This is a genomic window from Pseudomonas sp. 10-1B, assembly GCF_000935045.1.
In the GTDB taxonomy this organism is placed as follows: Bacteria; Pseudomonadota; Gammaproteobacteria; order Pseudomonadales; family Pseudomonadaceae; genus Aquipseudomonas.
In genome coordinates this window covers 225,345-280,402 of record NZ_JYKS01000023.1, presented here as the reverse complement: position 1 = coordinate 280,402, position 55,058 = coordinate 225,345, and the positions used below count along the sequence as shown (strand labels likewise).

The 55,058-nt window shown below is 64.1% G+C and carries 54 protein-coding genes (1 of these 54 only partly in view); 24 read left to right on the top strand and 30 right to left on the bottom strand.

Features of this window, described 5'->3' with window-relative positions:
• Positions 1-562, top strand: partial view of a maleylacetoacetate isomerase gene (gene maiA / locus TZ03_RS14675; RefSeq protein ID WP_051098728.1) — the 3' portion only. 71 nt of this gene lie to the left of the window's left edge; 562 of the gene's 633 nt are visible here — the last part of the coding sequence; the start codon falls outside the window, past its left edge; the stop codon is at positions 560-562.
• Here maiA and TZ03_RS14670 read toward each other — a convergent pair.
• Positions 556-1,362, bottom strand: coding sequence for a SirB1 family protein (locus TZ03_RS14670; RefSeq protein ID WP_051098726.1), 807 nt, complete (start codon positions 1,360-1,362; stop codon positions 556-558). The genes maiA and TZ03_RS14670 overlap by 7 nt on opposite strands.
• Before the next feature lie 123 nt (positions 1,363-1,485).
• Here TZ03_RS14670 and TZ03_RS14665 point away from each other — a divergent pair, with 123 nt between their 5' ends.
• The gene (locus tag TZ03_RS14665; protein ID WP_051098724.1) at positions 1,486-2,505 is read left to right on the top strand and encodes a Leu/Phe/Val dehydrogenase; all 1,020 of its coding nucleotides are present in this window, start codon (positions 1,486-1,488) and stop codon (positions 2,503-2,505) included.
• A gap of 126 nt (positions 2,506-2,631) precedes the next feature.
• On the opposite strand, the gene TZ03_RS14660 is transcribed toward TZ03_RS14665, so the two are convergent.
• Together TZ03_RS14660 and TZ03_RS14655 are read right to left on the bottom strand one after the other, a co-directional pair.
• Positions 2,632-2,895, bottom strand: a complete 264-nt coding sequence (locus TZ03_RS14660; RefSeq protein WP_051098722.1) for a YebG family protein — start codon at positions 2,893-2,895, stop codon at positions 2,632-2,634.
• 389 nt (positions 2,896-3,284) lie between these two features.
• Positions 3,285-3,506, bottom strand: coding sequence for a DUF3077 domain-containing protein (locus TZ03_RS14655; RefSeq protein ID WP_051098720.1), 222 nt, complete (start codon positions 3,504-3,506; stop codon positions 3,285-3,287).
• Between the two features lie 473 nt (positions 3,507-3,979).
• On the opposite strand from TZ03_RS14655, the gene TZ03_RS14650 reads away from it, so the two are divergent.
• Positions 3,980-4,450 carry a phosphate-starvation-inducible protein PsiE gene (locus tag TZ03_RS14650; RefSeq protein ID WP_051098718.1) on the top strand — a complete coding sequence of 157 codons (471 nt, stop codon included), beginning with the start codon at positions 3,980-3,982 and terminating at the stop codon, positions 4,448-4,450.
• A gap of 3 nt (positions 4,451-4,453) precedes the next feature.
• Here TZ03_RS14650 and TZ03_RS14645 read toward each other — a convergent pair whose 3' ends face one another.
• Complete coding sequence (locus tag TZ03_RS14645; RefSeq protein WP_051098716.1) at positions 4,454-4,744, bottom strand: DUF3509 domain-containing protein; 291 nt, start codon at positions 4,742-4,744, stop codon at positions 4,454-4,456.
• A gap of 178 nt (positions 4,745-4,922) precedes the next feature.
• On the opposite strand from TZ03_RS14645, the gene TZ03_RS14640 reads away from it, so the two are divergent.
• Positions 4,923-6,872, top strand: a complete 1,950-nt coding sequence (locus tag TZ03_RS14640) for a pilus assembly protein TadG-related protein (protein WP_236692834.1) — start codon at positions 4,923-4,925, stop codon at positions 6,870-6,872.
• On the opposite strand, the gene TZ03_RS14635 is transcribed toward TZ03_RS14640, so the two are convergent.
• Together TZ03_RS14635 and TZ03_RS14630 are read right to left on the bottom strand one after the other, a co-directional pair.
• Positions 6,857-9,502 (bottom strand): ATP-binding protein, encoded by a 2,646-nt coding sequence (locus TZ03_RS14635; RefSeq protein WP_051098713.1) that lies wholly within the window; start codon positions 9,500-9,502, stop codon positions 6,857-6,859. The genes TZ03_RS14640 and TZ03_RS14635 overlap by 16 nt on opposite strands.
• The gene (locus TZ03_RS14630) at positions 9,499-9,939 is read right to left on the bottom strand and encodes a TadE/TadG family type IV pilus assembly protein (RefSeq protein ID WP_051098712.1); all 441 of its coding nucleotides are present in this window, start codon (positions 9,937-9,939) and stop codon (positions 9,499-9,501) included. The genes TZ03_RS14635 and TZ03_RS14630 overlap by 4 nt, the downstream gene beginning before the upstream one ends.
• Positions 9,940-10,014: 75 nt before the next feature.
• Here TZ03_RS14630 and TZ03_RS14625 point away from each other — a divergent pair, with 75 nt between their 5' ends.
• A complete protein-coding gene (locus TZ03_RS14625) occupies positions 10,015-10,449 on the top strand; it encodes a prepilin peptidase (protein WP_051098770.1) in 435 nt (144 codons plus the stop codon).
• A gap of 9 nt (positions 10,450-10,458) precedes the next feature.
• Here TZ03_RS14625 and TZ03_RS14620 read toward each other — a convergent pair whose 3' ends face one another.
• Genes TZ03_RS14620 through cpaB form a run of 8 tightly spaced genes read right to left on the bottom strand, consistent with a single transcriptional unit; the run spans position 10,459 to position 17,874 of the window.
• Positions 10,459-10,722, bottom strand: a complete 264-nt coding sequence (locus TZ03_RS14620; protein WP_051098710.1) for a DUF3613 domain-containing protein — start codon at positions 10,720-10,722, stop codon at positions 10,459-10,461.
• Positions 10,723-10,738: 16 nt separating this feature from the next.
• Complete coding sequence (locus TZ03_RS14615) at positions 10,739-11,440, bottom strand: tetratricopeptide repeat protein (RefSeq protein WP_051098708.1); 702 nt, start codon at positions 11,438-11,440, stop codon at positions 10,739-10,741.
• Positions 11,441-11,450: 10 nt separating this feature from the next.
• A complete protein-coding gene (locus TZ03_RS14610) occupies positions 11,451-12,338 on the bottom strand; it encodes a type II secretion system F family protein (protein WP_051098706.1) in 888 nt (295 codons plus the stop codon).
• A 2-nt stretch (positions 12,339-12,340) separates the two neighbouring features.
• Positions 12,341-13,222 carry a type II secretion system F family protein gene (locus TZ03_RS14605; protein WP_051098704.1) on the bottom strand — a complete coding sequence of 294 codons (882 nt, stop codon included), beginning with the start codon at positions 13,220-13,222 and terminating at the stop codon, positions 12,341-12,343.
• Positions 13,219-14,475: a CpaF family protein gene (locus tag TZ03_RS14600; protein WP_051098702.1), complete on the bottom strand. Its 1,257-nt coding sequence runs from the start codon at positions 14,473-14,475 to the stop codon at positions 13,219-13,221. Before TZ03_RS14600 ends, TZ03_RS14605 begins: the two co-directional genes overlap by 4 nt.
• Entirely contained in the window at positions 14,472-15,662 is a 1,191-nt protein-coding gene (locus tag TZ03_RS14595) for a pilus assembly protein (RefSeq protein WP_051098699.1), read from the bottom strand. The genes TZ03_RS14600 and TZ03_RS14595 overlap by 4 nt, the downstream gene beginning before the upstream one ends.
• A complete protein-coding gene (locus TZ03_RS14590; RefSeq protein WP_051098697.1) occupies positions 15,659-16,918 on the bottom strand; it encodes a type II and III secretion system protein family protein in 1,260 nt (419 codons plus the stop codon). Before TZ03_RS14590 ends, TZ03_RS14595 begins: the two co-directional genes overlap by 4 nt.
• A 17-nt stretch (positions 16,919-16,935) precedes the next feature.
• The gene (gene cpaB / locus TZ03_RS14585) at positions 16,936-17,874 is read right to left on the bottom strand and encodes a Flp pilus assembly protein CpaB (protein WP_051098695.1); all 939 of its coding nucleotides are present in this window, start codon (positions 17,872-17,874) and stop codon (positions 16,936-16,938) included.
• A 297-nt stretch (positions 17,875-18,171) separates the two neighbouring features.
• Between cpaB and TZ03_RS14580 the strand changes: the two genes are divergently transcribed.
• Both TZ03_RS14580 and TZ03_RS14575 read left to right on the top strand, forming a co-directional pair.
• Positions 18,172-18,351, top strand: a complete 180-nt coding sequence (locus TZ03_RS14580) for a Flp family type IVb pilin (protein WP_051098693.1) — start codon at positions 18,172-18,174, stop codon at positions 18,349-18,351.
• A gap of 49 nt (positions 18,352-18,400) precedes the next feature.
• Complete coding sequence (locus tag TZ03_RS14575) at positions 18,401-18,811, top strand: response regulator (protein ID WP_051098690.1); 411 nt, start codon at positions 18,401-18,403, stop codon at positions 18,809-18,811.
• A 67-nt stretch (positions 18,812-18,878) separates the two neighbouring features.
• Here TZ03_RS14575 and TZ03_RS14570 read toward each other — a convergent pair whose 3' ends face one another.
• From TZ03_RS14570 to TZ03_RS14555, 4 genes are all read right to left on the bottom strand, one after another.
• Complete coding sequence (locus TZ03_RS14570; protein ID WP_051098688.1) at positions 18,879-19,226, bottom strand: HPF/RaiA family ribosome-associated protein; 348 nt, start codon at positions 19,224-19,226, stop codon at positions 18,879-18,881.
• A gap of 271 nt (positions 19,227-19,497) precedes the next feature.
• Positions 19,498-21,822: a TonB-dependent Fe(3+) dicitrate receptor FecA gene (fecA, locus tag TZ03_RS14565; RefSeq protein ID WP_051098686.1), complete on the bottom strand. Its 2,325-nt coding sequence runs from the start codon at positions 21,820-21,822 to the stop codon at positions 19,498-19,500.
• Positions 21,823-22,010: 188 nt separating this feature from the next.
• A complete protein-coding gene (locus TZ03_RS14560; RefSeq protein ID WP_051098684.1) occupies positions 22,011-22,937 on the bottom strand; it encodes a FecR domain-containing protein in 927 nt (308 codons plus the stop codon).
• Complete coding sequence (locus tag TZ03_RS14555) at positions 22,934-23,428, bottom strand: sigma-70 family RNA polymerase sigma factor (RefSeq protein ID WP_051098680.1); 495 nt, start codon at positions 23,426-23,428, stop codon at positions 22,934-22,936. Before TZ03_RS14555 ends, TZ03_RS14560 begins: the two co-directional genes overlap by 4 nt.
• Before the next feature lie 265 nt (positions 23,429-23,693).
• On the opposite strand from TZ03_RS14555, the gene TZ03_RS14550 reads away from it, so the two are divergent.
• From TZ03_RS14550 to TZ03_RS14525, 6 genes are all read left to right on the top strand, one after another.
• A complete protein-coding gene (locus TZ03_RS14550) occupies positions 23,694-23,999 on the top strand; it encodes a DUF3649 domain-containing protein (RefSeq protein WP_051098678.1) in 306 nt (101 codons plus the stop codon).
• A complete protein-coding gene (locus tag TZ03_RS14545; protein ID WP_051098676.1) occupies positions 23,996-25,570 on the top strand; it encodes a PepSY-associated TM helix domain-containing protein in 1,575 nt (524 codons plus the stop codon). Before TZ03_RS14550 ends, TZ03_RS14545 begins: the two co-directional genes overlap by 4 nt.
• The gene (locus TZ03_RS14540) at positions 25,570-25,896 is read left to right on the top strand and encodes a DUF3325 domain-containing protein (protein WP_051098675.1); all 327 of its coding nucleotides are present in this window, start codon (positions 25,570-25,572) and stop codon (positions 25,894-25,896) included. Before TZ03_RS14545 ends, TZ03_RS14540 begins: the two co-directional genes overlap by 1 nt.
• A gap of 22 nt (positions 25,897-25,918) precedes the next feature.
• Positions 25,919-26,476, top strand: coding sequence for an RNA polymerase sigma factor (locus TZ03_RS14535; RefSeq protein ID WP_177328464.1), 558 nt, complete (start codon positions 25,919-25,921; stop codon positions 26,474-26,476).
• The gene (locus TZ03_RS14530) at positions 26,473-27,456 is read left to right on the top strand and encodes a FecR family protein (RefSeq protein WP_051098670.1); all 984 of its coding nucleotides are present in this window, start codon (positions 26,473-26,475) and stop codon (positions 27,454-27,456) included. The genes TZ03_RS14535 and TZ03_RS14530 overlap by 4 nt, the downstream gene beginning before the upstream one ends.
• A 290-nt stretch (positions 27,457-27,746) precedes the next feature.
• On the top strand, positions 27,747-30,137 hold the full coding sequence (locus TZ03_RS14525; protein ID WP_051098668.1) for a TonB-dependent siderophore receptor: 2,391 nt from the start codon (positions 27,747-27,749) through the stop codon (positions 30,135-30,137).
• Positions 30,138-30,248: 111 nt separating this feature from the next.
• On the opposite strand, the gene TZ03_RS14520 is transcribed toward TZ03_RS14525, so the two are convergent.
• Positions 30,249-31,124: a helix-turn-helix domain-containing protein gene (locus TZ03_RS14520; protein WP_051098666.1), complete on the bottom strand. Its 876-nt coding sequence runs from the start codon at positions 31,122-31,124 to the stop codon at positions 30,249-30,251.
• Between the two features lie 273 nt (positions 31,125-31,397).
• On the opposite strand from TZ03_RS14520, the gene TZ03_RS14515 reads away from it, so the two are divergent.
• On the top strand, positions 31,398-32,300 hold the full coding sequence (locus TZ03_RS14515; protein WP_051098664.1) for a DMT family transporter: 903 nt from the start codon (positions 31,398-31,400) through the stop codon (positions 32,298-32,300).
• Between the two features lie 134 nt (positions 32,301-32,434).
• Here TZ03_RS14515 and TZ03_RS14510 read toward each other — a convergent pair whose 3' ends face one another.
• Entirely contained in the window at positions 32,435-33,409 is a 975-nt protein-coding gene (locus tag TZ03_RS14510; RefSeq protein ID WP_051098661.1) for a 2-hydroxyacid dehydrogenase, read from the bottom strand.
• Positions 33,410-33,583: 174 nt separating this feature from the next.
• Positions 33,584-34,531 (bottom strand): LysR family transcriptional regulator, encoded by a 948-nt coding sequence (locus TZ03_RS14505; RefSeq protein WP_051098660.1) that lies wholly within the window; start codon positions 34,529-34,531, stop codon positions 33,584-33,586.
• Positions 34,532-34,722: 191 nt separating this feature from the next.
• Between TZ03_RS14505 and TZ03_RS14500 the strand changes: the two genes are divergently transcribed.
• The 4 genes from TZ03_RS14500 to TZ03_RS14485 are packed head-to-tail and all read left to right on the top strand — an operon-like array spanning position 34,723 to position 39,502.
• Entirely contained in the window at positions 34,723-36,252 is a 1,530-nt protein-coding gene (locus tag TZ03_RS14500; protein ID WP_051098659.1) for an efflux transporter outer membrane subunit, read from the top strand.
• Positions 36,249-38,426 carry an FUSC family protein gene (locus tag TZ03_RS14495; RefSeq protein WP_051098658.1) on the top strand — a complete coding sequence of 726 codons (2,178 nt, stop codon included), beginning with the start codon at positions 36,249-36,251 and terminating at the stop codon, positions 38,424-38,426. The genes TZ03_RS14500 and TZ03_RS14495 overlap by 4 nt, the downstream gene beginning before the upstream one ends.
• Before the next feature lie 4 nt (positions 38,427-38,430).
• Positions 38,431-38,631: a DUF1656 domain-containing protein gene (locus TZ03_RS14490; protein ID WP_051098769.1), complete on the top strand. Its 201-nt coding sequence runs from the start codon at positions 38,431-38,433 to the stop codon at positions 38,629-38,631.
• 10 nt (positions 38,632-38,641) lie between these two features.
• Positions 38,642-39,502 (top strand): HlyD family secretion protein, encoded by an 861-nt coding sequence (locus TZ03_RS14485; RefSeq protein WP_051098657.1) that lies wholly within the window; start codon positions 38,642-38,644, stop codon positions 39,500-39,502.
• 194 nt (positions 39,503-39,696) lie between these two features.
• Here TZ03_RS14485 and TZ03_RS14480 read toward each other — a convergent pair whose 3' ends face one another.
• Together TZ03_RS14480 and TZ03_RS14475 are read right to left on the bottom strand one after the other, a co-directional pair.
• Positions 39,697-40,164 carry a type II toxin-antitoxin system YhaV family toxin gene (locus tag TZ03_RS14480; protein WP_051098656.1) on the bottom strand — a complete coding sequence of 156 codons (468 nt, stop codon included), beginning with the start codon at positions 40,162-40,164 and terminating at the stop codon, positions 39,697-39,699.
• Positions 40,161-40,487, bottom strand: coding sequence for a type II toxin-antitoxin system PrlF family antitoxin (locus TZ03_RS14475; RefSeq protein WP_051098654.1), 327 nt, complete (start codon positions 40,485-40,487; stop codon positions 40,161-40,163). The genes TZ03_RS14480 and TZ03_RS14475 overlap by 4 nt, the downstream gene beginning before the upstream one ends.
• A gap of 431 nt (positions 40,488-40,918) precedes the next feature.
• Between TZ03_RS14475 and TZ03_RS14470 the strand changes: the two genes are divergently transcribed.
• Positions 40,919-41,578 carry an Abi family protein gene (locus tag TZ03_RS14470; RefSeq protein WP_051098652.1) on the top strand — a complete coding sequence of 220 codons (660 nt, stop codon included), beginning with the start codon at positions 40,919-40,921 and terminating at the stop codon, positions 41,576-41,578.
• Here TZ03_RS14470 and TZ03_RS14465 read toward each other — a convergent pair.
• Complete coding sequence (locus TZ03_RS14465) at positions 41,575-42,024, bottom strand: universal stress protein (RefSeq protein ID WP_051098650.1); 450 nt, start codon at positions 42,022-42,024, stop codon at positions 41,575-41,577. The two genes, TZ03_RS14470 and TZ03_RS14465, sit on opposite strands and share 4 nt — an antisense overlap.
• Positions 42,025-42,295: 271 nt before the next feature.
• On the opposite strand from TZ03_RS14465, the gene TZ03_RS14460 reads away from it, so the two are divergent.
• The 5 genes from TZ03_RS14460 (at position 42,296) to TZ03_RS14440 (ending at position 48,524) form a co-directional block, all read left to right on the top strand.
• A complete protein-coding gene (locus tag TZ03_RS14460) occupies positions 42,296-43,204 on the top strand; it encodes a LysR family transcriptional regulator (RefSeq protein ID WP_009685043.1) in 909 nt (302 codons plus the stop codon).
• Positions 43,205-43,515: 311 nt separating this feature from the next.
• The gene (locus TZ03_RS14455; RefSeq protein WP_051098648.1) at positions 43,516-45,057 is read left to right on the top strand and encodes an MFS transporter; all 1,542 of its coding nucleotides are present in this window, start codon (positions 43,516-43,518) and stop codon (positions 45,055-45,057) included.
• A 28-nt stretch (positions 45,058-45,085) separates the two neighbouring features.
• A complete protein-coding gene (locus TZ03_RS14450; protein WP_051098646.1) occupies positions 45,086-46,147 on the top strand; it encodes an HlyD family secretion protein in 1,062 nt (353 codons plus the stop codon).
• Positions 46,144-47,595, top strand: a complete 1,452-nt coding sequence (locus tag TZ03_RS14445) for an efflux transporter outer membrane subunit (RefSeq protein ID WP_051098644.1) — start codon at positions 46,144-46,146, stop codon at positions 47,593-47,595. Before TZ03_RS14450 ends, TZ03_RS14445 begins: the two co-directional genes overlap by 4 nt.
• A 134-nt stretch (positions 47,596-47,729) precedes the next feature.
• Complete coding sequence (locus TZ03_RS14440; RefSeq protein WP_051098642.1) at positions 47,730-48,524, top strand: SDR family NAD(P)-dependent oxidoreductase; 795 nt, start codon at positions 47,730-47,732, stop codon at positions 48,522-48,524.
• 130 nt (positions 48,525-48,654) lie between these two features.
• Here TZ03_RS14440 and TZ03_RS14435 read toward each other — a convergent pair whose 3' ends face one another.
• The 6 genes from TZ03_RS14435 to TZ03_RS14410 all read right to left on the bottom strand — a co-directional run bounded on the left by TZ03_RS14435 (position 48,655) and on the right by TZ03_RS14410 (position 55,024).
• Entirely contained in the window at positions 48,655-49,467 is an 813-nt protein-coding gene (locus tag TZ03_RS14435; protein WP_051098640.1) for an SDR family oxidoreductase, read from the bottom strand.
• 152 nt (positions 49,468-49,619) lie between these two features.
• Positions 49,620-50,084, bottom strand: a complete 465-nt coding sequence (locus TZ03_RS14430) for a hypothetical protein (RefSeq protein ID WP_051098637.1) — start codon at positions 50,082-50,084, stop codon at positions 49,620-49,622.
• A 160-nt stretch (positions 50,085-50,244) separates the two neighbouring features.
• On the bottom strand, positions 50,245-51,699 hold the full coding sequence (locus tag TZ03_RS14425) for a mannose-1-phosphate guanylyltransferase/mannose-6-phosphate isomerase (RefSeq protein WP_051098635.1): 1,455 nt from the start codon (positions 51,697-51,699) through the stop codon (positions 50,245-50,247).
• A 35-nt stretch (positions 51,700-51,734) separates the two neighbouring features.
• Positions 51,735-52,382, bottom strand: a complete 648-nt coding sequence (locus TZ03_RS14420; RefSeq protein WP_051098633.1) for an alginate O-acetyltransferase AlgF — start codon at positions 52,380-52,382, stop codon at positions 51,735-51,737.
• A gap of 16 nt (positions 52,383-52,398) precedes the next feature.
• Positions 52,399-53,556 carry an alginate O-acetyltransferase gene (locus TZ03_RS14415; protein WP_051098631.1) on the bottom strand — a complete coding sequence of 386 codons (1,158 nt, stop codon included), beginning with the start codon at positions 53,554-53,556 and terminating at the stop codon, positions 52,399-52,401.
• 10 nt (positions 53,557-53,566) lie between these two features.
• A complete protein-coding gene (locus TZ03_RS14410) occupies positions 53,567-55,024 on the bottom strand; it encodes an MBOAT family O-acyltransferase (RefSeq protein WP_051098629.1) in 1,458 nt (485 codons plus the stop codon).
• Positions 55,025-55,058: the final 34 nt, after the last annotated feature.

Below are 55,058 nucleotides of genomic sequence, written 5' to 3'. Positions count from 1 at the left end.
GGGTTACCAGTCCCTGCCGGTCAACCTGCTGCAGGGCGAGCAACGCGGTGCGGGCTATGTCGCGGTCAACCCGCAGGGTCGCGTGCCGGCCTTGCGTACCGACGGCGGTGAGTTGCTGGTGCAGTCGCCGGCAATCATCGAGTACCTGGAAGAGGTTTATCCACAGCCCGCGTTGTTGCCGGCCACGGCCGAGGCGCGGGCCAAGGTGCGTGGCGTGGCGGCGATCATTGGCTGCGACATCCACCCGCTGCACAACGTCAGCGTGCTCAACCAACTGCGTCAGGCAGGCCAGGACGAGGCCCAGGTCAACCAGTGGATTGGTCACTGGATCAGCCAGGGGCTGGCGGCAGTGGAGCAACTGATTGGCGATCACGGCTTTTGCTTTGGCGATGAGCCGGGGCTGGCAGATGTGTACCTTATCCCGCAGCTGTACGCGGCTGAGCGCTTCAACATCGACCTCGACGGTTTCCCGCGCATCCTTCGGGTTGCCGCGCTGGCGGCCGAGCACCCAGCGTTCGTCAAGGCCCATCCCGCCCGCCAGCCGGACAGCCCGGCTCAGTGAATCGAGCGGTTCGTCGCCGGAAGCTTGCCGATCCGCTCGGACAGCTTCAGGCGCTGGACCGGGTCGTCCGTCAGCAGCAAGGCATGCTCCAGGTCGAAGCGCTCGGCCTGCGGGCAATCCAGGTGCTGGTAGAGTGAGGCGCGGGTCACGTAGTCGCTGACCTGCACCGGGCCCAGTTGCATGACCCGCTCGGCATCGATCAGCGCCGCCAGGTGCTCGTCGTTGCTGATATGCAACTGGCGCAGGTTGCGTGACAGGCGCTGCAGCATCTGCATTGGGCTGGCTCTGCGCATGTGCTCGGCGGTCAGCGCCAGGTGCGGGCCGAACTGGCGCGCCAGCAGCTCGCGGCAATCGTTGGGGTACAGGCGCCGGCCACCGCAGGGGTCGAGCAGGTGGTCGGCACCCGGTACGCGCAGCAGAAAATGGCCGGGGAAGCCTACGCCTTCCAGCGGGATGGACAGGCGCCGGGCCAGTTCCAGGGCAAGGATGGCCAGGGTCAGTGGTTGGCCACGGCGGCGCTGCAGCACCTTGTCCATCATGGCGGCATGCGGGCGCAGGGGGTGGTATTCATCCTGTTGGAAGCCCAGGGCATTGAGTTGGCGCAGCAGTGGCTGGGCCAGTTCGTAAAGGGGCAGCATCGGCAGGTTGGCGCTGATCTCGCGCTGCAGGTCATGTAGCGTGGCAAGGCTCGCTGCGGGCTCGACGCTACGGTCGTGCTCGGCGGCAATCCACAATGCGGCTTCCAGCAGGGCGACAGGCTCGCGTTCCAGGCAGGCCAGGCAGGCTTGACGTGGCTTCATGGGGCTTCTCCACACACGTTTGAGTATTAGTCGTGGCGCGCGGTTTCGTCCAGTGGTCCGGCGGCGGCGTCAGCCCCGGGGCCAAGCCTATACTGGAAGGAGCACCTTGTGGGGAGCCTGTCGATGTTCGCACTGATGCAAAGCACCCGTACCCAATCGCTGCACTTGTTTACCGACCCGCCCACGGGCCTGAAGGCCGTGGTGGCGATCCACAGCGAGCAGTTGGGCCCGGCCATGGGGGGCTGCCGTTACCTGCCCTATGCCGATGACGAGAGTGCCATGACCGACGCCATTCGTCTGGCCCAGGGCATGAGCTACAAGGCGGCATTGGCCGGTTTGCCGCTGGGTGGCGGCAAGGCGGTGATCATGCGCAACCCCCATGTAGAAAACCGTGCCGCATTGTTCGAAGCCTTCGGCCGCTTCGTCGATACCTTGCAGGGGCGTTTCATCATTGCCGTGGACAGTGGCACCTCGACCCTGGACATGGACTGCATAGCCCAGAGCACACCGCATGTGACCAGCACCACGGCCTCGGGCGATCCCTCACCGCATGCGGCGATGGGGGTATTCGCCGGCATCCGCGCCACGTCCTATGCCCGCTTGGGCAGCTACAACCTCGAAGGCCTGCGGGTGGCGGTGCAAGGGCTGGGCAATGTTGGCTATGCCCTGGCCGAGCAACTGCATGCGGCGGGGGCGGAACTGTTGGTGAGCGACCTGGACCCGGGGCGGGTACGGCTGGCGGTGGAGCAGTTCAATGCCCACCCGGTGACCAACGATGCGTTGATCAGCACCCCCTGCGACATCTTTGCCCCGTGCGGTGTAGGGCCGGTGCTGAATGGGCAGAGCGTGATGCAATTGCGTTGCGCGGCAGTGGCGGGGGCGGCGAACAACCAGCTGACCACCTTGCAGGTGGCCGACCAGCTGGAGTCGCGCGGGATACTGTATGCGCCCGATTACGTGATCAATGCCGGTGGCTTGATCTACGTGGCGCTCACCCATCGTGGCGAGGACCTGGGCACCATCACCTCGCACCTGGCGCGAATACCTTCGCGGCTGACCGAAGTGTTCGGCCATGCCCAGGCGGAGAAGCGCTCGCCGGCGCGGGTGGCGCAGATGTTGGCGGAGCGGTTGCTGTACGGCTGATGGATTTGTGTTGTTTGCACCGGCCTCATCGCCGGCAAGCCAGCTCCCACAGGTACTGCACAACCTTCAAGATTTGTGCGGTACCTGTGGGAGCTGGCTTGCCGGCGATGAGGCCGGTGCAGGTAATCACTCTGCTGACGGCCCGTCGAGCAACTCGGCCAGCGCATCCGGCTGGCTCTTGAACGCCCGGGCGAACACATCGCGGTTCTTGGCCATGTAGATACCCGCCTCCTCGACCTGCTGCTCGGTCAGCGATGGCACTGCCTTGTGCAGCACTTCAGCCAGGCGCTCGGCCAGTTCGAGCATCTTGTCGTGACGGTCTGCTTCGGCCTTATCCATGAACAAGCGCTCCGGGTCGCGGCTGCTGCGGTACACCACTTCGACGGCCATTCATCACCTCTATGCCTTTTGCTGGTTATGTTGCAGTTTTACTGTATTTATATACAGTAATGGCAATGTTGGTTGGTTCGCAAGCAGAAATTGTAGCGGGGTGTTTTGCGGGGCAAGCCCCACATCTGTTTCGGGCCAATCTCTCCTGTGGATTTACCGCTGCTTGCCTTGTTTGTTCCCTTCGATACCGAAGGTGTCACCTGTGCTTTTTTGCTATCTCCAGCCATGCACCAGGGAGCGAGTGCGAAGAAGGCAGGAGTAACTGGCCCGAAACAGATGTGGGAGCCGGCTTGCCGGCGATGCGCCGCGCGGGCGGCGCTCGATCTCACAGGCGCCAAAAATGCCACGGCGAACCCCTGCCAGCCCTCCTGCAACCTAAAGCCAAACCCTCACTGCTTCATCCCCAACTCAGCATCATCCATCAGCGCCTTGGCCATCGCACTCAGGTAATGCGCAGCCCATATCATCATCGGCTTCTCATCCATCAACCCGGTGATGGTCAATTCGCGCACATACCCCATCAACTCCGAAGACTGCTCGCGGGCATCCCTGCACGGGATACCCGGCGCACACGAGGTGCCCCATGACAGCTGCCATAAAGGCAAAGCCATGCGGTTAGTTCAGGGCGGCCTGTCAAAGCCGATCGTTGATTGGCAACGACCACCCAAGACTGGTGCGCATTGCCTAACACCAAAATGGCAGGGTGTGTCTTTGGGAAATGCCCTACAGAAAAGGGGTTTAATCTGATTTTTTCCCTTCGATATCGAAGGTGTCGCCCGTGCTTTTCTGCAATCTCCAGCCATGCACCCAGGGGGCGAGCGCGCAGCAAGCAGGAGTAACTGGCCCGAAACAAATGTAGGAGCGGGCTTGCCCGCGATGCGCCGCGCGGGCGGCGCTCGATCTCACAGGCGCCAAAACCGTCACGCCGAACACCCGGCAGCCTCCACGCAATCCACCATGTCTCAAAGTGCCTTGCGGCAATCGGTCGCCTTCCCAAGGCAAGGGCCTGGCCCTTTAACTGCATGGCACAAGCGTCACACCGGTGACGCATCATCCTTCAAGACGTATCGGGGAATGGAACATCGTGAACATCAAATGGGCAGAAAAGCTGCGCAACGGCTTGCACGGCTCGGCGGACTCGCTGGGCAACCTGTGCGTCGAGGCTTTCCATTACCTGGCGCTGTTCGGCATCGGCGCGATCACCGCCTATGCCGCGGTGACCACCTTCCTGGACATGCTCGGCAAGGGCGGGGTCAGTGTCGATGACATCCTGCTGCTGTTCATCTACCTGGAGCTGGGGGCGATGGTCGGTATCTATTTCAAGACCAACCATATGCCGATCCGCTTCCTGTTGTACGTGGCGATCACCGCGCTGACCCGCCTGCTGATCGGCGATGTCTCGCACCACAAAGCGCCGGATGAAGGGCTGTTGTACGTGTGCGGGGGCATCCTGTTGCTGGCGTTCTCGATCCTGGTGGTGCGCTACGCCTCGTACCGCTACCCCTCGACCAAGGTGCTGGACGCCAACGGCAAGGAAGTGGAGGAGGGCAAGTAGCCCTCAGTTGGCCAGGAAAGCGCGCTGCCCATGACGTGCGTCCCGGGTCAGCGCTGCCAGCACCTGCATGGGGTTCTGGCTGAGTTCGATGGCCAGGCCCAGGCGGATGCTGTCGATCACCCGCTGCAGGCGCATCGGGTCGTTACGCTGGGCTTGGCTGATGAGGCGCTTGGCGACCACGCCGGCGTCGTCGGACAGGGTCAGCATGATGCTGCCATCCAGGCGCTCGATGCTCAGGTTGACGCGGTACTCGGGGGCGAAGGCGGCGCTGATCTGGTCGAATGGGTTGTTCATGATTGGAGACCTGCAAATATTGACTGCAGAAGTTGACCGGGCAACTGCTGGATTGGTTCAGGGCCATTGATCGACAGTGCTTTTGCCGGGGTAGGGGCAGGGCAATTGGCCACTATCGTGGCTACACTCCTTTCACCAAAGCCGCACAGGTTGGCCTCAGGCCTGCAAAGGAGTGCCCGTGGTTCCTTCGTCTGCTGCCCGCCAACGGGGTGCGATCGGCCTGATGGCCGTTGTCACCCTCGGCCTTGCCTTGTTGTTCATGCTGGTGGTGATCGACAGCGGCCGGCTTTACCTCGAACAACGCAAGCTGCAGCGCATTGCCGACATGGCTGCGCTGGAGGCTGCCGGCCAGTTTGCCGTGTGCACCGGCAGCGGGCCTCAGGCCACGGCGATTGCCCGCGCCGCTGCCACGCGCAATGGTCATGCGCCCGGCAACCCGCTGACGGCCAGTTGCGGGTACTTGCAGACTGGCGCCAACAGCTTGCGTACCTTCACCCGTGACAACGACCGCAATGAAGCCATCCGGGTGGATGTGAGCAACACGGTGGCCACCAGTGTTGCTGGCGGGGTCTATAGCCTGGCGCAGGGCAGTGGCGTGCCATTGACCACGACCTTGCAGGCCCATGCGGTGGCATCGCTGCCCATGCCGCCGCAGGCGATGTTGAGTGTCAGGACCACGCTGGCGACTGTCGACTCGCGGCAGTCGGTATTGCTCAATGCATTGCTCAGTGCCTTGGGTGGTACCGTGCAGCTTGATTTGGCCGGTTGGCAAGGCATCGCCAGCACCCAGCTCAATTTGCTCGGCTACCTCGACCAACTGGCCATCGACCTCAAGGCAGGCGACTACCAGCAATTGCTCACCGCCGACGCCACTGCTACGCAATTGCTGCAAGCGGCGGTGAAGGTATTGCAGCAGAGCGGTGCGGCGGCAAATGTGGTGACCAACCTGGGCAAGGTGGCACTTGGCGCCAGCAACAGTACGTTGCTGCAGCTGGGGGACTTGCTCGATATCCAGAACGGCACGGCACAGGCTGGGCTGGATGCGAGTATCCAGTTATTGCAACTGGTGCAGGGGGTGATCCAGTTGGCGGTCAGTGAAAGTGCAGCAACGGTGGATTTGCCGATAAGCGTGCTGGGGCTGGTCAATGGCAGGGTGCGTCTGAAGGTGATCGAGCCGCAGCAGATTTCAGCGGTGGGCGACCCGCGCACTGATGAGTTGCGGGTGCACACGGCACAGGTGCGGGCGATGATTTCGCTCGACTTGCCATTGCTCAACTCGGTGTTTGGGTTGCTCAATGCGGTGCTGGACCTCGTCGGGCCGATAACCAATGTGCTTAACAACCTGCTCAGCCTGAATCTCGCCAGTACATTGCAATCGGTGCTATGCCTGGTCGGCGTGCCGTGTACTGTTACCGATATAGTCCTGGTCCCGGACAAGTTGTCGCTGGATATTGGTCTTGAGGTGGCAGAAGCGACGACGAGGCTCAACCCGTTATCGCCTGACACGTTCAGTTGCTCACCCAAGCGTCTGACGACACAGACCCAGAGCTCAGCTGCCAAGCTTGCAGTTGGGCGTTTCGAGTCGGTGGATGCGTTTTTCACCAGTGGCACTACTGTGGTCAAAGCGTTGCCACTGGTAGATATCGGAACCAAGCGGTGTAGCCAGGTCCTTGGTATCGGTACTTGCCAGGCTCGCATACCCTTCGCCGCAGGCGGCCTTGGCCTGCGTGTCAACAGCAAGGTGTTGGGCAGTGGAGCCGTCGAACGCCCGCTGCTGTTCCAGGCCCCCGACAGCACGCCACCAAACATTGGCCTCACCCCTGCTTACCAGAACATGCAAACCGCCAACAACAATGTCGTCAGCAGCCTCACCGATACGTTGCAGGGCATACAGCTGGAAGCCTACAAACCTGCGGCCAGCGGCGGCCTCGGCGAAGTGCTGGTGATCGCCGGCAACGTACTCAGCGGTGTCAAAGGCATCGTAGAACCTTTGATCAAGAACCTGCTCAGCCCGTTGCTCGCCCCCTTGGTCAATGTCTTGTTTAAAGTCCTGGGCATAGACCTGGTCAATGCCGAGGTCGGCGCCAACCTCAGTTGCTCCGGCGGCCGCGCTCAGCTGGCACTGTAGACCGGCAACCACACCCGGAAGCATGCTCCTTCGCCGCTGTTGCGCGCTTCCAGCCTGCCGCCCATGGCCTCGACGATACCGTGGCTCACCGACAAGCCGAGCCCCGTGCCGACCCCGGCGGGCTTGGTGGTGAAGAATGCTTCGAAGATGCGTTCGAGCAGGCGCGGGTCGATACCACCGCCGTTATCTTCCACCAGCAGGCACAGCTGCCCTTGCTCAAGGCGCTGGCTCACGCTGATCCGAGGGCTGGCAACCCGCCGCTCTAGCAGCGCGTCACGGGCGTTGATGATCAGGTTGATCAGTACCTGCTCGAGCTGGTCCTCATGGCCCAGCACTTCCGGGCACAGGTCTGGCTCCTCGACTTGCAACGCAACGCCCTTGCCGCTCAACCCTTCAGCCAGCAACTCCACCGCAGCATGCACCGCTACCCACGCAGCGAACGCCTGGGGTTCGACCTCGGAGCGGCGCCCATAGCTGCGCAGATGCTCGACCAGGCGTGCAGCGCGCTCGACCTGGGCGTCGATGCGCTGCAGTTTGCCCGTCAGGTATTCGACATCGGCCCTGCCGCTTCCCAGGTGCTTCAGGGTGTTGATCACAGCCAGCCGCAGCATAGTCAGTGGCTGGTTGATTTCATGCACCAAGCCCGTTGCCAATTCGCCCAGGGTGGCCATCTTGGCACCTTGCAGCAGTTGCTGCTGGCTGTGCCGCACTGGTGTGTTGTCACGCCCCACCGCTTGTACCTCCAACAGTTGCCCGCGGTCATCGAACAGCCCGCGCTCGGCCCACACCCACCAGGCATTGCGGCGCCCTGGCAATTGCAGGCACACCTCTGCGCTGCTCAATGGCTGCTGCGGGGTCAGCGTGGCGAGCCGATGCAAAAACGTTGTGCGCTGGCTGTCGGACATCCACTGCCCCAGGTTCATCCCGTTGAGCTGCTGCGGCGTGCACTCCAGCAGTTCGGCAAGCGGCCGGTTGCCGAACAGCAACTGCAGGTCCGGGGTGTAGCGGCAGATCATCGCTGGCGAGTCTTCCACCAACACCCGGTAACGTTCCTCGCTCTGGCGCACGCGCTCGGCGGCCTCGGTCGCTTCGCTGACATCCAGCCACAAGCCGACCACCTCGACCGGTTGGCCAAGGTCGTCACGCAACAGGCGGGCTTCGTCCAGTACCCAGTGATAGCCACCCAGTTGATCGCGCAGGCGATAACGGCTGCGTACCTGGCCATCGCGCAGCAGCGTGCGAGTGCGTTCGAGCCATAGCGGGCGGTCGTCCGGGTGCACTGCCTGGCCCGGCTGCCGCGCCAGCTCACTGCCCTTGGGCCAGCCCAGCATCGGCGCCAGGCTAGCGCTGAAAAACTCACTGTGCAGCGCGCCTTCGGCGTAGCGCTGGATGTAGATCACTGCAGGCGAACTGGCGATCAGGTTCTCCAACCGCGCGCGGGCTGCGCCGGCCTGAAGCTCCTGGGCCTTCAGCGCGCTGATGTCGAGCAAGAAGCCATACGCCTGGCGGCCATGCAGTTGGCCAACCCAGTGCAGCCAGCGCGGGCTGGCCACGCTGGTAGCTTCGAGCAGGCGCAGGCTGAGGCTCAGGGTAACGCCATCGCGCAGTTGCTCCAGGGCCATTTGCGCAGCCTCGCGGTCGGCCGGGTGCAGGCGCGACAACCATTGCTCGATGCTGACCTCGCGCGGCAGGCCAAGGCTTGCCGCCAGCGCCGGGGCGAAACGCAGTGGTCCCTGCAGTGGCCACTCCCACCACCCGGCGCCCAATTGCTGTTGCAGCTCGTCCAGATGGCGCGAACGTTGTTGCAACTGGTGCTGGCGAAGACGCGCCAGCAACGGCTCGATCAGGGCCTGGAAAAGTGCATTGGCCGCCTCTGGCGCAGGCACTGCTGGTGCCCCCGCACAGAGCAACCAGGCCTGAATGGCATGGCCGTGGCTGTATGGCAGGAGGAACAGCGGCAACCCTGCGCACAGCGCCCGCCATTGCGCTGCATCGGGTGCTACCTGCTGAAAACGCGCGGGCAGTGCTTGCAGCCAGGGTTGCAGGCGTTCGTCATCGGGCCAGGGCCAGTCGCCTTCGCTGCAGGCATGCGTCCGCCAGCCGGACTCGTCTGCCAGCAGCAGGCGCACCGAGCCAGCGTGCCAGTGTTCGGCCAGGTGTTGTAGTTGCTCGGCAGTGGTCTGCGCCAGCCACTCTTCGCTGCAGTCACGTATTGCCTGGCCGATGTCGGCGGCCAGCTGGTGCAGGGTTTGCCACTGCTCGTGCCTAGCACCTTGGTGCAGCAAGTCGCCGATATCGAACAGCTGCAGCATCCAGCCCGGGCCCTGGCGTTGCAGCCAGCCGCGGGTATGCAGGGCGTGGTCGTGCACGGTAACGAAGTCCAGGTCCAGCGCCTGCCCTTGCCAGTCGGCAGGCACACCTTCAACGACCAGCCAGCTGTGGCGGTACAGGTAGTGCTGCACGTGCGTGGGGGCCTGGCCAGGCGCGGCCAACACTGTGCGCAAGGGCCCGGACAGACGCAGCACGTGCCCTTGATCATCCAGCCAAACCTGCAGGCCAACGGCTGGCGGCAGCTCGGCCAGCGGCTCTGCGTCTTGGTTGCCAAGCCAGCGGTCGAACAGGCCGCTCATAGCTGCAGGCTCGCTTCGGCCTGCAGCGTCTCAGGCAGGCGCGGCACTTCGCCAATCAGCGGTAGCCTCAGCAGCGGCAGCACATTGGTCAGTTTCGTTTTGGGGTAGCTGATCGTGACTTTCAGCAGTTTGTCCGGGCCGATGCTCACCTGCGCATCGTTCGCCTGGAAGGCGAGCGCCGTGGGCATCCAGGACAACTGCTGGCGAATTACCGCGTGGGCAAGCGTCTCTACATCGGCGGCATAGTTGGCGCTGTTCGGGTCGATGGCGACGCAGCGGCGCACGGCCTCGCTGCTGGCCTGGTTGAACGATTGCAGCATCAGCATTGGCAGGGTGTAGCTGACCAGGCCGTAGAACACCGAAAAAAAGATCATGAAGACAAAGACGAACTCCAGCGCTGCTGCGCCTTTTTGCCGTACTGCCGGGCCTGCTTGCATGATTGCGTCTACCCTGACCAGAAGTCCTGAATGACAGCATAGAACCGTTCGCCGAACAGGGATGGCCAATTGCCAATATCCAGCATTGCGCTGCTTGCGTGGCTTGCCTTGTGCAGCGGACAAGATGTGCGTGAACGGCAGATTTCCAATGTGCTGACCTTGGGTGCCGCTGCCTGCGCGCTGGTGTGGTTGTTCGCCACCGGGCGCACCTTGCTTGGCGCCCAGGCCAGTGATGCCGGCATCGCACTGGCTATCGTCCTGCTACTGACGTTACCCGGTTATGTGCTCGGGCGTTTTGGTGCCGGTGACGTCAAGTTGCTTGGCGCGCTGGCCTTGGCCACCAGCCAGGGCCATGTGCTTGGCACCTTCATCGGTGCCGGGGCTGCGCTGCTGGTGTGGGCTGTCGGGCGACGGCTGCTGCGGCGCAGCGCAGCGCCGCAGCATGGCAAGCAGCCGTTCGCGCCCTGTGTGCTGCTCGGTTTTTTGCTGACCAGCATCTGTCTTCAGTGACGCGGTGTCTCAGTTGTTCGATTCAGTCACCTTGGACCAGCGATAGAAATCCGGGATGGGATATTTGTAGGTTTCCAGCCAGCGTTGCTTCGACAGATCGCGCTCCCGCGCCGTCTGCACCTGCAAGCGCCTGGACGCCTGCTCGCCACTGGATTGCACCCGCAGCAGCGTTTCGGTGGCCGTCAGCGCTTGCGGCTGCTGGCGTGGGCTGTCTTCTGCCCAGGCCAGCGCTACGCTTGCGCAGCAGGCCAGCAGCATCACATACCTGATCATGGGCTTCTCCTCTTGCTCAATGCCGCGTAAAAGCTGCGCCATCAGCCGCAGCGAGTGGCTCCCGGCCGTTGCTCTGGATCTGCCTGGCGCGTGCCTGGGCTTCGGCGAACTGCAGCGGCTTGAGCTGCAGCCGGCTGACCAGGTCGGTCGCTTGCTGCCAGTTGTTCTGCAGCAGTGACAGGGCCACCAGATTGACCGCGGGCAGCGGGTTGTCATCCTTGAGCTCGATGGCGGTAAGCAACTCGAAGCGCGCCTGTTCATAGCGCCCCAGGCTCATCAACACCACGCCCAGGTCGTTGCGCACCCGCTCGTCGGTGGGGGCAAGGCGCACGGCGCGCTGCAGGTTCTGCAAGGCCTGTACGTCGTCACCACGGGCCGAGGCAAGCTGGCCCAGGCCGTGCTCGCCTTCTGCCGCCAGGCAACCGCCGAGCAGGCTGCGGTACAAGGGCTCGGCTTCGCTCAGGCCAAGCAGGCGCGAGACCTTGGCTTTGCGCAGGCGCACCTGGTCGAGGTTATCTGGCAATTGCTGCAGGTGCGCGAGGCTGGCATGCGGGCGCCCGTCGTTGAGCATCTCGTCCGCCAGGTTCAGCGCCAGTTGCTGGTCGGCGTCCGGCTTGCCGCAACTGCTGGTACCGAACCATTGCCCCAGTTCTGCTGGCGGCTGCCCGGCGCAGCCGGCCAGCAGTATCAGGCCGGTGAACAACAGGATCACTTTCATCCATCACTCCCTAGGGGTTCAAGGCCCGCGCCAGTGCAGAAAATCCCGGCCCGGCAAGGACGATGAGCAACGCCGGGAACAGAAACACCATCATCACCGCCGACATCTTTGCCGACATTTTCGATACCCGTTCCTGCATGCGCGTCAGGCGCCGGTCGTCGAGCAGGTCCTTGAGCGCCAGCAGCGACTTCATCGCGCCAGTGCCCTGTACCAGCAACTGCTGGAGGATCACGCAGGTATCGATGAACTCGTCCACGGCCAGCACGCGGGCGGCTTTTTCCAACTCCGGCCCAAGCGCCAGGCCCGAGTCCACCCGCTGCAGCACCTGGCGCAGTTCTGCGCTGATTTCCGGCACCAGTGCCCGGCCTTCCTGGCTCAGCACGCGCAGCGCCTGCTCCACGGCAAGGCCAGTTTCGAAGAGGATGCGCAGCAGTGGAATCATCAGGCTCACTTCCAGGGCGATACGTTGCTGGCGGCGCTTGGCGGCGACCGCCAGCAAGCGCTTGGGCAGCAGGTAGGCGACGCCCAAGGCGCACAGCGGCCAGATCAAGCCGTGCGTCACTTCACCGCCCAGCACGCCTTGTTGCACAAGCAAGGTCAGTAGCGCCGCGAGCAGTGGCAATCCCAGTTGCACGGCGGCGAACAGCGCGCGCTGGCGGCTACGGCGCCAACCGACGCGGTCGAGCAAGGCCTGGCTTTCACCGTCGAGCTTCTGCAAGCGCTGCCCCAGCGGGCTGCTGCCCAACCAGTGCAGCCATTCCCCCAGGCGCGTCTCGCGCGCCAGTTGCCCCTGCAGGCGGCGGGCGACCAGCAAACGGGCGCGCAACTGGCGGGCGGCCTGCAGGCCAAGCAAGCAGGCAGCGATCAGCAAGCACAAGGCGCAGAGTAACAAGGCCATGCTCAGAGGCTCCTCATCATGCGCCACAGGGCCAGGCAGCCAAGTACCTGCAGGGCGAAGGCCAACAGCAGCATCATCTGCCCGCTGCTGTCCTGCCACATGGCCAACAGGTAGTGCGGGTTGACCAGCATGAAGTAACCGACCATGCACACCGGCAAGGCGCCGAGGATTATCGCGGTGACGCGGGTTTCACCGGTCATGGCCTTGAGCTGGCGGCTGCCTTGTTCGTGCTCGCGGATCAGCTTGATCAGGTTTTCCATCAGTTCGCTGGTGTTGCCGCCGTAGTGCTGGTTGATGCGCAAGCCCATGGCGAACAAGCGCAGTTCGTCCTGGCCGTACAGTTCGGCCAGTTCGTTGATCGCGTCGTCCAGCGGTACGCCCAGTTGCACGTTGCGTCGCACCCGGACCATGGCCGAATGCAGCGGCTCGCGGGCACTGTCGATGCCACCGAGCACTGCATCATTGAGGGTTCGCCCGGCCTTGAGGCTGCGCACGCTATAGTCCAGCAGCGCGGGTAGCTGCTCCACAAGCTGCCGTGCGCGCTGGCGGCAAAGCCAACTGAGGATGAGATAAGCGAGCACCGGCAGCCCTGTCAGCACCATCAAGCCCGCTAGCCAACCCGCTCCGATCAGTGCCAGCAGCACCAGGCCCAGCCAGGCGAGGAGCCAACGCTGCGGTTGCCAGTCGCCTGCGCCAAGCCCCGCACGCTGCAACAGCGGCTCGAGCCAGTCGCGCCGGGCGTTGCTGTTGCTTGCCAGCTGCAAGGCACGCCCCAGGCGCTGGAGAATCCGCTCTTCGCTGCGTTTATACAGGCCCAGGCGCAACAGCACCAAGGAAACGCCCAGCAACAGGGGCGCCAGTGCCAGCAGCAGTGGGCCGATCACTGCCCACCTTCATGGCGCAGCTTGCTGCCCGCCGGGTGTGGCGCCTCGCGCACGAAAACTTCGCCGCCGCGGCGATCGAGGCGGAACAGGGTATTGGTCACATACACGTCGTCGCGCACGCCAACCACTTCGAGTACTTCGCTGACGCAGCGGCGGCCATCGGGCAGGCGGGTCAGCTGGATCACCACATCCAGCGCCGCGCAAACCATCTGTCGCAAGGTTTTCTCGGCAATTTGCCGCCCGCTCAGGCCAACCAGGGTTTCCAGCCGCAGCAGTGCATCCTGTGCGGTATTGGCGTGCACCGTGCTCATCGAGCCATCGTGGCCAGTGTTCATGGCGGTGAGTACGTCGAGCACTTCGGTGCCGCGGATTTCACCCAGCAAGATGCGGTCCGGGCGCATGCGCAAGGCGTTGCGGATCAGCTCGCTGGCCTTGATCTCGCCGTGTCCCTCGGCATTCGGCGGGCGGGTTTCCAGGCGCACCACGTGGGGGTGATGCAGTTGCAGTTCGGCGATGTCTTCGATGGTCACCAGGCGCTCACGCGGGGCAATCATCTGGCTGAGGATGTTGAGCAGGGTAGTCTTGCCGGTGCCCGTGCCGCCACTGACCAGAATATTGCAGCGCCGGCCAACGGCGCGCTCGAGGAAATCGAAAATGTGCTGGTCGATGGCGCGGGTCGCGAGCAGGTCGGCACTCTTGAGCATGTCCTGGCGGAACTTGCGGATCGACAGGCACGGGCCGTCGAGCGCCACGGGCGGGATGATCGCATTGACGCGGCTGCCATCGGGCAGGCGGGCATCGACCATCGGCGAGGATTCGTCCAGGCGCCGCCCCAGCGGGGCGAGGATGCGTTGCATGACCCGCTCGACGTGATGGGCGTCGATAAAACGCAGGTCGGTCTGTTGCAACTGCCCGGCCCGTTCGACGAATACCCGATGCGGCCCATTGACCAGGATCTCGGTGACGCTTGCATCACGCAGCAGCACCTCCAGCGGCCCGAACCCAGTCAGCTCGTCGACCAGCTCCTCGGCCAGGCGCTCCATTTCGTAACGTGACAACGCCAGGCGCAGGCGCGCGACATAGTCGCCGACCTGTTCCAGGACGAATTGGGTCAGCGCCGGGCGCGTGCCCTCCAACAGGTTGCGGCCGCTGTCTTCGATGGCGTCGATAGCGAAGCGGTGCAGCGCGCGCTTGAGCGCATAGGGGTCGCCCGAGGCATGCTGCTGGCCGCCGAACGGCTGGTCGCTGTTCATTTGCTGCCCCACAGCTTGCGCAGCCAGGTGAAGCCCGCTGGCGAAAGGGTTTCCGAACGCTGCGCCAGCCGCTCACCCAAACCGCGCAGGGCTTGTGTCAGGTTTTCCCGCGGGGCCAGTTCGAACAGGCTCAGGCCCTGGTTCTTCACGTTCAGGCGCACCTCGGGGCTGTCGGGCATGACCTTGAGCAGCGGCAGGCCGTAACGCTTGGCCAGGCTCTCGGCGTCCGGTGCGACGTGGCTCAGGTAACGGTCCACCAGCAGGCTGGCGTGCTCCAGCTTGATGCCATGATCACGCCACAGCTCCAGCACTTCGAGGTTGCGCCGGCAATCGAGGATGTTCTGGTCGGTGTAGACGATGAGCTTGTCGCAGTGGCTGACGATAGTGCGCAGGGCCTCGCTGTCGGCATGCCCGGTGAGGTTCACGACGATATGCTGGAAGTGCTGGCGCAGTGCGCTGAGCAGCATGTACAGCTCGGCGGGGCTGGTCAGTTGCAGCGGCTCGTCGCTCACGGCGCAGGTCAGCAGGCGCAGGCCCTTCTTGTCGCGGGTGAAGGCACTGTCGATCAAGGTGGTGTCGAGCCGGCGTAGATGGCGCAGCGCATCGCCGAAGTAGAACGACGCTTCCAGCCCGAGCAGGGCCAGGCTGTCGCCACGTGGCATGCCCAGGTCGAGCAGCAGGGTCTGTTGGCCGCTGTCCTGTATCACCCGCGCCAGGTGCGTGGTCAACAGCGCACCGTCGGCACTGCTCTGTACGCCATACAACACGGTCAGGCCGCCCAGGCTGGGGTTGCTGGTGACGGTTGGCATGCGCTTGCCGAGGCGCCGCACCAGCCCGGCCACTTCACTGGCGCGCGAGCCATAGGCGACGAAATCGCGGGCGCCGGCGCGCATGGCATGCAGCACCAGCTGGTTGTCCATGCCATCGCCCAGGGCGACGATCGCCAGCATCGGCTTGGCTTCCAGGACACCCTCGATCAGCGCGCACTGGTTGACCAGGTGGTCACGGTCCAGGCCGATGAAAACCAGCGTGGCGAAGGTCGCGTTGACCAGCGCCAGCAACTCGTCGAGGCTGCCGCCACTGGTACCGATCACTTGGCCCTGGGGGGCCAGCGCGGTCTGCAGCCACTGCAGGTCCTCTTCGTTGCGGGTGATACCAAGGAAGGTCTGGTTGAGGCTCTCGTTCATCGTGATAACCCGCTTTGCCCATCGAAGTTGCCGTTTTCCATGAAGAACAGCCGGCCCCAGCTGGGGTCGTAGGTGCGCAACCCTTCGCCTGGCAACTGCGGCAGGCGGGCATTGGCGGCAAGTGGCTGCACCAGGTGCGGGGTGACGATCATCAGCAACTCGGTCTCCTCACGCACCAGGGCCGATTGCCGAAAGAACGCACCAAGGATCGGCAGGTTGCCCAGCCCGGGGAGTTTGTCCACGGCCGAACGGGTGTTGTTGCCGACCAGGCCGCTGATGATGAAGCTCTCGCCATCGGCCAGGGAAATACTGGTATCGGTGCGCCGCACGCTTAGCCCCGGCACGCGAGTGCCGGCGATGGTCACCGCGTTGGTGTAGTCGAGTTCGCTGACTTCCGGAGCGACCTTCAGGGTGATGCGGTCGCGGCTGATCACGGTCGGCGTCAGCGCCAGGCGTACCCCGAATTCCTTGTACTCGATCGAGACGTTGTCACTGCCCGAGCTGGGCACCGGGATGGGGATTTCGCCACCGGCCAGGAAGCTTGCGGTCAGGCCGCTGAGCACGGTGAGGCTTGGGCGCGCCAGGGTGTAGGCGAAGCCGCTGTTCTCAAGGGCGTTGATGGCCGCGAGGAAGCGGCTGCTGCCGCCACCCCAGACGATGTTGAACACACCGTTGTCGAGCGGGATTGCCGGGGGCGCGATCGGTACCGCGCCCGGTCTCACCGAGGTGCCTGGAACGGTACCTGGCGAGCCGATCAGGCTGTTGTTCGAGCCGCTGAAGAACAGCCGGGCGCCGGCCTCCATGTACTTGCTGCGGCGTACTTCGACGAAGCGGATGTCAGCCTGCACCTGGCTGGGCAACTGGGCATCCAGCGACGGCGGCAAGCTGTTCTCGGCCATGTCGGCACTGGCCTGGCCCTTGACGAACAGCATGGCCCGGTGTGGCTCGGGCGCGCAGGCCGTCCACAGCATGAGTGTGGTATTGCCCTGGCCCACGGCGGTCACCAGCACCGCGCGCTCGCCGCTGGCTTGCACGTCGGCGACCTTGGGGTCGCCGATGGCGGCTCGGCTGATCGCCAGCGGCAGGCGCAGCTCTTGCTGCAGGCCTTGGTCCATTTCAATGACCGAGGGCAACTGCTTGTAGGCTTCGCAGGTTTTGCTGGCGGCATGGGCCAGTGGCAAGAGTGCAGCCGTCAGCACGGCAAGGCACACCTGGCTGAGTAATCGTCGAGAACTGCAACGCTCGGAACTACGCATACTGCATCCTTGCCTTGTCAGGGGGTTTTTGGGGCGTTGGTGGCCTGGGCGCCACGAATGATCTGCATGCCCGCAACGGCAGGGCTGTGGGCAGGGTTGGCCAGTGGGGCCTGGGACAATTGGCTGAAGCGGTAGAGCTCACGCTTGATGCTTTCTACCTGCGGTTGGGTATCCGGCTCTGCCCAATAGCGCGCCAGCCGCTGTTCATCGGCGCTGCGCACGGCCAGGCGCAAGGTGCCGACCTGGGCCGCCAGCAGCAGGCGGCTCGCCAAGGTTTCGGGTACCGCCAGGACTACGGTGCGGGTGGCTGTAAGGCTGTTTGCCTGCGCGCGGCGGGCCTTCTGCTCTTCGGCGGTCTGTGCTGGCCGGCCGTCATTGGCCAGGCCAAGTTGCTCGCCGACGCTGAGCACACGCAGGGCTGGCAACACGACCTGGGCAGAGGACTGCGGGTTGTTGGCCTCTTCACGCAGAAACACCAGCACGTCAACGTAGTCACCTGGGTGCATTTGCCCGGCAGCACCGACCACCTCGTCCACGCCCACGGCAACGGCGCGCTCGTGGACCCGGATCATCCGCGCCAGCGGCCCACCCGCCTTGAAGCTCGATTCATCCAGCCAGTTGCCCGCGGCGAGAGGCCTGGCGCTGGCGCGGCCCACCACCTGGTCGATGGCCTGGTATGCCCCGCTAGGTACCACCTGCAGGCGCTCGACGATGACGTCGTCCTCGGTTACCGGGGTATTGGCCGGCAGCGCCTTGCGCAGCACAACGATCGGCGAGCGCTGAGGTTCGGGCGCCTGCGGGGCAGGAGCGGCCATCACGACGCTAGGCTGCTCGGTGGTGTTGACGACGGGTACAGGTGGCGGGGCAGGGCGGCTCAGCACGAAACCCCAGTAGCCAGCCAGTAGTGCCCCGAGGAGGAAAAGCGCAGCCAGGAACATGGTCAAGCGACTGCTCATCTATGGCCTCCCTGCACTCATCGAATAGTGGCAAAAGGGTACTATTTCGCTATTACACGGTAGCGCAGCCATTGCCGTTCGCCATGAGCACAGGGCTTTTTTTGTTGTTTCGGGCGGGTATCCAATGAAAACAGTCTTTTACTGAATTCATTCGTTATTAATACTTTGTGATTAGTCTTATAGAGCTAATACTTTCTTACATTTGCAGACGGCTCAGGCTCGGCGATTCTTTGATGGCATATTGGAGTCACTTTGACACCATTTGACGTCGGCGCTGTCGCCGCAAGGAGCTGGGTCATGTTGCTTAAACTGGTCATCCTTCACTGCAAGAATTTCCTGCAGCGCAAAGATGGGGCTTCCGGTATCGAGTACGCGGTCATCGCGGCGATGGTCGCAGTGGTGCTGGCGGGCTTTGTTGACGATATCTCCGGCAGTATCGACACGATGTTCGACACAATAAGCAAAAGCTTGTCTTAAGCGAGGCACTTCGGTGTAGGCCATTGATCAGGATGAACAGGAGTCAAACATGCAGAACGCTCCCTCGCGTCAGCAGATTCTCTTGGTGGATGACGAGGAAGACGTCCTGCTCGAGCTGGCCGAACTTCTGGAGGGTGAAGGCTTCTGCTGCCATACCGCCGGGTCGGTGAAAGCCGCCCTGCAACTGCTCACTCGCTATCCGGATATTGCCGTAGTCATCACCGACCTGTGCATGCCGGAAGAAAGCGGCCTGGGTTTGATCAAGCGCCTGCGCGACCACACGTTCCGTCAGCATCTTCCGGTGATCGTCATGTCCGGCCATGCCGACATGGATGCTGTCAGTGACCTGCTGCGCTTGCAGGTGCTGGAGTTCTTCCGCAAGCCCATCTATTACGCGCGCCTGCTGGAAACATTGGACAACCTGTTCCCGCAACCTTTGCTGCAGGCAGTGGAATACTGACCAGGCTTTACCTTGCGCATACGAAAACGCCCGGCATTTGCCGGGCGTTCTTGCTTGCTGGCGTGGATCAGGCGTCTGGGTCACTCAGTTCCAGAGCGCCGCGCTTGCTGCGCAGCTTGCCGTAGAAGTGTTCCAGCGCGTGGTTCAGCTTGGCGGCTGCGCCATCGACTGCCTGGTCCAGCGAAGTGGCGGTGTGGGTCACGGAAATCGGTTGGTGGCCTTTGGGGCGAGCCTCCATCTGGCAGCGTTTGTCATGCGGTCCGGGCTTGGCGCCGTTCTCGTCGCGCAGGTGGACCTCGATACGGGTGAGGTCCTCTTCGTAACGTTCCAGCGAGTTCTGCAGTGTGCTGCGGACCCACTGGTCGAGCCGGGCGTTGCTTTCGAAATGGTTGCTGCTGTTGACCTGGATTTGCATGATTCAATCCTTATTCAGCTTGCTCGCATGGAGACGCGCCTAGGCCCTTGAGACCCTTGGAATTTCTGCGCCTCTTGACTCTAAGGTCAGGCAACCGAGCAACGAATTCAAGCCCTTTTTGAAAATAAATTTCTTGTTGCAGATGGGGCCGCTGTGCGGCCCATCGCAGGCAAGCCAGCTCCCACAGGTACAGCGCAGCCCTTGAGACTGGCGCAGTACCTGTGGGAGCTGGTTGCCTGCGATGGGCTGCACAGCAGCCCCATTCAATTGGTCAGAACTCCACCGACGTCTGCACATACAACGTACGCGGTTCACCCACGTACTTGCCCTTGTTGTTGTCATCGTAAGAGCGCGTGTAGTACTCGCGGTTGAACAGGTTCTTCACTCCCACCGCCACCTTCAGGTTCGACAACTGCGGGCCAAAGTCGTACCCGGCGCGGGTGCTGACCAGCATGTAGCCAGGAATACGCCCGGTGCTGCCATCGGCACTTTCCGTGCTGGTGTTGGCGTTGTCGGCGTACTGGCTGCTCTGGAAGCTGCTGTCCAGGTTCAACTGCCAGGGCCCTTCGGTGTAGGCCACGCCCAAGGTGCCCTTGTGCCGCGACGAGAACGGCACCTGGTTACCCTTGTTCGGCCCGTCCTCGCGGATGGTGGCATCGACGAACGCATAGCTGGCATGCACGTCGAAGCCGGCCAGGGCCGGGCTCAGGCCGTCCAGTGCGTAGCGGACGCTGGTCTCGATACCCTGGTGGCGGGTTTCGCCACGGGCGATCACCGAATCGTTGGTCTGGTTGCTCTCGTACTGGTTGTCGAAGTTGATCAGGAACGCGCCGATCTCGGCCTGCAGGTCGCCGTTGTCGTAACGGGTACCGACTTCCCAGGTGCGGGCCTTTTCCGGTTTTACTTCGCCGCTGCTGACCCGGTTGGGCATCTGGCTGTACTGCACGCTGCCGAACGAGCCTTCGGTGTTGGCGTAGAGGTTCCAGCTGTCGGTCAGGTGGTACATCACGTTAAGTGCCGGCAGCGCGGTGTTGTAGCTGCCCTGGTAGCGCTGGCCGTTGAGCTTGTTGCTTTGCTCGGAGTCGATCATCTCGTAGCGCACGCCCGGGGTGATGGTCCAGCGGCCGATGTCGATGCGGTCATCGAGGTAGATGGCGTGGGCTTCGGTACTGCCGCGAGTGTCGCGGTCGTTGCGGCTGGCAGTGGTCGGCAGGTCGCCATTGAGCGGTTCGCGGAAGCGCAGTTCGTGGCCGGCCTCGTTGACGTAGCGGTAGCCGATACCCAGCTCGTGCCAGCTGTCGCCCAGCGCCACGCCCTGCGAGAAGCGGGTTTCGAGGCCGCGCACCCAGTACTCGCGCGGCGACAGCGAAACGAAGCTGCCTTGGTCCAGGTAGCCGCTGCGCAGGGTCTTGGTGAAGAAGCTGTTGACGCTGAACTGGCGGTCGTCCTGCTTGTAGTCGTAGCCGAAGTTGAACAGGGTACGGCGGCCCCAGAACTTGTCCTTTGGGCGCGTCGACTGGTACGGGTCGGCAGCGAAATCGGCGGTGCTCAGGCCGCCGGGCATGTCGGCCTCGCCCTCGTAGTACTGGGCCATGGCGTGCAGGCTGTTGGCTTCGTCGAGTTGCAGCTTGCCCTTGAGGATCAGGTCGTCGATCTGAGTGTCGCTGTGCTCGCGCCAGTCACCACCGCGGGTGCCGGAGTAGAGCAGGGCGCCGCCCAGGCCGTTGTCATTGGTGCCGCCGACCAGCAGGTTGGCGCTGTTCTTGAAACCGTCGTGGCTGGAGGACGGGCTGATCTGGTTTTGCATGGCGGCCTTGAACGTAGCCTGCTCAGGGATCGCCCGGGTGACGAAGTTGACGATGCCGCCGACGTTCTGCGGGCCATAGCGCACCGCGCCGCCGCCGCGCACCACATCCACGGCGTCCATGTTGCCCATGCTCAGCGGGGCCAGCGACAGCTGCGGCTGGCCATACGGCGCGAAGGGCACCGGGATGCCGTCCATCAGTACGGTCGAACGCGAGGCCAGGCGTGGGTTGAGGCCGCGGATGCCGAAGTTCAGTGCCAGGTCGTGGCTACCGGTGCCGTTGTTGTCGGGGGCGTTGACCCCGGGGATGCGGTTGAGTACCTCGCGGGCGGTGGTGGCGCCGTTGCGCTCGAACTCTTCACGGCGCACCACGTCGCGGGCGCCGGGGTGTTCGAACACATTGTCCTGTTGCGCTTCGGCCAGCCAGTCGCCGACCACGGTGGAGGCGCCAAGCTCGACTGCGGCACCTGCGGTGGGGCTGGCGACGGGCTGCAGGCTGAAGGCGTTGTCGGTTTCCTGCCGCGCCTGCAGGCCGCTGCCGCGCAGCAGCGCGTCCAGGCCCTGGCGCACGTCGTACTGGCCGTCCAGGCCTTGGGTGTCGATGCCCTGGGTCAGTTGCGAGCCGAACGAGATCAGCGCACCGCTTTCGCGGCCGAACTGGTTGAGGGCTTGTTCAAGCGAGCCGGCGGCGATGTGGTAAGTGCGGGTTTCGGCGTGGGCGGCGGGCATGGCCAGGCCGAGGCTGGTGGTGAGCAGCAGGGCGTGGATGAAGGGGCTGGGGCGCAACGGCATGGGGCGGGTCCTGTAAAGAGGGGTTCTGCCATGTCTGTCACGCGAGGCTGGGAAAATGGCTCAGTCGATTGAAAAAATGTTGTCTGTACCGGCCTCATCGCCGGCAAGCCAGCTCCCACCTCGACCAGATTGGCCTCAAGCCCTGTGCAGTACCTGTGGGGCTTGCCGGCGATGAGGCCAGGCCTGCTTCAGCTGATTTTGGGCTCCACTGTCACCCAGTACCGGGTAAATCGCCGCACCCGCACAGGCAGCGCCACCTCCAGCATTTGCAAAATGCGCTCGCTGTCATCCAGCGGATACGACCCGGAAATGCGCAAGTCGGCGACCCGTTCGCTACACCCCAACTGCCCATGGCGATAGCGCCCAAGCTCGGCGAGAAAATCCGCCAGGCGCATCTGCGACGCCACCAGCATGCCGTCGACCCAGGCCGCCACATTACGGTCGAGCGCCGAGACCGAGCGCCAAGCGCCCGTGAAGCGTGCCTGTTGCCCGGCCAGCAGCGGCTGGCCGCCTGCACTGGCAGCCCCCTCGAACACCGACACCAGGCTGTAGCCGTCGAACTGGCGCACGTTGAAGCGCCCGCCGTCCAGGCGTAGCGCGCCCTCACCGGTACGCAACAGCAAGGGCCGTGCATCGCTGGCCACCTGCAGCGCCAGTTCGCCTTCGAACAGCCGCACCAAGCGCTGCTGGCTGTCGAAGCGCACGTCGGCGGCACTGCGGGTGTTGAGTTGCAGCACGCTGCCGTCGGCCAGCGGCAGGCGCCGACGTTGGCCGACCGGGCTGCGGTAGTCGGCCATCAGCCCGGGCAATGTGCCGTGTTGTTGCAGGCCAAGCCCGGTGGCACTGGCCACGCCCACCAGCAGCAAGGCCTTGAGCGCCCGCCGCCGGGCCGGCGAGTGCGGGGCTTGCAGCGTCGCGTGCACCACCGGCGATGACACACCGCGCAACCGTTGGTTGACCTGCTGGATATGGGCCCAGGCCCGCTGGTGTTCCTGGTCGGCTTGCAGCCAGTGTTCCAGCGCCAACTGTTGCACCTGGCCGAAATCATCGCCCTGGGACTCGATCAGCCAATGCACGGCCTGCTCCGCCACCTGCGGGGAAAACGTGGCGTTCACAGGGCGAAATAGCAGCGCATGGCCGCCTTGCTCAGGTAGCGCTTGACCGTGGCCAGCGAAATGCCCAGCTCGCGGGCGATTTCGCCCTGGCCCAGGCCATCGACCTGGGCCAGCAGGAAGGCGCGTTTGACCAATGGGGGCAGGCCGTCCAGCAGGCTGTCGAGTTCCAGCAGGGTCTCGAAGATGAGCGCCTTCTGCTCCTCGCTCGGCGCCACCTCTTCTGGCACCTGTGCCAAGGCCTGCAGGTAGGCGCGTTCCAGTTCCTGGCGGCGGAAGTGGTTGCACAGCACGCGCTTGGCGACGGTGGCGAGGAACGCACGTGGCTCGACCAGCTGTGGCGCTTCGCGGGCCTGGAGCAGGCGCAGGTAGGTGTCCTGGGCCAGGTCGGCGGCACTCTGCGGGCAGCCCAGGCGGCGACGCAGCCAGCCGGTGAGCCAGTTGTGATGGGCGTGGTAGAGGCCTTCGACCGTGGAAGAGAGCGCGCTGGGCACCGTGATACTCCGGCGCTATGCAGCGCAACTGGTAGTAAGAATTGTTCGCATTATATTGAGTGGCCGATCTCTCGGCAATGTCGCCTGGCCCTATCGCCGGCAAGCCAGCTTCCACAAGTACCCCGCAGCCTTCAGGCCTTGTGCAATCCCTGTGGGAGCTGGCTTGCCCGCGATAGGGCCAGAACAGGCAACCTATCGTCCAGCCTTTGCTTGTGAGAATTGAAATCATTATTATTGCAGCCCCGCAAACGCCCGGACCTTCGCCATGATGCGCAAAACCGCCGGCCTCCCGCTCAGCTATCGCCTGGCCGTGACCTCTCGCAGCCTGGCTGCGCTGCTGGGCGGCTACCTGCTGGCGTCCATGGCCAGCGTCTGCATTGCCCTGGTAGCGCCGCTGCCAAAGGTCGATGCCACGCTCTCCGGCCTGCTGCTTTCGTTCGTCTTCTACCTGCTGGCATTCATCTGGTGCTTCGCCTGCCGCAGTGCCTGGCGCGCCTGGCTGGGCGTACTGGCGCCAAGCCTGCTATTGGGCATGATCAGCGCAATCGCCTACTGGATGAAAAACCCATGAAAGAAGGCTTCCGCCAGGCCATGGCTTGGCTGCACACCTGGACCGGCCTGATCTTTGGCTGGCTGTTGTTCGCCATCTTCCTCACCGGCACGCTGTCGTATTTCAAGGAAGAAATCACCCACTGGGCGCAGCCCGAAGTGCGTAGCCATGCCCTGGACCCGGCACATAGCCTGGAGATGGCCCAGCATTACCTGCAGGACAATGCCGGGCATTCGGGTACCTGGTTCATCCGCATGCCCAACGAGCGCGAGGCCGCCCTGAGCGTGGGCTATCGCGACCCCAATGGCGGGCCGCGCGGCTTCGTCAGCAAGACCCTCGATACCCAGACCGGCCAGCCGGTGGAGGCGCGCGACAGCCGCGGTGGCGAGTTCTTCTACCGCTTCCACTTCCAGCTGCAGATGCCGTACCCCTTCGGCCGTTGGCTGTCGACCTTCTGCGCCTTGATCATGCTGCTGGGGCTGGTCACCGGCATCATCACCCACAAGAAGATCTTCAAGGAGTTCTTCACCTTCCGCCCAGGCAAGGGCCAGCGCTCCTGGCTGGACGGGCACAACGCCATCGGCGTGCTGGTGCTGCCGTTCCACCTGATGATCAGCTACAGCAGCCTGGTGCTGTTCATGTACATGGTGATGCCCGCGGGCATCATGGCCAGCTATGGCAATGACACCGACAAGTACTTCAACGACCTGTTCGGCCGCGACGATGCGCCCAAGGCAGCCCAGGTAGCCACGCCGCTGGTGGCGCTGCCGAGCCTGTATGCCAAGGTCCAGGAGCTGCAGCCGGGCGCCCGCATCGGCAACATCCAGGTGCAGAACCCGGGTGACAGCAATGCCCGCGTCACCTTCGCCCAGTCGGCTGCCGACCACGTGGCCTACCGGCGCAGCGCCAACTGGACCTTCGATGGCGCCAGTGGTGCGCTGCTGAGCCAGGGCAAGCCGGAGAGCGGGGCAATGATGACCGCCTTCAGCTTCGCCGGCCTGCACATGGGCAACTTCGCCGGCCCCTGGCTGCGCTGGCTGTACTTCTTCTTTGGCGTGGCCGGTACCGCGGTGATCGGTACCGGGCTGGTGATGTGGCTGGGCAAGCGCCAGCTCAAGCACGCCAAGAGCGAGCGCCTGCCGGGCGAACTGCGCCTGGTCGAGGTGCTCAATATCGCCAGCATGAGCGGCCTGCTGCTGGCGGTGGCGGGCTTCTTCTGGGCCAACCGTTTGGTCCCGGTGGGTGTCGAAGGCCGCGCCGACTGGGAGATCAACGCCTTCTTCATCGCCTGGGGCCTGTCGCTGCTACATGCCGTGCTGCGCAGCGGGCGCCGGGCCTGGGGCGAACAACTGGCGCTGGGCGCGCTGGCCTTTGCCTTGCTGCCGCTGCTCAACGGCCTGACCACCGGCCAGGGCCTGAACCATTCGCTGCCGGCGGGTGACTGGGCCATGGCTGGCTTCGACCTGACGGCGCTGGGCACCGGCCTGTTCCTGGCCTGGCTGGCCGGCAAGATGCTGCGCCGCCCAAAGCCTGTGGCCAAGCGCCCGCGTGCGGCAAAAAAACCGAGCACTGAAACGGCAGAGGCAAGCTGATGCTGGGGAACGCATTGATCGCATTCGCGGGTTTCGTCGCCCTGTGCCTGGCCATGGAAAAACACTTCAGCGATTTGCTCGGGCGCAAGCCTCGCCGCGGGCAGTTGCGTGTGCTGCGCGCCGCTGGCTGGTTGCTGCTGGTGCTGTCGCTGGTCCTCAGCGTGCAGTTGCGTGGCTGGGCCCATGGCCTGGTGGAGTGGACGGCGGTGATGATGGCCGGGGTGACCCTGTGGGTGTTCGGCCTGCCGTACCAGCCCCGCCTGCTGCTGGGCCTGGCCGCCGCCAGCGTGGTGCTGGGGCCGCTGCTGGCCGTGTTCGCTGGGTGAACCTGTGAGCGAGCCGGTAGACATGAGCGAGCCCGACGCCGAGGGCGGTAGTGGGCGTGCGCGTTTCGTCCAGGTGTTCATGGCCCAGCGGGCGCGCATGGAGGCGCTGGTAAGCCGCCGGGTCGGTTGCCGCGCCACGGCATCGGACCTGGTCCAGGAGCTGTTCCTGCGCTTCTGGCGCCGCCCCGAGGTCAAGGTCGAGGCGCTGGACACCTACCTGTTGCGTTGCGCCGGTAACCTGGCCATCGACCACTTGCGCAGCGAGGGCAGTCGTGAGCGGGTGGCCGAAGCTGCGTCGCCGGTGGATGAAGCGGCCATGGCCCAGGCGCCGGAACAGGCCCTGGAGGTCGACCACGATTTGCAGCGCATCGAGGCCGCCTTGCGCGCCTTGCCTGAACGCACCCGGCAAATCTTTTTGCTCAACCGCATCCACGGCTGCAAGTACGGCGAGATCGCCAAAGCCATGCAACTGTCCCAGAGCGCCGTGGAAAAGCATATGATGCGCGCCCTCGAAGCGTGCAAGGCGAGTGTTGCCGAACCCGCGTCCACCCCACGCCGGCCAGGGAGTGCCCGTCGATGAGCCGTTTACCTCCAATCACCGAGGCGCAAGCCCAGGCCGCCCTGCAATGGCTCAGCCGCATCAACGAGCAGCCCGGGCAAGCCGAGGGTGCGGCGTTCAAGCGTTGGTTGCTGGCCGACCCGGGGCACCGGGCAGCCTACGCCCAGGCCCAGGCACTGTGGCACAAGAGCGCCGCCCCGGCGGCACGCTTGGCCGACGAAGAACGTGAAGGCCTGCAACGCTATCTGGATGCCATGGCCAGGCCGCCGGGCAGGCGCCCGTGGCGCCAGCGGCTGGCCGCGCTGGCGGTGGCTGCCTGCCTGGTGCTGGCTTTGGGCGTTGCCGGTGGTTGGCATCCGGGGTACTGGCTGCAGGACCTGCAGGCCGACTACAGCAGTGCCGGGCAGGTTCGCCAGGTAACCCTGGCCGACCAGTCGCAGGTGACACTGGATGCGGGCAGCGCTATTGCGGTCGACTTCGCCCAGGGCGAGCGCCGCGTGCGGTTGTTGCACGGTGCGGCGTTCTTCCAGGTTGTGCGTACCGGTGAGCCGTTCCTGGTCGAGGCGGCCGGTGGCGAGGTGCGGGTGCTCGGCACCCAGTTCGAGGTGCGCGAGCAGGGCGATGGCGCCCAGGTCACGGTGCGTAGCGGGCGGGTGGCGGTGAGCCCGGTGCAGGGAATGGTCGCGCGTGAGTTGACGGCCAACCAGCAAGTGGCCTACGCCGCAGGCCGGGTGGGCGAGACCCTGGCGGTGGACAGCGACAACCGCCTGGCCTGGCGACAGGGCTGGCTGAATTACTACCAGGTGCCGCTGGCACAGGTGGTCGAGGACCTTGGGCGTTATTACCCGGGGCGTATCCTGTTGCTCGATGGTGAGTTGGGGCAGCGCAAGGTCAGCGGCAGTTTCCCGCTGGCCGAGCCGTTGCTGGCGCTGGATTCGCTGGGCAAGGTGATGGGCTTTTCGCGGCAGACCGTGTTGGGGCGGTTGACGCTGATCCGGTAATTACCTGCACCGGCCTCTTCGCGGGCTTGCCCGCTCCCACACAGGCCGCGTCGCGCTTACGAATTGAGTTCTCTGCGCGACAGCGCAGCCCATAGGGCTGGGTGATCTCCCACAGGGACTGCACAAGTTTCGAATACGGTGCAGTACTTGTGGGAGCGGGCAAGCCCGCGAAGAGGCCGGTGCAGGAAAAATAATTTGAGGCAACGGGTGAGGTAACAGGACGTGGCATCCGTGTAATGAGTGGAAGTGCGATTGATTCGCAGTCATATCCCTCTCACAGGTCAGCGTCCATGAAGTTCACCCCGCGTTGCGTCCCTCTCTGGCTAAGCCTTGCTGTGTTCCCGGCCGTGGCTGTCGTCCCCCTGGCCAGCGCCGCCGAGCAGGTGCAGGCCTACACCTTCGCCCAGCCGGCTCAGCCCCTGGCCCAGGCACTCAATGCGTTCAGCCGGACCACTGGCCAGAGTGTGGTCTACACCCTCGAGCTGGCAGGTGTGCAGGCCCCGGCTTTGAATGGCAAGTACAGCGCCGAACAGGCCTTGCAACAGTTGCTGGGTACCTCCGGGCTGGCGTGGCGCCGCGTCGATGCACGCACCCTGACCCTGGAAGCGGTGGACACCTCCGCAGCCCTCAACTTGCAGGCCACCACCGTCACCTCGCAACTGGACGACTACAGCTACCAGCCCCCGGCCACAGCTTCGATCATGCGCGGCCAAGGCCCGAGCCAGGACATCCCCCAGGCGATCAATGTGGTCCCGGCACAGGTCATCCGCGACCAGGCACCGCGCAACCTCGACGACGCCCTGACCAACGTCAGCGGCATCACCCAGGGCAACAACTTCGGCGGCACTGCCGACACCGTGATGAAGCGCGGCTTCGGCGATAACCGCGACGGCTCGATCATGCGTGATGGCATGCCCATCGTGCAGGGCCGCAGCCTCAACGCCAGCACCGAGCGGGTCGAAGTGCTCAAGGGGCCGGCCTCGCTGCTGTACGGCATCCAGGACCCGGGCGGGGTGATCAACGTGGTCAGCAAGCGTCCGCAACTGCAGCAGTACAACGCCCTGAGCGTGCGCGGCTCGACCTACGGCAGCGGTAAGAACGGCAGTGGCGGCGGCTTCGACAGCACCGGCGCGCTGGGTGACAGCAATTTCGCCTACCGCCTGGTCGTCGACCATGAGGACGAGGACTACTGGCGCAACTACGGCGTGCACCGCGAATCGCTGGTGGCACCCTCGCTGGCCTGGCTGGGCGAAGACACCCAGGTGGTACTGGCCTATGAGCACCGTGAATTCCTCTATCCCTTCGACCGTGGCACGGCGTTCGGCAGTGACGGCCACCCGCTCGACATACCGGCAACACGGCGCCTGGATGAGCCGTTCAACGACATGGAAGGGCGCTCCGACTTGTACCGCCTGGAGGTCGACCACCAGTTGGATGACGCCTGGAAGCTGCACTTCGGCTACAGCTTCAACCGCGAAACCTACGATGCCAGCCAGGTCCGCGTCACTGGCGTGAACGAGGCCAAGGGCACCTTGACCCGCAGTATCGACGGTACCCACAACGCCATGAGTCGTGACCAGTTCGCTACCTTGAGCCTCAGCGGTAAAGTCGAGCTGGCGGGCCTGCAAAACGACCTGCTGTTCGGCATCGACCACGAAGACCGCAAGATCTTTCGTGGCGACCTGATCCGCCAGACCGCGCAGTCCACGTTCAGCTACGTGAACCCGGTCTACGGCCAGGAAGTGGAAGGCAGCACGGTACGCGCCAGCGACAGTGATCAGACCGACAAGCTGCGTACCGACGCGATTTTCCTGCAGGATGCACTGCACTTGGACGAACACTGGATTCTGGTAGCCGGTGCACGCTTCCAGCAATTCGACCAGTATGCCGGCCGCGGTCGCCCATTCAAGGCCAACACCGACAACAGCGGCCAGGCCTGGGTGCCGCATGCCGGCATCGTCTACAAGGTCGATGAGCAGCTGTCGTTCTATGGCAGCTACAGCGAGTCGTTCAAGCCCAACTCCAGCATTGCGCCGTTGACCGGCGGGCTGGTGCTGGATTCATCGGTGGCGCCGGAGGAGGGCAAGTCCTGGGAGCTGGGTGCCAAGCTCGACATGCCGGGCAGCCTGACCGGTACCCTGGCGTTGTTCGACATCACCAAGCGCAACGTGCTGGTCGCCAACTTCGACAGCGGCACCGGTGAGACGCTGTACAGCAACGCCGGTGAAGTCAATTCGCGCGGTGTCGAGCTGGACCTGACCGGGCAGCTCAGCGAGCGCTGGAGCCTGATCGGCAGCTATGCCTACACCGATGCCAAGGTGACCAAGGACCCGGACCTGAAGGGCAACCGGCTGCAGAACGTGGCCAAGCACAGCGGCTCGTTGTCGGCAGTGTATGACTTCGGCAGCCTGTTCGGCGGCGACCGCCTGCGCTTTGGCGCCGGGGCGCGTTACGTGGGCGAGCGGGCCGGCAATGCGACTAATACCTTCGACTTGCCGTCCTATACTGTGGCCGATGCGTTTGCCAGCTATGAGACCAAGCTCGACGAGCACAATGTTCGGCTGCAACTGAACGTGAAGAACCTGTTCGACAAGGTGTACTACAGCTCGGCGGTGAACCAGTATTTCGTGGCCATCGGGGATGCGCGGCAGGTGAGCCTTTCGAGTACTTTCGAGTTCTAGAGAGCTGGGGCTGCTTTGCAGCCCTTCGCGGGCAAGCCCGCTCCTACAAGGGTTACGCGATTCCCTGTAGGAGCGGGCTTGCCCGCGAAGGGCCGCAAAGCGGCCCCAATTTCAAGAATTGAAGGCCAAACGAAACGCCCCCGGCGTTGCCCCAATCGCCTGTCTGAACCGGTTGCTGAAATGACTGGCACTGGCAAACCCGCACAACAGGGCAATCTCCCCCAGCGGCATCATCCCCACCCGCAACAATTGGCAAGCCCGGTGCAGCCGCCGGGCCAGCAGGTACTGGTGCGGCGGCAACCCGAAACTGGCGCGGAACATGCGCGCAAAGTGGTATTCGGACAGATTGCAGCGCAAGGCCAGCTCGCCCAGGGTGATGGGCTGGTCCATATGCGCCTCGATGTAGTCGACCAGCTGCCGGCGCAGGTTCGGCGCCAGCCCGCCTTTCAGGCGCAGGCCCTGGCGCAGGCCAACCTGGCTGAGCAGCGCATGGTCGACGATCTCCTGGGCCAGGCTGCTGGCCAGCAGGCGCTCGGCGGGTTCGTCCCAGTCCAGGGTGACCAGTTGGCGAAAGCGCGTGGCTTGCTGCGGGTCGTCGAGAAAGGTCGCCTCCTGCAGTTGCAGTTCACGCGGTTCACGGTCGAGCAGGCGAACGCAGCCCAAGGCGAACTGCGCCTCGCTGACATACAGGTGCGCCAGGCGGATCGCGCCATTGACCACCCAGTTCGATTCCTGCCCGGCCGGCATGATGCATAGCTTGTTCGGCGCGCCCTTGTCGGCCGGGCGTTGGCGGCGGAAGGTGCCGGTGCCGTCGGCGATGTAGCACGACAGGGTGTGATGGCTCGGGGCCTGATAGTCGCGGGCATCGTCGCGGTTGCTCCACAACGCCGCCGCCAGCCCGTCGCCCAGGTGCGCGCTCAGCTCCAGCCGGGCGTGGGGCGAGGCGTGCATGGCGTTGAACACTTGCAGCTGGGTGAGTGGAGTCATGGGCGGTTCCTCTGAGGCCCATCCTACTGCGCCTTGGGCTGGCTTACAGCCACCGGCGGGACAAATGCGCAAGTTTGTGCAAGCGCAAAGTGTCGGGCAGGGCAAACACTGATTGCATTGGCGAGGGCTGTGCCCTCGATCGCCGGCAAGCCAGCTCCCACAGGTACAGCGCCCAGCTTGAGGGTGACGCTGTACCTGTGGGAGCTGGCTTGCCGGCGATGGGCCGCACAGCGGCCCCGGGTTGTATGGTCGATCGCCTGAGGAGCCCCACTGATGAACCTGTCACTCTACCTGCTCACCGTCCTGATCTGGGGCACCACCTGGATTGCCCTGAAACTCCAGCTGGGCGTGGTCGCCATCCCGGTCTCGATCGTCTACCGCTTCGCCCTGGCCGGCCTGATCCTGTTCGCCTTCCTGCTGCTCACCCGCCGTCTGCAGCCGATGAACCGGCGTGGCCACCAGATCTGCCTGGCCCAGGGCCTGTGCCTGTTCTGCGTCAACTTCATCTGCTTCCTCAGCGCCAGCCAGTGGATCGCCAGCGGCCTGATCGCCGTGGTGTTCTCCACCGCCACCTTGTGGAACGCGCTCAATGCGCGGATCTTCTTCGGCCAGAAAATCGCCAGCAATGTGCTTGGCGGCGGGGCCCTGGGCTTGCTTGGCCTGGGCCTGCTGTTCTGGCCGGAGCTATCGCACCACGCGGCCAGCCGTGAGACCTTGTACGGCCTTGGCCTGGCCCTGCTTGGCACGCTGTGCTTCTCGGCCGGCAACATGCTCTCGAGCATGCAGCAGAAGGCCGGGCTCAAGCCGATGACCACCAACGCCTGGGGCATGGTCTACGGGGCAGCGATGCTGGCGGTGTTCTGTGTGGTCAGTGGCGTGCCGTTCAGCATGGAATGGAACGCGCGGTATATCGGCTCGCTGCTGTACCTGGTGGTGCCGGGCTCGGTGATTGCCTTTACCGCCTACCTGACCCTGGTCGGGCGCATGGGGCCGGAGCGGGCGGCGTACTGCACGGTGTTGTTCCCGTTGGTGGCGTTGAATGTATCGGCGGTGGCCGAGGGCTATCAGTGGACGGCACCGGCCTTGCTCGGGCTGGTGGCGGTGATGGCGGGCAATGTGCTGGTGTTTCGCAAGCCCCGGGCCAAGGTGACTGGGGGGGTTGTGGTTGCCAAATAGGTGATGGGTTGCCTGCACTGGCCCTTTCGCGGGCAAGCCCGCTCCTACAAGGGACGCGCAGGCGCCTGATGGCCTCGCACACGTGTAGGAGCGGGTTTACCCGCGAAGAGGCCGGTGCAGGCAATACAGGCCTATCAGCCCTTCCACACCTGCGGGTTCACCAGGTCCCGCGGCCGCTCACCCAGCAGCGCCGCACGCAGGTTGTCCATCGCCCGGTTGGCCATGGCCTCGCGGGTTTCGGCAGTGGCCGAGCCAATGTGCGGCAGGGTCAGGGCATTGGGCAGCTTGAACAACGGCGAGTCGCTCAGAGGCTCTTTCTCGTACACATCCAGGCCGGCACCGCGAATGGTGCCGTTCTGCAGTGCTTCGATCAGTGCCGCTTCGTCCACCACCGGCCCGCGGGCGATGTTGATCAGGAACGCGCTCGGCTTCATCAGCTTCAGCTCGCGGGTGCTGATCAGCTTGCGGGTGGCATCGGACAACGGCACCACGATGCACACGAAGTCGGCTTCGGCCAGCAACTGCTCCAGGCTGCGGAACTGGGCGCCCAGTTCTTGTTCCAGCGCGGCCTTGCGGCTGTTGCCGCTGTACAGGATCGGCATGTTGAAACCGAAGTGGCCACGGCGTGCCACGGCGGCGCCGATGTTGCCCAGGCCGACGATACCCAGGGTCTTGCCATGCACATCGCTGCCGAAATGGGCCGGGCCCACGGTGGCCTGCCAGTTGCCGGCCTTGGTCCAGGCATCCAGCTCGGCGGTGCGGCGGGCGCAGCCCATGATCAGCGAGAAGCCCAGGTCGGCGGTGCTTTCGGTGAGCACGTCGGGGGTGTTGGTGAGGGCGATGCCGCGTTCGTTGAAGTAGTCCAGGTCATAGTTGTCGTAACCGACCGAAACGCTGGATACCACCTCGAGCTTGGCTGCACCTTCGAGCTGCGCCCGGCCCAGCTTGCGGCCAACGCCGATCAGGCCGTGAGCCTCGGGCAGGGCTTCGTTGAACTGGGCGTTGATGTCGCCGAGCTTGGGGTTGGGCAGGATCACGTTGAAGTCTTGCTGCAGGCGCTCGGCCATGGCCGGGGTGATACGGCTGAAGGCCAGGACGGTCTTTTTCATCGGGCTACTTCTCTGCAAGGCGGTGGTGGCTGTAGTGGCCTCTTCGCGGGCAAGCCCGCTCCTACAGGGGACGCGGTTCCTTGTAGGAGCGGGCTTGCCCGCGAAAGGGCCAGGGCAGGCGAAATCAATGGTTAGCAACCTACCATTGTCCACCACCGTAATGCAGCATGTTTCTCAGTTGGCGATCAGCACCTGATGGGTTTTCAGGTCCGCCTCATGCGCCGCGAGGATTTCCGGCAGCGAGTTGCGCAGGTATTCGACCCAGGTCTTGATCTTGGCATCCAGGTATTGCCGCGACGGGTAGATGGCATACAGGTTCAACTCTTGCAGGCGGTACTCGGGCAGTACCCGCACCAGGCTGCCGTCACGCAGGCCGTCGATGGCCGAATAGATCGGCAGCACACCCACGCCCATGCCACTGCGGATCGCTGTCTTCATGGCATCGGCAGTATTGACCATGAACGGCGAACTGGTGATGTTGACCATCTCCTGGCCTTCCGGGCCGTCGAACAGCCACTTTTCCAGCGGGATCACCGGGCTGACCATGCGCAGGCAGGCATGCTTGAGCAGGTCGGCGGGCTCGTGCGCCACGCCGTGGCGGGCGATGTAGGCGGGCGAAGCGCAGACGATGCTGTAGGTGATGCCCAGGCGCTGCGACACGAACCCCGAGTCGGGCAGCTCGGTGGCCAGCACGATGGACACGTCATAGCCTTCGTCGAGCAGGTCGGGCACGCGGTTGGCCATGGTCAGGTCGAAGGTCACGTCCGGGTGCGATTCGCGGTAGCGGGCAATGGCATCGACCACGAAGTGCTGGCCGACCCCGGTCATCGAATGCACCTTCAACTGCCCGGCCGGGCGGGCATGGGCGTCGCTGGCCTCGGCCTCGGCTTCTTCGACGTAGGTAAGAATCTGTTCGCAACGCATCAGGTAGCGCTTGCCGGCTTCGGTCAGCGCAATGCGGCGGGTGGTGCGGTTGAGCAGCCTTGTTTGCAGATGGGCTTCCAGGTTGGAGACCGCCCGCGACACGTTCGCGGTGGTCGTATCCAGCTGCGCCGCGGCAGCGGTAAAGCTGCCTAGCTGCGCTACGCAACTGAAAGCACGCATGTTTTGCAGGGTGTCCATGGGTCACTCTCGATGTAGAGGACGAAATTGTGTCACGAAGTAACGTAAAAAAGATGAAAAGCTGCCTTCGACCAAAGGCGGATTATCGCTGTTTTGGTAACAAAGATTCGCAGGAATCTGCGCTTATCGCCAGTGCTACGGCCCCCTAGAATTGCCCGGCCCCTTCACCTCTTCCTCGGGAAATCGCAGCTGTGCCGCGTCGCATCATCAGAACGCTCAATGCGTTCAGTGCCTGTGCCCTTGCCCTCACCTTGAGCGGCTGTATCGGAACCTGGGGCATTGCCCCGCAAAGCAAGACGCTGCAAGCCAACACGCTAACCACCGACGCGGCCATACGCGAAGCCGCCAGCGACGCCCACTGGCCCGACCAGCAGTGGTGGCATGCCTATGGTGACCCACAACTGGACCGCTGGATCGCCCTGGCCCTGGCCGGCAGCCCAAGCCTGGCCATGGCCGCCGCACGGGTGCGCGAAGCCAAGGCCATGGCCGGCGTGGTCGAGTCGTCGGAAAAGCTCCAGGCCAATGGCCAGGCCACGCTCAAACGCCACAACTGGCCTGAGGACCAGTTCTATGGCCCTGGCGCGCTGTCCGGTGCCAACACCTGGGACAACGACGCCGCCATCGGCTTCAGCTACGCCCTCGACCTGTGGGGCCGCGAACGCAACGCCAGCGAGCAGGCCGTGGACCAGGCGCACATGAGTGTGGCCGAAGCCCGCCAGGCGCAGCTGGAGCTGCAGAACAACCTGGTGCGCGCCTACATCCAGCTGAGCCTGCACTTCGCTCAGCGCGATATCGTCAAGGCTGAGCTGGAACAGCAAGAGCAGATCCTGGCCCTGGCCAAGCGCCGTCTGGATGCCGGTATCGGCACCCACTTCGAAGTCAGCCAGGCCGAAGCGCCGCTGCCGGAAACCCATCGCCAGCTCGACAGCCTTGACGAAGAAATCGCCCTGACCCGCAACCAGCTGGCCGCCCTGGCTGGCAAGGGCCCAGGGGAGGGTGCGCAGTTGCAGCGCCCGACCCTGGCCCTGGCGGCACCGCTGAAACTGCCGTCGAACTTGCCTGCCGAACTGGTCGGCCAGCGCCCCGACGTAGTCGCCAGCCGCTGGCAGGTGGCCGCCCAGGCGCGTGGCATCGATGTCGCCCATGCCGGCTTCTTCCCCAACGTCGACCTGGTCGGCAGCCTGGGCTTCATGGCCACCGGTGGTGGCCCGCTGGAATTCCTCACCGGGCGCAAGTTCAACTACAACGTCGGCCCGGCCATCAGCCTGCCGGTTTTCGACGGTGGCCGCCTGCGCTCGCAACTGGGTGTGGCCTCGGCTAGCTATGACATGGCCGTGGCGCGTTACAACCAGACCGTGGTCGGCGCGCTGAAGAACATCTCCGATCAGCTGATCCGCCGCGAGTCGATGAAAGAGCAGTCGCACTTCGCCGCCGAGTCGGTGGCTGCCGCGCAGAAAACCTACGACATCGCCATGGTCGCCTTCCAGCGTGGCCTTACCGACTACCTCAACGTGCTCAACGCACAGACCCTGCTATTCCGCCAGCAACAGGTGCAGCAACAGGTGCAGGCCGCCCGCCTGATCGCCCATGCCGAGCTGGTCACTGCCCTGGGCGGCGGCTTGCAGGCCGGCCAGGATGTGCCTGACGAACAACGCCAGGCCGCGCCGAAGACTCCGGCCACCCTGGCCATTTTCGACAAGCAGCCGGAAAACGCCGAATGAGCACTTCCAGTTTGCCCGTGCGCTGGCTGCAGAGCCTGGAATGGCGCCGGGGCTTCTTTGCCTGGGCGCGTACCGACGGGGTGACCTGGGTGTACATCTTCAAGGTGCTGGCCGCGGCGTTCATCACCCTGTGGCTGGCCATGCGCCTGGAACTGCCGCAGCCGCGCACGGCGATGATCACCGTGTTCATCGTCATGCAGCCGCAAAGCGGGCATGTGTTCGCCAAGAGCTTCTACCGGGTGCTCGGCACCCTGGCCGGCTCGGCGATGATGGTGGCGCTGATCGCCATCTTCCCGCAGAACACCGAGCTGTTCCTGCCCAGCCTGGCGCTGTGGGTGGGCCTGTGCTCGGCCGGTGCCATGCGCTACCGCACCTTCCGTGCCTACGGTTTCGTGCTGGCCGGCTATACCGCGGCGATGATCGGCCTGCCGGTGCTGCAGCACCCCGACCAGGCGTTCATGGCGGCGGTATGGCGGGTACTGGAAATTGCCCTGGGCATTCTTGTATCGACCTTCGTCAGCGCCGCGATCCTGCCGCAGTCGGCCAGTGCCGCCATGCGCAACGCCCTGTACCAGCGCTTTGGCGTGTTCGCCGGGGTGGTGGTCGAGGCCTTGCGCGGTGACAGCCAGCGTGACCGTTTCGAAAGCAGTAACGTGCGCTTTATCGCCGAGGCGGTGGGCTTGGAGAGCCTGCGCAACGTCACCGCCTTCGAAGACCCGCACATGCGCCGCCGCAGTGGCCGCCTGGTGCGCATGAACAGCGAGTTCATGGCCATCACCACGCGCTTCAATGCCCTGCACCGCTTGCTGGAGCGCCTGCGGGCCCGTGGCCCGTTGCAGATCGTCAGTGCCATCGAACCGGGCCTGAATACGCTGGTGGAGCTGCTGCAGCCCTACGTGGGGCGGGCGTTGACCGACGCCGATGCATTGCGCCTGACCCTGGAGCTGGCCGCCTACAAGGAAGGCCTGCAAGCCCAGGTGCGTGGCCTGCGTGCCGAATACCTGGCGACCGACCCCAGCGCGGCCGACCAGCTCGACTTCCACACCGCGTTCGAGCTGCTGTACCGCTTCGTCGACGAGATGTACAGCTACGCCGAGACCCACGCCTCGCTGGCCGCGCACAAGCACGAACGCGAGCAGTGGGACGAGCCCTACGTGGCGCAGACCAGCTGGCTGGTGTCGCTGGCCGCTGGTGTGCGCGCCTCGGCAGTGCTGTTGCTGCTGGGCAGTTACTGGCTGCTCAGCGACTGGCCCAGCGGCGCCATGATGACCCTGATCGCCACGGTCACCGTGGGCCTTTCGGCCGCATCGCCGAACCCCAAGCGCATGTCGTTCCAGATGGCTTGCGGCACGGCCATCGGCGCCTTCGTCGGCTTCTTCGAAACCTTCTTCGTGTTCCCCTGGATCGACGGCTTCCCGCTGCTGTGCATGGTGCTGGCGCCGGTGTTCGTGCTCGGTGCGTTCCTTTCGTCGCGCCCGGCCTATGCTGGCTATGGCATAGGCCTGCTGGTGTTCTTCGCCATCGGCTCGGTGCCGAACAACCTGACCGTGTATGACCCGTACACCTTCATCAACGACTACATCGGCATGGTCATCGGCATGTTCGTCTGCGCCGCCGCCGGGGCGATCATCCTGCCGCCCAACAGCCGCTGGCTGTGGAGCCGCCTGGAGCAGGAACTGCGCGAGCAGGTGCTGTTCGCCATCAGCGGCCGCCTGCGCGGCATCGGCACGGCTTTCGAAAGCCGCACCCGCGACCTGCTGCACCAGGCCTATGGCCTGGCGGCCGGCAAGCCGCAGGTGCAGAGCCAACTGATGGGCTGGATGTTCACCGTGCTGGAAATCGGCCACGCCGTCATCGAGCTGCGCAAGGAACAGGCCCGCGCACCGGTGCACCCGGCCTATGCCGAGTCGCAGCCGTGGCGCCAGGCGATCCGCGTCATGGGCCGTGCCCTGGCGCGGTTGTTCCTGCAGCCCAGCGCCAGCAACCACGAACGCGCCCTGGTGGCGGTGGACCATGCCATCGCCCGCGTGCAGGCCACCGACGAACCGTTCGCCCGGCACTTCGACACCTCGGTGCTGCGCCGTGCGCAAAGCTACCTGCACTTTATCCGTTCTTCCCTGCTCGACCCACAGTCGCCGTTGGCACCGGCGAAAGGACTGCACCATGTTCCGTGAAACCATGCCCCGCGAGATCGCCTTCCATGGCGTGTACATGCCCACCATGACCTTGATGTTCCTGTTCGCCCTGGGCCTGGCCTGGGGCCTGGACCGGTTCATCGCCAGCCATGATGGCTACCGCTTCTTCTGGCACCCGGCGCTGCTGCGCCTGAGCCTGTTCGTCTGCCTGTTCGGCGCCCTGGCGCTTACTGTCTACTGGTGAGAAACCTTCGATGAAAAAGTTCTTCAGCCTGATCGCCACCCTGCTGGTGCTGGTCGCTGCCGTGGCCATCGGCCGCCAGTTGTGGCTGCACTACATGACCACCCCGTGGACCCGTGACGGCCGGGTGCGCGCCGACATCATCAACGTCGCCGCCGACGTGCCGGGCTATGTGGTGGACGTACCGGTCAAGGACAACCAACGGGTGAAGAAGGGCGACTTGCTGATCCAGATCGACCCCGAGCACTACCAGTTGGCCGTCGACCAGGCCAAGGCGCTGGTCGCTTCGCGCAAGGCCACCTGGGAAATGCGCAAGGTCAACGCCAAGCGCCGTGCCGACATGGACAACCTGGTGATCTCCAAGGAAAACCGCGATGACGCCAGCAACATCGCCAACTCGGCGCTGGCCGACTACCAGCAGGCCCAGGCCGAACTGGCAGCGGCCGAGTTGAACCTCAAGCGCACCCATATCGTGGCTACGGTGGACGGCTACGTGACCAACCTGAATATCCACAAGGGTGACTATGCGCGTACTGGCGAGGCGGTGATGGCCGTGGTCGACGAGAACTCGTTCTGGGTGTACGGCTTCTTCGAGGAGACCAAGCTGCCGCACGTGAAGGTAGGTGACCAGGCCGAGCTGCAGATGATGAGCGGCGAGCGTATCAAGGGCCATGTGGAGAGCATCGCCCGCGGCATCTACGACCGCGACAACCCGCAGAGCCGCGAGCTGATCGCCGACGTGAACCCGACTTTCAACTGGGTGCGCCTGGCGCAGCGGGTACCGGTGCGCATTCACATCGATGAAGTGCCGGAAGGGTTTTTGCTTGCGGCGGGGACGACTTGTACGGTGGTGGTGAAGCCGAGTGAAGGGTGATCTAAGGCAGCCCTTCGGGTTGCACAGCCCCTGTGGGAGCGGGCATGCCCGCGAAGAATCCAGCGCGGTGGCTGGCACCGGCTGCGCCGGTGTTCGCGGGCGCGCCCGCTCCCACAGTAAGAATGCTGACTCAATGAATTATGTGCAGTTCTCTGAGAGTGCCCGCGTTAGCTGGTGCGCATGAGCGAGTTGGTTCAATTAGCCGCCGCCTCTCGCAGTAACTGGTCCCAATCGTCTGGTGGATGGCCAGTAAGCAACATCTTCTGAAAGACCTTGTAAGCATCGTTGTTACTTTCGTAGGCCCGCTTGCTCGACTCGTCATTGACCCAGGCCAGTACGATGATCCTGCTGAGGGTGTGGTAGCGGAAGAACAGCCGGTATTGCTGAAAGAACTTTGCTCTGAACCAGTGCTTGTGATCACCACCAAGCGTTGCACCTTGGCGGTACTCAGGTTTTGTCGGGTCTCGGGGGATCACATCAAAAGCCAACCGCTTGATGGCCGCCAGCCGTTTATAGGCATTCCTTTTCGTGTAACCCGTTGGGTCTTTCTGCATCTGAGCCTGAACTTGAGCGCTTAGCGCGTCGAGCTTGGCAAGGAACAGCGGGTGGGCGAATACAGTCCATCCATGAATTACCAGCGGCTTCCTGTTCGCATCACTCATTCATCATCCGCCGACAGAGGTTGATCCAGATCGACCTCCGCGTCGCCGACAAGCTTGTCGAGACGAGCGATGAGGCCAGCATCGACAACCTGCAGCCGTTGAGGATTGGTAGCGATATCGTGCGCCAGGAAATTCAGGAACTGGCCCAGCACCGGATCGTCCTCGGTTGCCTCTGCGCGGGTGAGTATCACTCCACCGTCAGGGCGAATCGAGTAATGGATCTTGTCACGTTTTTTCAAGCCCAACGCGCGCCTTACCGTTTCGGGAACGGTGGTTTGATAGCGGTCAGTCAGCGTGGACTCGACTTCGAAGTTGGTGGCCATGGGCCGTATCCTCTGCCTTGCTGCGATGTCCTAAGGTAATGCGACTGCATTGCCTGGTCAATGCAAGTGCATTACCACGCTGATAAGTGGTCAGGTGGGCCCCACCACGACGAGGCGGCGGGGACGACTTGTACGGTGGTGGTGAAGCCGAGCGAGGGCTAGCCGGAGTTGAGGCGGGGCCTATCTATGTCTTTAGGAATAGGACTACATGAGGGTAGGAAGCGGATGTCATGAGTCACATGTAGCTCGCACTGCACAATGCCGTTTTCGCGTCGCTTGCAGTTTGCTCTGCCAGTTGGCCGGAAAAGGAATGGCCCCGCGATGCGGGGCCATTGATACGTACCTAGCGTCATCACCAGCATGACCATCAGGTCTTCTGGGAGAGGGCGACATAGGGCTGCATTGCGAATGCTAATACAGGATGGACGAGTTTGACAAACCAGGACTGGAGCCAATCCCTAGAGCAGGCATTTTCCAAGCCTCGCCTTGCTCGGTACGCCATCAACCCGCGTAAAACCGCCGCCGCTACGGCCTATGCCCACAACATGCTGTTAGGACAAGCAATCTACCCTTGTCTTCACGTGCTGGAAGTCAGTCTTCGCAACGCCATGCATCAGGCTTTGAGGCTCAAGTACGGGCGGGCCGACTGGTGGGAGGCTGCGGAGTCGCTCACTTGCGTTGACAGGTCGGAAATTGAAAAAGCCAGAACATCCATCAAGGTGAAGCGTCATGCAGCAACACCAGACAAGATCATTTCTGATCTGAGCTTTGGGTTTTGGGTCTCCCTACTCAACACCCGGCATGAACAGGAGTTCTGGAAGGAGTTACGCCTTGCCTTTCCCCGATGCCCGAAGAAACGGCGACAAAGAAATGAAATTTCAAAGGTATTGAATTTGATTCGGGATCTACGTAATCGAGCAGCTCATCATGATGCCTTGCTCTGGTTGGAGCCCGATATTCGTCAACGGCATCTGCTCTGCCTGGAGGTCATTGGCTGGGTGAGCCCCGATTTGAAACCCTGGCTTACCCGCTATGACGGATTTCCCGAAGCTTGGTCCAATTGGGTTAGCTGTGCCGCCGGTGACAGCTAAGAAGCTGCCCCCACCAACACCGGCACCATCACCCTATCGATCACCTTCGCACTGATCGATGGGTCCAGCAACCGCCCCAACCGTGACAGGTGGCGGTGGCCCATGATGATCAGTTCGCAGTTCAGCTCCTGCGCCTTGGTCACGATCGCCTCGACCGGCTGTCCGGCGACCATGCAGCCCTGGCTGGCGAAGCCGGCCTTTTGCAACTCGTGAACGGCCTCGGCCACGGCGTGGTCGGCCTGGTGCTGTTCCTCGCAGGCGGCGGGGTATTCCTCCAGCTCTTCGGTGGTGTAGGGCGCGGGTTGCTCGTGCACGGCGAAGGTAGAGTCGATGGCCAGCAGCACGTGCAATTCGTGTTCGCCGGGGCGGCAGTAACGGCGGGCGAGGGTGAGCAGGGCGGTGGCGGCGGGGGAGGCGTCGATGGCGATCAGGACGGGGGTGGACATTGGGGATCCTTGTTTCAAGCTGGCTAATCATTTGCCTGTCCTGGCCCTATCGCCGGCAAGCCAGCTCCCACAGGTTCAACACAGGCCTTAGGCATTGTGGGATCCCTGTGGGAGCTGGCTTGCCGGCGATAGGGCCGGTGCAGGCACTGCAAATGTTATGACCCAATCACCGTCCAGAATAAATGCCCCACCACGCACGAGCGCATTGCGTCTGGTGCAATCCGCCAACCTGCTACCATCGCCACTCCCCCAGCTGTAACGGAAAACGGCCATGCAACTCCCGGACATGAACCTGCTCGTCGCCCTCGATGCCCTGCTCGACGAAGGCAGTGTGGTCGGCGCGGCGCAGCGCATGAACCTGAGCCCGGCGGCCATGAGCAGGACTCTGAGTCGTATCCGCGATGCGTTGGGCGACCCGATCCTGGTGCGTGCGGGCCGTGGGCTGGTGCCGACGCCACGGGCGCTGGCCTTGCGCGAGCAGGTGGCGGCGCTGGTGGAGCAGGCCGGTGAAGTGTTCCGCAGCGCCGATGAAGTCGACCTGCCCAAGCTCGACCGTGCCTTCAACATTCGCACCAATGACCTGTTCATCGCCCTGTATGGCGCCCAGCTGCTGCGCCGCATGCACGAACAGGCACCGCGCACGGTGCTGCGCTTCGTGCCGGAAAGCCCCGGCGGCGATGACGACAGCGTGTTGCGTGACGGGCGTACCGACCTGATCATCAGCTCGACCGTGGACCTGGGGCCGGAGATCAAGGTGCAGAGCCTGTTCCAGACCTACTATGTGGGCCTGGCTCGGCGCGACCACCCGATCTTCGAGCAGCCGATCACGCCGACCAGCTTTGCCAGTTATCCACAGATCAGCGTGTCCCGCCGTGGCCGGGCCAACGGGCCGATCGATGTCGAGCTGGCCAACTTCAAGGTGCAACGGCGGGTGGCATTGATTACTCCGAGCTTTCACTCGGCGCTGTTCTCGCTACCGGATTCGGACCTGATCCTGCCGATGCCGGCGAATATCCTTAACAGCGTGCACAAGCTCGGGTTGCCACTGCGATCGTTCGAGATCCCGGTACCGCTGGAGCGGGTGACGGTGCTGCAGGCTTGGCATCCGCGGTTTCACAATGACCCGGCACATAGGTGGTTGCGGCAGACCTTGAAGGCTTGCTGCAGTGTTGATCCTTGATTGCCTGTAAGGGCCTCATCGCCGGCAAGCCAGCTCCCACCTCGACCGCATTGATCTCAAGCCCTGTGCAGTACCTGTGGGAGATTCTATGGTTTCTGGCAAGGGCACCAGGGTTGCCAGGTGCTCGCCACAGCATCTGTCAGCCCTGAGGCGATCCCTATGGGAGCTGGCTTGCCGGCGATAGGGCCAGACCTGCAAAAAAGTGGATTGCGTCTGGCGCAACATAAACCTAGCGAGAAGTCAGTTTTCGTCAGCATTCGACCTTCTTAGACTTGCTCCAGTCGCAAATTTGTTGCTGGAGATGTCTGCCCATGAGTTCCCTGTCCGCCCCGTCTGCTGCAACTGCCGCCGCCCCCGCGCCGGCCGCGCCTGCGCAGACGGCGTTCGGCCTGCAGGTAGTGGTCGGGCTGTTCGGTGTGTTGCTGGCCGTGCTGTGCGCGGGCCTCAACGAGTCGGTGACCAAGATTTCCCTGGCCGATATCCGTGGCGCCATGGGCATCGGGGCCGACGAAGGTGCCTGGCTGCTGGCGGTGTACAGCGCCGCTTCGGTCTCGGCCATGGCCTTCGCGCCGTGGCTGGCCACCACCTTCTCGCTGCGGCGCTTCACCATGAGCGCCATTGGCCTGTTCGCCGTACTCGGCCTGCTGCAACCGTTCGCCCCCAACCTGCACAGCCTGATGTTGCTGCGCGTGCTGCAGGGCTTCGCCTCTGGCGCCTTGCCGCCGATGCTGATGAGCGTGGCCCTGCGCTTCCTGCCGCCGGGCATCAAGGTCTACGGCCTGGCCTGCTATGCCCTGACCGCCACCTTCGGCCCCAACCTCGGCACGCCGCTGGCGGGGCTGTGGACCGAATACGTCGGCTGGCAATGGGCGTTCTGGCAGATCATCCTGCCCTCGTTGCTGGCCATCGTCTGCGTCGGCTGGGGCCTGCCACAGGACCCGCTGCGCCTGGAGCGCTTCAAGCAATTCGACTGGCGTGGCGTGCTGCTCGGCCTGCCCGCCATCAGTTGCATCGTGCTGGGCCTGTCGCTGGGCGACCGCTGGGGCTGGTTCGACTCGCCACTGATCTGCTGGCTGCTGGGCGGTGGCCTGCTGTTGCTGGTGCTGTTCATGTACAACGAGTGGTCCGAGCCGCTGCCGTTCTTCCAGTTGCGCATGCTGTCGCGGCGCAACCTGAGTTTCGCCCTGGTGACCCTGGCCGGCGTGCTGGTCGTGCTGTCGGGTGTGGGCAGCATTCCGTCGGCCTACCTGGCGCAGATCCAGGGCTACCGGCCGGCGCAGACCAGCCCCTTGATGATGCTGGTGGCCATGCCGCAGTTGATCGCCCTGCCGCTGACCGCAGCGCTGTGCAACATCCGCGCGGTGGACTGCCGCTGGGTACTGGGCATCGGCCTGGCGATGCTGGCGGTGTCCTGTGTCGGTAGCAGCCTGCTGACCAGCGAATGGATCCGTGGCGACTTCTACCCGTTCTACCTGCTGCAGGTGTTCGGCCAGCCGATGGCGGTGCTGCCGTTGCTGATGCTGTCCACCAACGGCATGACCCCGCAGGAAGGCCCGTTCGCCTCCAGCTGGTTCAACACCGTCAAGGGCCTGGCTGCGGTGATCGCCGGTGGCCTGCTGGACGCCCTTGGCACCCTGCGCCGGCACTTTCATTCCAACCACCTGGTGGACAGCCTGGGCAACGCTCCGCTGGTCGACGATAACGCCGCTGGCCTGGCCAGGCGCATCCACGACCAGGCGCTGGTGCTGACCTCGGCCGACCTGTACCTGGTCATGGCCTGCATCGCCGTGGCCCTGATCTGCCTGATTCCTTTCGTGCCTACCCGGGTCTATCCGCCGCGCGCGGTGGCCTGAACCCTGGATGAATTCGAGAACCGCTGATATGACCAACAACCGCAAAACCCTGTTCATCGGCTCGGTGCTCGCCGTGGCCGTCCTGGCTGGCATCGTCGGCCCCTGGATGTTCGGCAGCGACCACCGCCAGAGCACCAATGACGCCTATGTGATCGCCGACTACACCGTGGTCGCGCCCAAGGTTGCCGGCTTCATCAAGGAGGTGCTGGTAGAGGACAACCAGCAGGTCACGGCTGGCCAGCTATTGGCGACCATCGATGCGCGTGACTACCAGGCCGCGCTGGATGCGGCGCAGGCGCAATTGCTGGTGGCCAAGGCGCAAAGCGCCGATGCCCGCGCCACCCTCGAACGCCAGGCCGCGTTGATTGCCCAGGCCGAAGCCGCGGTGAAAGCGGCCCAGGCCGAAGCTGCGTTCGCCGACCATGAGGTCAACCGCTACAGCCGCCTGGCCGAACAGGGCGCCGGTACCGTGCAGAATGCCCAGCAGGCACGCAGCAGGGTCGACCAGGCTCGCGCGCGGCTGGCCAACGCCCAGGCAGCGCTGGTGGCGGCGCGCAAGCAGGTGGACATTCTCACTGCTCAGGTGGCCAGTGCCGACGGCCAGCTCAAACGCGCCGAAGCCGGCCTGGAAAAAGCCCAGCTCGACCTGTCCTACACGCGCATCACCGCGCCGGTGGACGGCATGGTCGGCGAGCGCGCCCTGCGGGTCGGCGCCTACGTCAACCCGGGTGCTCGCCTGCTGTCGGTGGTGCCGTTGCAACAGGCCTATGTGGTCGGCAACTTCCAGGAAACCCAGCTGACCCACGTGCAGCCGGGCCAGCCGGTGAGCATCAGCGTCGACACCTTCTCCGGCGAGAAGCTGCAAGGCCATGTGGAAAGTATCGCCCCGGCCACCGGCGTGACCTTCGCCGCCGTCAAGCCGGACAACGCCACCGGCAACTTCACCAAGGTGGTGCAGCGCATTCCGGTGAAGATCGTTTTCGATGATGGCCAGCCGCTGCTCGCCCGCTTGCGCGTGGGCATGTCGGTGGAAGCGACCATCGATACCCGTGGCGACAAGCTGGACGGCAAAGAGGTGAGCGCACGATGAAAGCGGCATTACGCGTGAGCCCATTGCTGCTGGCCGTACTGATGGCTGGCTGCACAATGGGCCCGGACTTCCTGCGCCCCGACAGCCAGGCACCGCAACAATGGGCGCCGTTGCAAGGCGAGGCGGCGGCCAGCCAGCCGCAGGCCGAACCGCTGGAGCTGCGCTGGTGGGAAAGCTTCCACGATGCCCAGTTGAGTGCCTTGATCGAGCGCGTTGCCGCGCGCAACCTCGACCTGCAGATGGCCAGCGCCCGCCTGCTGCAAAGCCGTGCCCTGCGCAGCACCGTGGCCGCCGATGAAGTGCCGTCGGTGGATGTGAACGCCGGTTACAGCCGCGCCCGCAACAGCGCCGAAGGCCTGAGCGACCCTTCCGGCAAGGCGGGCAAGGCGGCCTTCAACCTCTGGCAGGGCGACCTGGTGGCCGGCTGGGAACTGGACCTGTGGGGCCGCGTGCGGCGCCAGGTCGAAGCCGCCGATGCCACGGTCGAAGTGGCCGAGAACGACCGCCGCGGTGTGCTGTTGGCATTGCTGTCGGAAACTGCCGGCAACTACATCCAGCTGCGTGCGGTGCAGCACACCATCGATGTCACTCGCGACAACCTCAAGGTCGCCCAGCACAGCCTGAAGCTGTCGGAAAATCGCCAGGCCGAAGGCGTCGCTACCCGCCTCGACGTAGCCCAGGCCAGTGCCCAGGTGGCGTCCATCGAATCACGTCTGCCCAGCCTCGAAGCCCGGCGCGATGACCTGATCAACGCCCTCAGCCTGCTCGCCGCCGAACCGCCGCGCAGCCTGCAGGCCCAGTTGCTGCAGGGCGGCGAACTGCCTGCGCCGCAGCAGAAGTTCGCCATCGGCTTGCCGTCCGAGCTGGCCGAGCGCCGGCCGGACATCCGCCAGGCCGAGGCTCGCCTGCATGCTGCCACCGCCAGCATAGGCGTGGCCAAGGCCGACTTCTACCCGAGCATCCGGCTGTCGGGTAGTGTCGGCTTCCAGGCCATGCAGTTGTCCGACTTCGGCGCCTGGGACTCGCGCCGGTTTGCCTTTGGGCCACAGCTTTCATTGCCGATCTTCGAGGGCGGCCGGCTCAAGGGCACCCTGGAGTTGCGCGAGGCGCAGCAGCAGGAAGCGGCGTTGAACTATCGCAAGGTGGTGCTGGGGGCCTGGCATGAGATTGACGATGTGCTACGCCTGTACAACGCCAGCCAGTTGCGGCGTGACCACTTGGCCGAAGCGGTGCGGCAGAACCGCATCGCCCTGGAGACTGCTCAGCGTCAGTATGTGGAAGGGGCGGTGGACTTTCTCAATGTACTGACGGTGCAGGGTGCATTGCTGGCCAGCGAGGAGCAGTGGATCGACAGTTCGGCGGCGGTGTCGCAGGCCTTGGTGGGGCTGTACAAGGCCTTGGGTGGTGGTTGGCAGGCGTTTGATCAGCAACCGGTGAAGAAAGCTTGAAACGGGGCGGCTTTGCCGCCCTTCGCGGGCAAGCCCGCTCCTACAGGGGATCGCGTTCGCCTGTAGGAGCGGGCTTGCCCGCGAAGGGCTGCAAAGCAGCCCCAGCAATTTTCCTGATTACCTAGGAGGCAAAGATGCACATTTCCCTGAACGGCAAGCGCGCCATCGTCAGCGGTTCCACCGCCGGCATTGGCCTGGCCATCGCCATCGGCCTGGCCGAGGCGGGGGCCGAAGTGGTGCTCAACGGCCGCACCCAGGCCCGGGTCGATGAAGCCCTCAAGACCGTGCGCGAACGCTTGCCACAAGCGCGCATCATCGGCATCGCTGCCGACCTCGGCACCCAGGAAGGTGCGCAAAAGCTGTTCGACCAGGTGCCGCATACCGACATCCTGGTCAACAACCTGGGCATCTTCGAGCCCAAGCCGTTCTTCGAGATCGAAGACGAAGACTGGCAGCGTTTCTTCGACGTCAACGTGCTCAGCGCGGTGCGCCTGTCGCGCCACTATGCCCAAGGCATGGCCGAACGCAAATGGGGGCGGGTGGTGTTCCTGTCCAGTGAGTCGGCGCTGCAGATCCCGACCGAGATGATTCACTACGGCATGACCAAGACTGCATTGCTGGCGGTGTCGCGTGGTTTGGCCGAAACCCTGGCCGGTACCGGGGTGACGGTGAACTCGGTGCTGCCGGGGCCTACCCGTTCGGAGGGTGTGGGTGACTTCTTTGCCAGGCTGGCTGAGGAGCAGGGTGTGTCGACTGAAGAATTGGAGGCCAACTTCCTCGCCGAGCATAGGCCGACCTCGCTGATCAAGCGCCTGGCGACGGTTGAGGAGGTGGCCAACATGGTGGTGTATCTGGCATCGATGCAGGCCAGTGCTACAACCGGGGCGGCGTTGCGGGTGGATGGCGGGGTGCTGCGGTCCATTGCCTGATTGTCTACTGCCTGTACCGGCCTCTTCGCGGGCTTGCCCGCTCCCACAGGAGTAGTGTGATCCCGAAGCTGGTGCAATACCTGTGGGAGCGGGCAAGCCCGCGAAGAGGCCAGCACAGGCAAGCAAAGAATCAGAGCGGTCGCAGCAGCCCAAAGCGCTTGCGCAACGCCCAATCCAGCAACCGCCGCGGTAGCAACCGGGCCATCAACGGCAACGCCGTACTGCCATTGCCCAAGCGCACCACAGCCGGTACCGGCGACCTGCTCACCGCCGCCAGCACGCCCTTGGCAAACACCGCCGCCGAAGTCGGCTTGTCCTGCGAAGCCCGCGCCCGCGCCTGCACATGTTCACGCAACGGCCACCACGCCGAGTCCGCCGCCAGCACCTGCTCGGCCTGGCGCTGGGCATTGCTGGCGAACTGCGAGGCAATCGCCCCGGGTTGCACTTCCATCACCTGCACGCCGAACGGTGCCAGCTCAAGGCGCAGGGCATCGCTCAGGGCATGCACGGCGGCCTTCGAGGCGCAGTAGGCGCCGGCGAACGGGGTGACCAGTACGCCGGATACACTGCCGATATTCACCACTAGCCCCCGTGAGCGACGCAGCAGCGGGAACAGCGCGCGAGTGACGCCGACCACGGCGAAGACGTTGGTTTCGAACTGCTGGCGCAGAGCGTCCACACCGCCATCGAGCAACGGGCCCATGGCGCCGTAGCCGGCGTTGTTGATCAGGATATCGAGGCTGTCCAGTTCCTCTGCCAGGCGGGCCAGCGCCGCGCTGTCGTTCACGTCCAGTTGCCGGGCGCTGAAGCCGGCGGCACTTAGTTGCTCGACATCCTCAAGCTTGCGGGCGGTGGCCCAGACGTGGTGGCCGGCATCGCGGAAGGCGTCGGCCAGGGCGCGGCCGATGCCGCTGGAACAACCGGTGATCAGGACGGTGGGCATGGTTGGGGCCTTTGATCAAGGTGAGAGATGTGTAGCCTGTACTGGTCCTATCGCCGGCAAGCCAGCTCCCACAGGTACTCCACAGTCCTTGAAAGCGGTGGAGTACCTGTGGGAGCTGGCTTGCCGGCGATAGGGCCAGTACAGGCAATAAATCAATTGGCAAATGTACCTTGCAGGTGCTCTGCCCGAAACTCCAGGGTCTGTGGCCGATACCCGGAGCGCAGCGGCGGCAATGGCAGGCAGTCTTTCCATTCGGCCCCTGGCTGCAATTCACCCGGCCCACGATAGCGCGGGGCGCTGTAGGTATTCTCGGCCAGGTTCACGGTATCGCCCGGCGCATACGCCGCTACCCGCCAACGCAGTTCGGTGAGCGGCACTTTGTTGCCGTTCTTCATGCGGACCTGCAAGGCGCGGTCGGCAGGGCAGTCTTCGGGGGCGTAGCTAAGGCGCAGGTCCAGGCGGGCCAGTTGCGAAGTTTCACGGCTGTCCTGCCAGATGACGAACAGGGCTACCAGGCCCAGGCCAAACACGGCAGCCAGCGAGATCGGCAGGGCCTTGGCCGGGTAGCGCAACAGCAGCACCAGCCAGGTGAGGATGAGGAAGGCACCGATGATCATGATGTGCAGATTCCGTTCGAGGCTCGGCACATCTTGGAGCTGCAAGCTGCAAGCTGCAAGCTGCAAGCTACAAGAAAAAGCGGGGCGGCATTGAACCCAAGATTGTGGGTTCTCCACCGTCCCGCTTTTTCTTGCGGCTTGCAGCTTATAGCTTGCAGCTTTACTGCGCGATGGTCTTCACCGAAACCCCACGCTCGACCGGTGTGGAGGTGCGCCCATACACATCCTCGAAGCGTTCGATGTCATCCTCGCCCAGGTAGCTGCCGGACTGCACTTCGATGATCTCCAGCGGGATCTTGCCCGGGTTGCGCAGGCGATGCACCGAAGCGATCGGGATGTAGGTCGACTGGTTCTCGGTCAGCAGGAACACGTTCTCGTCGCAGGTCACCTCGGCGGTACCGGACACCACGATCCAGTGCTCGGCGCGGTGGTGGTGCATCTGCAGCGACAGGCTGGCGCCGGGCTTGACGGTGATGTGCTTGACCTGGAAGCGGCCGCCCATGTCCACCGAGTCGTACGAGCCCCACGGGCGATACACTTCCAGGTGGTTCTGGGTTTCCGTGCGGCCCTGCTCGTCGAGGGTCTTGACCATCTGCTTGACGCCTTGGACCTTGTCCTTGTGGGCAATCATCATGGCGTCCTTGGTCTCGACCACCACGATGTTCTCCAGGCCGATCACCGATACCAGCTTGCCGTTGCCGTGGATCATGCAGTTGTGGCTGTCCTGCACCACCACATCGCCCTTGGTGACGTTGCCATTGTCGTCCTTGTCGTGCACTTCCCACAGCGACGACCAGCAGCCTACGTCGCTCCAGCCGGCCGACATCGGCACCACGCAGGCGCGCTGGGTCTTTTCCATCACCGCGTAGTCGATGGAGTTGTCCGGGCAGCAGGCGAAGGTGGCGTCGTCGATGCTCAGCACATCGCCGTCTTCCTGGCTGCGCTCCAGGGCCAGCACGCAGGTGTCGTAGATGTCGCCGTCGTGCTTTTTCAGCTCTTCGAGGAAGCGGCTGGCGCGGAACAGGAACATGCCGCTGTTCCAGAAGTAGCCACCGGCCCGGACGAATTCGGCGGCGCGTTTCTCGTCGGGTTTCTCGACGAACTGCGCGACCCGTGCCACGCCTTCGGGCAGCAGCGCGTCCTGGCTGGAGCGGATGTAGCCGTAGCCGGTTTCCGGCTTGGTCGCCGGCACGCCGAACAGCACCATCTCGCCACGCTCGGCGGCCACGGTGGCCAGGGCCAGGGCGCGTTGCAGGGCCTTCTGGTCATCGATCACGTGGTCGGCAGGCAGCACCAGCATCAGCTCGTCGCGGCCTTCGTTGACCAGCTTCATCGCGGTCATGGCCACGGCTGGCGCAGTGTTGCGGCCGAACGGCTCCATCAGGATGCCTTGGGTTTCCAGTTTCAGAGCGTTGAGCTGCTCCTGGACGATGAACTTGTGGTCCTTGTTGCAGACCACGATCGGCGTATCCATGCCTTCGAACACCAGGCGTTCGATGGTTTGCTGGAACAGGGTGTGTTCACCGGTCAGGGCCAGGAACTGCTTGGGGAACTGCTTGCGCGACAGAGGCCACAGACGCGAACCGCTACCACCAGAAAGAATTACCGGGATCATCATGTTTCTCCAATAGTCGTTTACAGGCAGGGGGATCAGTTGCTAGCCACGGGGCGAGTTACCCACACCGGCGACAAGGCGTTGCCGGAACCCGTTACGTACAGCACTGCGGCTTCGCCGCGTTCCAGGGCGACGGGTTTGACGTCACCCACTTTCTTGTCTCCTTGATACAGCGCCAGGTTGACCTTGACCGGGTTGATTTCGCGCTCGCCACGGCCGCTGGCGGCCACCGGCTTGACCACTTCGGTCTTGCCGTCGGCGGTCTTCAGGGTCAGTTGCTGGTCGCTCAGGTTCTGCACGCGAACCAGGGCTTTCTGCTTGTTCTTGAACGGCGGTTCTTCGATCAACTGCGGGTTGCCGCTGGCGCTGTTGACCAGGGTGTAATACTTGTCCGCGGCCAGTTTGACCGGCACGCTCTTGCCGCCGACCTGGGCGGTGTAGTCGCCCCCTGGCAGGAAGCTGAAGTCGCTGCTGGCCTGGGCGCCAACCTGCTTGATCTGGGTGTTGCCGACGCTGGCGGCAGTCGGGGCGCTGGAGGCGTTGTACAGGCGCACGAAGGTCGAGCCTTTTGGCGCGCTCGGGCCGTACAGCGCCGCGTCGGCACCGGCGAAGGCCTGCAGCGAAGCCAGGGAAAGGCCGGCCGCGAGGGTGAGGGCTTTGGCAATGGAAGTCTTGGTAGTCATGTGCGATTTCCTCTGATCAGTGGTTCGTCCGGGTGGACGACAGGGCCAGGTTTTCTTCGGATTTACGGGTGTTTTTCAGCTGGGCGATCCACTGCGGATCGAAGCTGCTGAGGTCGTTCTTCATTGGCAGATAACGTTCGGGGAATTCCCACACCACCACTTGCGGTGCGGCGTTCTTGAAGGCATCGCTTTGCAGGTACTTGAGCATCGGCAGCAGCGGGCCATGGCCGTCTTCGGCATAGTTGGCCACGTCGCTGCGCAGCGCCTGCTGCAGCGCGCCGAGGAAGTTCCAGTGCGGGTTGGCGCTGTAGCTGGTGCCCACCAGCGCGACCGGGATCTGCTGGTCGGCGAACAGTGCGTCATCGGCGTCACCCTCGGCCTCGGCTGGCCGGGTGGTGCGCTGCTGCAGGTTGTCCGGGGCCGGCAGCAGGTTGCTGAACAGCGGGTCCAGTGGCAGGAAGTTGGTCAGGTCGCCCTTGTACGGGGCGGTGTTGCCGGCTTCGGTGATGAAGGTTTGCGGGTCGCCGTTGAGCAGGCTTTGCCGAGCCACTGCCTCGGCCAGTGCCTGCGCCGCCACTTCGGCGCCCATCGGCGTCCAGTGGGTGTCGGTGCGCAGGAATACTTGGCCACGGGCCTTGGCCTGTTCCAGCGGTGCCATCAGTTCCGGGGCGAACACGTTGGCCTGGCGCGCCTGGGCATGGAACTGGTTGTACAAGTCGTCATGCAGGCTGGCCGGCAGCTCCTTGCCCAGGTACTCGGCGTATACCCGCGCCTTGGCCGGCACGATCGCCAGCACCAGCTGGCTGCCATGCTGCTGCAGGGTGTCGCGCACGCCACGGATCAGCGCCAGGTTTTCCTGCATCAACTGCTCGGCACCGGCGGTGGGCTTGAACTCTTCGTCGCTGAACAGCCACTGGTCGCGGCCCAGCACCACGCCGGGGCGGCCTTCGTTGAACAGCTTGAAGTCCATCGCCGCCCACAGGTTGGTGCCCAGGCGCTTGATCGGGAACTGCTCGTCGTAGTGGGTTTCGGCGGCCTTGGCCAGCTTGCCGTCGAGCAGGCTCATCTGCTCGGTGCGCTGGAAATTCTGCAGGCCACCGGTGGACCAGGCGCCCATGCCCACCAGCAGGCCGAGGAACGACAGTGAATAGGTGATGCGTAATGTCCGGGTCATGTCATCAACCTCAGAACTGGAAGTAAAGGAACGGCGAGTAGCTCTGCGCCGAAAGCTTGAGGATCGAGGCCACGAACAGCAGCAGGACCAGGGCGCGGGTCATCACCCGGGTCCAGTCCAGGCCAATCGTGCCGTCGCTGTTGATTTGCACCGGGGTGGCCTTGGCTGTCGGCTTGGCGTTGCGGTAGAAGTCACGCAGCCCGAAGAACGCCAGGGTGATGTAGGCGAGCACCAGGGTGGCTACCTGCAAGCCAGTGAGCTGGGCGCGGTTGAGTTCCGACAGTTGCCAGTCGCCGAAGCTGAACATGGCGCCGTACATGCGGCCGGCCACATGCAGGTTCTCGGCGCGGAAGATCACCCAGCCGCACACCACCAGCAGGAAGGTGAAGGCCCATTTCACCGGGTTGAAACGCTGCGGGTTGGTGTCGATGCCCAGCGCCCGCTCGATGGCCAGCCACATGCCGTGCCAGGCGCCCCAGATGATGTAGGTGAAGTTGGCGCCGTGCCACAGGCCGCCCAGCAGCATGGTCAGGAACAGGTTGCGGTAGGTGTTGAAGGTACCTTTGCGGTTACCGCCCAGGGTGATGTACAGGTAGTCGCGCAGCCAGGTCGACAGGCTGATGTGCCAGCGTCGCCAGAACTCGGTGATCGACTGGCTGATGTACGGCTGCTTGAAGTTCTCCATGAAGCGGAAGCCCATCATCAGCCCCAGGCCGATGGCCATGTCGCTGTAGCCGCTAAAGTCGAAATACAGCTGCGCGGTATAGGCCAGGGCGCCGAGCCAGGCGTCGCCAGTGGTCGGGTTCTGCAAGGCGAAGCAATGGTCGGCCACCACCGCCAGGGTGTCGGCGATGAACACTTTCTTGATGAAGCCCTGCATGAAGCGGGTGCAGCCTTCGGAGAACTTGTCCAGGGTGTGGGTGCGGTTGTTGAACTGGTCGACCAGGTCCTTGAAGCGCAGCACGGGGCCGGCGATCAGGTGCGGGAAGATCGCCACGAACGCGGCGAAGTCGATCAGGTTGCGGGTGGCCGGGGTGTCGCCGCGGTACACGTCGATGATGTAGCTGATCGACTCGAAGATATAGAACGAGATACCGATCGGCAGCAGCACATGGGTGAGGATGAACGGCTCCAGGCCGAACGAGGCGATGATCGCGTTGAGGCTGTCGACACCGAAGTTGGCGTACTTGAAGTAGCCGAGGATCGCCAGGTCGACGCCCACGCCCAGCAGCAGCCAGCGTTGGGCCGGCTTGGTGCGCACGCCGGCGGCGCCGACTTTCAGGCCGATCCAGTAGTTCCACAGGGTGACCCCGGCGAACAAGGCGAGGAAGTCCACCCGCCACCAGGCATAGAAGATGTAGCTGGCGATCAGCAGCAGCAGGTTGCGATAACGTTGCCCGCTCAAGTAGTACAGGCCGAGGAAAATCGGCAAGAACAGGAACAGGAACACGTTGGACGAGAAGACCATCCCGGTTCTCCTTTTTGTTCACAGCATCCGGGGC

Coding starts and splice junctions, on each gene's coding strand:
- TZ03_RS14445 (WP_051098644.1), top strand. CDS start 46,144: ATGAAAGCGGCATTACGCGTGAGCCCATTGCTGCTGGCCGTACTGATG.
- TZ03_RS14540 (WP_051098675.1), top strand. CDS start 25,570: ATGCTGGGGAACGCATTGATCGCATTCGCGGGTTTCGTCGCCCTGTGC.
- TZ03_RS14475 (WP_051098654.1), bottom strand. CDS start 40,487: ATGGCCACCAACTTCGAAGTCGAGTCCACGCTGACTGACCGCTATCAA.
- TZ03_RS14635 (WP_051098713.1), bottom strand. CDS start 9,502: ATGAGCGGCCTGTTCGACCGCTGGCTTGGCAACCAAGACGCAGAGCCG.
- TZ03_RS14410 (WP_051098629.1), bottom strand. CDS start 55,024: ATGGTCTTCTCGTCCAACGTGTTCCTGTTCCTGTTCTTGCCGATTTTC.
- TZ03_RS14435 (WP_051098640.1), bottom strand. CDS start 49,467: ATGCCCACCGTCCTGATCACCGGTTGTTCCAGCGGCATCGGCCGCGCC.
- TZ03_RS14450 (WP_051098646.1), top strand. CDS start 45,086: ATGACCAACAACCGCAAAACCCTGTTCATCGGCTCGGTGCTCGCCGTG.
- TZ03_RS14485 (WP_051098657.1), top strand. CDS start 38,642: ATGAAAAAGTTCTTCAGCCTGATCGCCACCCTGCTGGTGCTGGTCGCT.
- TZ03_RS14425 (WP_051098635.1), bottom strand. CDS start 51,699: ATGATCCCGGTAATTCTTTCTGGTGGTAGCGGTTCGCGTCTGTGGCCT.
- TZ03_RS14575 (WP_051098690.1), top strand. CDS start 18,401: ATGCAGAACGCTCCCTCGCGTCAGCAGATTCTCTTGGTGGATGACGAG.
- TZ03_RS14660 (WP_051098722.1), bottom strand. CDS start 2,895: ATGGCCGTCGAAGTGGTGTACCGCAGCAGCCGCGACCCGGAGCGCTTG.
- fecA (WP_051098686.1), bottom strand. CDS start 21,822: ATGCCGTTGCGCCCCAGCCCCTTCATCCACGCCCTGCTGCTCACCACC.
- TZ03_RS14530 (WP_051098670.1), top strand. CDS start 26,473: ATGAGCCGTTTACCTCCAATCACCGAGGCGCAAGCCCAGGCCGCCCTG.
- TZ03_RS14515 (WP_051098664.1), top strand. CDS start 31,398: ATGAACCTGTCACTCTACCTGCTCACCGTCCTGATCTGGGGCACCACC.
- TZ03_RS14455 (WP_051098648.1), top strand. CDS start 43,516: ATGAGTTCCCTGTCCGCCCCGTCTGCTGCAACTGCCGCCGCCCCCGCG.
- TZ03_RS14490 (WP_051098769.1), top strand. CDS start 38,431: ATGCCCCGCGAGATCGCCTTCCATGGCGTGTACATGCCCACCATGACC.
- TZ03_RS14580 (WP_051098693.1), top strand. CDS start 18,172: ATGTTGCTTAAACTGGTCATCCTTCACTGCAAGAATTTCCTGCAGCGC.
- TZ03_RS14495 (WP_051098658.1), top strand. CDS start 36,249: ATGAGCACTTCCAGTTTGCCCGTGCGCTGGCTGCAGAGCCTGGAATGG.
- TZ03_RS14420 (WP_051098633.1), bottom strand. CDS start 52,382: ATGACTACCAAGACTTCCATTGCCAAAGCCCTCACCCTCGCGGCCGGC.
- TZ03_RS14550 (WP_051098678.1), top strand. CDS start 23,694: ATGATGCGCAAAACCGCCGGCCTCCCGCTCAGCTATCGCCTGGCCGTG.
- TZ03_RS14645 (WP_051098716.1), bottom strand. CDS start 4,744: ATGAACAACCCATTCGACCAGATCAGCGCCGCCTTCGCCCCCGAGTAC.
- TZ03_RS14525 (WP_051098668.1), top strand. CDS start 27,747: ATGAAGTTCACCCCGCGTTGCGTCCCTCTCTGGCTAAGCCTTGCTGTG.
- TZ03_RS14545 (WP_051098676.1), top strand. CDS start 23,996: ATGAAAGAAGGCTTCCGCCAGGCCATGGCTTGGCTGCACACCTGGACC.
- TZ03_RS14510 (WP_051098661.1), bottom strand. CDS start 33,409: ATGAAAAAGACCGTCCTGGCCTTCAGCCGTATCACCCCGGCCATGGCC.
- TZ03_RS14480 (WP_051098656.1), bottom strand. CDS start 40,164: ATGAGTGATGCGAACAGGAAGCCGCTGGTAATTCATGGATGGACTGTA.
- TZ03_RS14465 (WP_051098650.1), bottom strand. CDS start 42,024: ATGTCCACCCCCGTCCTGATCGCCATCGACGCCTCCCCCGCCGCCACC.
- TZ03_RS14630 (WP_051098712.1), bottom strand. CDS start 9,939: ATGCAAGCAGGCCCGGCAGTACGGCAAAAAGGCGCAGCAGCGCTGGAG.
- TZ03_RS14430 (WP_051098637.1), bottom strand. CDS start 50,084: ATGATCATCGGTGCCTTCCTCATCCTCACCTGGCTGGTGCTGCTGTTG.
- TZ03_RS14440 (WP_051098642.1), top strand. CDS start 47,730: ATGCACATTTCCCTGAACGGCAAGCGCGCCATCGTCAGCGGTTCCACC.
- TZ03_RS14460 (WP_009685043.1), top strand. CDS start 42,296: ATGCAACTCCCGGACATGAACCTGCTCGTCGCCCTCGATGCCCTGCTC.
- TZ03_RS14505 (WP_051098660.1), bottom strand. CDS start 34,531: ATGGACACCCTGCAAAACATGCGTGCTTTCAGTTGCGTAGCGCAGCTA.
- TZ03_RS14535 (WP_177328464.1), top strand. CDS start 25,919: ATGAGCGAGCCCGACGCCGAGGGCGGTAGTGGGCGTGCGCGTTTCGTC.
- TZ03_RS14600 (WP_051098702.1), bottom strand. CDS start 14,475: ATGAACAGCGACCAGCCGTTCGGCGGCCAGCAGCATGCCTCGGGCGAC.
- TZ03_RS14520 (WP_051098666.1), bottom strand. CDS start 31,124: ATGACTCCACTCACCCAGCTGCAAGTGTTCAACGCCATGCACGCCTCG.
- TZ03_RS14595 (WP_051098699.1), bottom strand. CDS start 15,662: ATGAACGAGAGCCTCAACCAGACCTTCCTTGGTATCACCCGCAACGAA.
- TZ03_RS14570 (WP_051098688.1), bottom strand. CDS start 19,226: ATGCAAATCCAGGTCAACAGCAGCAACCATTTCGAAAGCAACGCCCGG.
- TZ03_RS14615 (WP_051098708.1), bottom strand. CDS start 11,440: ATGAAAGTGATCCTGTTGTTCACCGGCCTGATACTGCTGGCCGGCTGC.
- TZ03_RS14590 (WP_051098697.1), bottom strand. CDS start 16,918: ATGCGTAGTTCCGAGCGTTGCAGTTCTCGACGATTACTCAGCCAGGTG.
- TZ03_RS14670 (WP_051098726.1), bottom strand. CDS start 1,362: ATGAAGCCACGTCAAGCCTGCCTGGCCTGCCTGGAACGCGAGCCTGTC.
- TZ03_RS14610 (WP_051098706.1), bottom strand. CDS start 12,338: ATGGCCTTGTTACTCTGCGCCTTGTGCTTGCTGATCGCTGCCTGCTTG.
- TZ03_RS14620 (WP_051098710.1), bottom strand. CDS start 10,722: ATGATCAGGTATGTGATGCTGCTGGCCTGCTGCGCAAGCGTAGCGCTG.
- cpaB (WP_051098695.1), bottom strand. CDS start 17,874: ATGAGCAGTCGCTTGACCATGTTCCTGGCTGCGCTTTTCCTCCTCGGG.
- TZ03_RS14415 (WP_051098631.1), bottom strand. CDS start 53,556: ATGACCCGGACATTACGCATCACCTATTCACTGTCGTTCCTCGGCCTG.
- TZ03_RS14665 (WP_051098724.1), top strand. CDS start 1,486: ATGTTCGCACTGATGCAAAGCACCCGTACCCAATCGCTGCACTTGTTT.
- TZ03_RS14655 (WP_051098720.1), bottom strand. CDS start 3,506: ATGGCTTTGCCTTTATGGCAGCTGTCATGGGGCACCTCGTGTGCGCCG.